Here is a 51114-nt window from a genome sequence, read left to right as displayed (position 1 = left end):
CTGCGGGCCGCGAGCGCGCCAAGCTGATCGTGTTCGAGAGCGTCTATTCGATGGACGGCGACATCGCGCCGATCAGAGAGATCGTCGAGCTGGCCGAGCGCTACAACGCCATGACCTATATCGACGAGGTGCATGCGGTGGGCATGTACGGACCGCGCGGCGGCGGCATCACCGAGCGTGAAGGCCTTGCCGACCGCATCGACATCATCGAGGGAACGCTGGCCAAGGCCTTCGGGACGCTGGGCGGCTACATCACCGGCACCAGCGCCGTGATCGACGCGGTGCGCTCCTATGCGCCGGGCTTCATCTTCACCACCGCGCTGCCGCCGGCGATCGCGGCCGCCGCCACCACCTCGATCCGTCATCTCAAGCGCTCGCAGGCCGAGCGCGACGCGCAGCAGCGCCAGGCGGCGCGCACCAAGCAGGTGCTTGCCGCGGCGGGCCTGCCGGTGATGGAATCGGCCACCCATATCGTGCCGGTGCTGGTCGGCGACCCCGAGCTTTGCAAGATGGCGAGCGACCGGCTGCTTGGCGTGCACGGCATCTATATCCAGCCGATCAACTATCCGACGGTGCCGCGCGGCACCGAGCGGCTGCGCATCACGCCCACACCGTTCCATTCGGACGCGCTGATCGCCGAGTTGCAGGACGCGCTGGTCGAGACCTGGGATGCGCTCGGCATCCCTTATGCCGGCTCAGGCCGCCCCGCCGTCGCCAAGACCGACCGCATCATTCCCTTGCTGGTGCCGAAGTCAGGCGGCTGAATCCAGGGTATTGGCCTTGCATGCGCGGCTCCCAGGGGAGAATGACAGTCGAAGGATAACGAGGATGACACACGCTGTTTCACACACTTCGATCACCTATGCTGCCGACCACCCGCAGCAACGGGTGAACGAACCGGCATGGGAACGCAAAAAGAGCGACTTCGTCATTTGCGTCCACAACAGCTTTGGCCACGAGCCGGAAATCGATACCGACAAGGCGATCGGAGCGGTGTTCAGACTCCTCGACCGGCCTATTTCCGACGGTGAGATCGTCCAGGTTCGGAACTCGATGAAGAAGTCGCTGCGCCAACTGTGGCCGGAGGAATGACGATGTTTCGCGATCGCCAGGAGGCGGGGCAGAAGCTCGGAGCATCGCTGGACCTGCTTCAGCCGAAGGACCCGATTGTGCTCGCCTTGCCACGAGGCGGCATCCCTGTGGCTGCAGAGGTGGCCAAGGCCCTCAAGGCGCCGCTGGACCTGGTGATCGTTCGAAAGGTCGGAGCGCCGGGCAATCCGGAACTGGCGGTGGCCGCCATCGTGGACGGAGACCCTCCCGACGTCGTTCTCAACCGGGAGATCGTGGAGGCATACGCCCTCGATGACAGCACGCTTCGCGTGCTGATCGCGCAGGAGCGCCCCGAACTGGAACGGCGGCGGGCGGCATATCGTGGGAAAGACCCGCCCTTGTCGGTGGCTGGCAAAACGGTGATCGTCGTTGACGACGGGGCGGCGACCGGAACGACGATGAAGGTCGCCATTCGCGCGTTGAAGCGACGTTCGCCGCGGAAGATCATCGTCGCGCTTCCCGTGGCGCCGGTGGACACCGCGGACGAACTTGCGCAGGAAGCGGATTTGATCTGCCTCAATCAGCCTGCACGTTTTCGGGCGCTGAGCTATTACTACGGCAACTTCCCGCAGCTCTCCGACAACGAGGTTCTGGACATCATGGCCCTCGCCCGCGGGAATGCCGACGACAGGAGACGCTCCGGCCAGCACACCGCGAAAAGATCGCGGCGCGACACCGGCACTTAGGAGTCTTGCCGATGCAGATCCGCCCACTGTCCACCCTGGAATGCACCAAACTGCTGACGGCCAATCGCGTCGGCCGCCTGGCCTGCGCGAGGGACGGGCGACCCTATATGGTTCCGTTCCATTACGCGCATGCGGACAACCACCTCTATGCCTTCTCGATGCCGGGCAAGAAGATCGACTGGATGCGCGCCAATCCGCTCGTGTCCGTGCAGGTCGACGCACCCGGCACGGGTCACGGCTGGAAAAGCGTCATCGTCACCGGCCGTTATGAGGAACTTCCCGATCGGATCGGAGCGCAGTGTGACCATGCATGGTTCGTGCTGAGCAAGCACTTCGACTGGTGGGAGCCAGGCGCGCTCAAGCCGGCCAGCACCTCGGACGCGGAGCATCTTCCCCACGTGTTCTTCAGGATCTCCATCGCGGGCGTTTCGGGCCGCGAAGCGTTGGAGAGCTAGCCTTACATGGCGAGGCCATGCGGAAGCCGCGCCAACCGGCCGCGGGCCGAAGCGGCTGGGGAGCGTATGCAGCCACATCGGGGCCTCGCCGCCAGCACCGGGGACCGGGATTTGACCGGTGTCAAAGCTGCCAGTCCCCTTTCCTGTTGAATTCCCCCCATCGTTGCAAAGGTGGGAGGGCCTCATGGCCACAACAGACATCAATGTCCCTATCCGGGAAGAAGCCGCGACCCCGGCTTCGGCGAAGCTCCGGCTGGGATCGCTGACCGCGCTTGTCATCGGCTCCATGGTGGGCTCGGGCGTCTTCAGCCTGCCCCAGAACATAGCAGCCGGCGCCGGTCCGCTCGCGATCCTGATCGGTTGGGCCATCACGGCGGTCGGCATGCTTGCGCTGGTGTTTGTCTACCAGTCGCTGGCGGTGCGCCGGCCCGACCTCGACGCCGGCCCCTATGCCTATGCCAAGGCCGGCTTCGGTCCGTTCGTAGGCTTCAACAGCGCCTGGGGCTATTGGATCAGCGCATGGGTCGGCAACGTCTCCTACGCGGTGATCGTCTTCAGCGCGTTGTCCTATTTCTTCCCCGCCTTCGGTGACGGAAATACGTGGCAGGCGGTGCTCGGGGCATCGATCCTGCTGTGGCTTATCCACTTTCTGATCCTCGCGGGCATCCGTCAGGCGGCGGTCGTCAACACCATCGTGACGGTAGCCAAGATCGCGCCTGTCGTCCTCTTTGTCGGCGTCGTCGCGGTAGCCTTCAAGCTCAATGTCTGGACACTCGACTTCACCGGGCTCGGCAACACCTCGCTCGGCACCATCGTCGCCCAGGTCAAGAGCACGATGCTGGTGACGCTGTGGGTGTTCATCGGCATCGAAGGCGCCAGCGTCTTCTCCGCCCGGGCGGAGCGCCGCAAGGACATCGCGACCGCGACGGTGCTCGGCTTCTTCACCTGCCTCGCGCTCTATGCGCTGGTCTCGCTGCTTTCGCTCGGCATCCTGAGCCAGCCTGACCTTGCCGCCCTGAAGAACCCGTCGATGGCGGGCGTGCTGGAGGCGGTTGTCGGGCCCTGGGGCGCCATGCTCATCAATCTCGCGCTCGTCATCTCGGTCGTCGGCGCCTTCCTGAGCTGGACGCTGCTTGCGGCGGAGGTTCCGCATGTCGCCGGAAAGGACGGGACAATGCCGAAGTTCTTCTGCCGGGAAAGCGAGCGCGGCGTCCCATCGACGTCGCTGCTGATCACCAACCTGCTCGTGCAGGCCTTCCTGGTGATCACGCTCTTCGCCCAGAGCACCTACCAGGCGCTCTTCTACATCGCTTCGACCGCCATCCTCGTGCCTTACATCTTCTCCGGAGCCTTCGCCGCGAAACTGGCATTGACCGGAGAAAGCTACCGGGGCGGCGAAGGGCGCACCGGACCGCTCCTCGCCGGCGTGCTGGCAACGATCTACGGGCTGTGGCTCGTCTATGCGGCGGGGCCTGCGTACCTGTTCATGTGCGCGATCCTCTATGCCCCGGGCATCATCTTCTACGTCTGGGCTCGCCGTGAGGGCAACCAGCGCGTCTTCCACCCGGTGGAAGCCGTCATCGCAGTCGCGCTCGTCGCAGTCGCAATCCTTGCCGTCTACGAGATGTGGACCGGCGCCGTCAGCGCGCTTTGAGAGGCCATGCGATGACAAATCTGGGAGTGCATTCGGAAGTCGGTCGCCTGCGCGAGGTCATGGTCCACAGACCGGATCTCAGCCTGCGCAGGCTAACGCCGGACAACTGCAAATCGCTGCTGTTCGACGACGTGCTCTGGGTGAAGCGGGCGCGCCAGGAACACGACGTCTTCGTCGATGCCTTGCGCGAGCGCGGCGTGGTGGTGCATTCGTTCGGCGAGCTGCTTGCCGAGACCATGGGGATCGGCAAGGCCCGCGACTGGCTTCTCGACCGCCGGGTGCATGCCGGCGTGGTCGGCCTCGACATGGTCGACGAGATGCGCGGCTGGCTGAACGAAATGTCGGCCGGCCTGCTGGCAACCTGTCTCGTCGGCGGCATTGCGCGTGCCGAACTGCCGTTCGAGCCCAGGGGGCTGACCGGGAGGACGCTCGCGCCGCAGGACTTCGTGCTGCCGCCGCTGCCCAACCAGCTGTTCACCCGTGACAGCTCGTGCTGGATCTACCGCTCCGTGTCGGCCAACCCGATGTATTGGCCCGCCAGGCGGCCCGAGGCGGCCAATGTCGAGGCTGTCTATCGCTTCCATCCAAGGTTCCGCGACAGCGGCATCCCGTTCGTCTCGCCCCAGGCCGGAACAGGCGTCAGCCTCGAAGGCGGCGACGTCATGCCTGTCGGCGGAGGCGTCGTTCTGGTCGGAATGGGCGAGCGCACCACGCCGCAAGCGGTCGGCGATCTTGCGCGAAGCCTGTTCGCCGCCGGAGAAGCTACACGCGTGATCGCGGCTCTGATGCCGCGCGACCGTTCCTTCATGCATCTCGACACCGTCTTCACCTTCTGCGACCGGGACCTCGCGACTATGTATCCGCCCGTGGTCGAAAGGCTGCGCACCTTCTCGATCCGGCCCGGAGACGGCGATGCGGCGGTCGAGGTCAGGGAGGAGAAGGAGCCCTTCATATCAGTGGTCGCGGAGGCTCTCGGGCTGAAATCGCTGCGGATCATCGCCACTGGCGGCGACCGCTACGAGGCCGAGCGCGAGCAGTGGGACGACGGCAACAACGTCGTCGCCGTCGAGCCGGGCGTCGTCATCGGCTACGACCGCAATGTCTACACCAACACGCTTCTGCGCCGCGCGGGTATCGAGGTGATCACCGTCGAGGGCGCCGAGCTCAGCCGCGGCCGCGGCGGCGGCCATTGCATGACCTGCCCCATCGCCCGAGACCCGCTCTGAAAGGACCCCCAATGTCGATCAACCTTCATGGACGCTCGGTGCTCTCGCTGGACGACCTTTCGGCGGACGAGATCCGCTTCCTGCTGAAGCTGGCCGCCGACCTGAAGGCAGCCAAGCAGGCCGGGCACGAGATACCGCGCCTCGTCCGCAAGAACATCGCGCTCATCTTCGAAAAGGACTCGACCCGCACGCGGACGGGATTCGAAGTGGCCGCCTACGACCAGGGCGCCCACGTCACCTATTTTGGCCCAAGCGGCAGCCATATCGGGCACAAGGAGTCCATGAAGGACACCGCGCGCGTGCTCGGCCGCATGTATGATGCGATCGAATATCGCGGCTTTGCGCAACATCAGGCCGAACTGCTTGCCACGCATGCCGGCGTGCCCGTCTACAACGGCCTGACCAATGAAGCGCACCCGACGCAGATCCTCGCCGATTTCATGACCATGCGCGAATTCACGCACAAACATTTGTCCGACATGACGGTCGCCTTCGTCGGCGAGGGTCGGGACAATGTCGCGCAATCCCTGGCCGTTGGCGCCGCCAAGGTCGGCATCGACATGCGCATCGCTTCGCCCAAGGAGCTTTGGCCGGACGACGAGTTCTGCGCCCATGTCAGAACCCTGGCGGAGCGCAGCGGCGGCCGCTTCAGGCTGGACGAGGATGTGAAGAGCTGCGAAGGCGCCGACTTCATCTACACGGATGTCTGGCTGTCCATGGGTGAGGACAAGTCGGCGTGGCCTGAGCGTATCCGCCTGCTGACGCCCTATCGGGTGACGAGCGAGGTGATGTCGGCCAGCGGCAATCCGCACGTGAAATTCATGCACTGCCTGCCGGCGTTCCACGATACCGAGACCGAGGTCGGCGCCTCGGTCGCGCGCGAATTTGGCATCGACTGCATGGAGGTCACCGATCAGGTCTTCGAATCGGGCGCGTCGATCGTGTTCGACCAGGCGGAGAACCGCATGCATACGATCAAGGCGCTGCTCGTCGCCACGATCGGCAACTGAGATGCTGATCGTCGTTGCTCTCGGCGGGAACGCGCTGTTGCGGCGCGGCGAGCCCATGACCGCCGAAAATCAGCGCGGCAATGTCAAGCGCGCGGCATCCGCTCTGGCGGCGCTTATCGACCAGGGCCATTCGCTCGTCGTCACGCATGGCAACGGCCCGCAGGTCGGCCTGCTGGCGCTGCAGTCGGCGGCCTCGGCCGACGGCGCTTTCCCGCTCGACGTGCTCGGCGCCGAGAGCGCCGGCATGATCGGCTACATGATCGAGCAGGAACTCGGCAACCTCACCAGCCAGAGGCTGTTCGCGACATTGCTGACCCAGGTGAAGGTGGACCCGAGCGACCCAGCCTTCGCCCATCCGACAAAACCGATCGGCCCCGTCTATGACGAGGCGACAGCGCGGCGGCTCGCGGGCGCGCGCGGTTGGACCGTTGCGCCCGACGGAGACAAATGGCGCCGTGTCGTGCCCTCGCCGCGCCCTCTCGATATCCTGGAAGTGTCGGTGATCTCCTATCTGGTCGAACATGGCGTCGTCGTCATCTGCACGGGTGGCGGTGGTGTCCCGGTCATCGCCCGCGACGATGGCAGCATGATCGGCGTCGAAGCCGTCATCGACAAGGACCTGGCAAGCTCGCTTCTGGCGCGTCAATTGAAGGCCGACATGCTGCTCATGCTGACGGATGTCGATGCGGTCTATACCGGCTTCGGCACGCCGGAGGCGCGCGCGCTCCGGCACGTTGCCACGACAGAGATATCCGGACAGAATTTTCCGGCCGGATCCATGGGGCCGAAGGTCGGTGCCGCGACCGAGTTCGCCGAAGCAACGGGCAAGCCCGCCGCGATCGGCAAGCTCGACGATGCCCTGGCAATTGTCAGGGGCGAGCGCGGCACCTGGTTTGAGGCCCCCGGCCAAGGAGCGCAAAACAGCTGATCGCGGTGGACGCTGCGCCCCTGCGGCGTTCGTTCACGCCGACAATCACCGGTTCGGCGGACGGCTATCGGTTGACGGGATCAGAGCCGCGCCAGCCAGAAAGGCGCGGATAGCCGTGCGAACCTCCTGCATGCGCCCGACAAGAAGATGCCCGCCGGTATCGTAGACCACCAGCTTGGCGCCGCGAATCCTGGCCGCCGCGAACTCGGCTGCCGGCAGCGTGTTGAACAGGTCGTCGCGCGCGGAGACGATCATTGTCGGCGCGGCGATTTCTGATAACGGCCGTTCATGCGGGTCTGGGGCGCTGTCGATATTGATGCCGGAGAAGCGCAGCGACAATGGTTCAACGCCTCTGACGAAGCTCATCACACGGTCCGTCTCGGCTTGGGGCGCGGCCGCTACCAGCGCCGGCCGAACGCCGAGGAAGCGAATGAGTACTGATGGCGCAATGTTCTCGGCAGCCCACCAGGCGAAATCGCCGCCGGTGTTGACAGCCCAGAACGCAAACCTGTTACCCCGGCCCACGTCGATCGAGACCGGGCTGGTGGGCGAATAGAGGGCCGGGACAACCAGAATGAGAACGGCGACCTTGTCCGGGTGCCGCAGGCTCAGCTCGACCGCGGACCGCGCGCCGGCAGAAACGCCGACGACCACCGCTTTGGAAACGTCCAGTTCAGTGAGCAACGCCGCGAACGCATCGGCCTGCGCGGCTGGAGAGGGGTCCTGCGGAACAGGTGTGCGCAGATAGCCGTAGCGCGACGGCGCGATGATCCGGAAGCCCTCCCCCACAAGACCGGAAGCAAGGGCAAGGCCTTGGTCAAAGCCGCCGCCGGCGCCGTGGATCGAAAGCAGTGGAATGCCCGCGCCGCGGTCGGCGTATTCAACCGGCCCGATGTCGAGCCTGGCGACCAGGCTGCCTCGGCTGACGGCGTCGCGCAGGCGACCAAGCTCGTTCCTGTAAAGCACGAAAGCGACACCGGCCGCGGTCACCGTGGCGATAAGCATGACCAGCAAGAAACCGCCGATACGACTCATGCGAGGGCTCCACCAGCTGTGAGCGGATATTGACCTGCCTCGCTCGGAAGCAAGTTCATCTATCCAGGCTGACCGTCGATATCGAGCCGGACCAGTACCGTCGTGTACCTCATGTCCGGACTCCATCAGAGACGGGTCGACCAGCACGGTCGAAAGCGTCCCGCTTTGATGTGCATCAACTTCGGTTCAGCCGGGGCACGACAGGCCGAGAGCATCCAGTCCGGCCGCAAGGTGATCGCCCAACAGCGGGTTGCCGCAAAGATAGTCGGCCGTATGCCTGTTGTGAGCGTAGGCGGCCTGTTGGCGAACCTCGTCCCAATCGGCCGCCTTGCCGTCATCCCTGCCGAGCCATGTCAACGCCACGAGGTCGATCTGCTCGTCGACGGAGAGATCCGAGATCAGCGACCCAAGCTCTTCGCGCACGGGGTCATCATCATAGTCCTGAAGCACCGCGATTTCACCATCGTCCGTGGGATTGGAGCCCGCGTCCGGCTCGGTGACGGCAACCTTGACATCGAATCCATGCGCCTTGGCGATTATGAAACAGACCTTCCCGGTCGAGATTGCCAGCTCAGGGGCCTCTGTCTCCTCACTTCCGATTCCGCGTTTCATCCGATACCTCCTCTTGCGCCATCGGCGCTCTCTTCCGCGGCTCCCCGCTATCGGCCGAGGCTCCCGATATAGGCGATGATCGCCTCGATCTGATCTGGAGAGGCCACGAACTCGGGCATGTCCGGATGCCCGGTGGAGATTCCCTCGGCCAAGGCTTCTTGCAGGTCCTCGATCGGATAGCGGCGGTGCAACAGACGAAAAGGCGGGGCATCAGGATGGGTGCTTTGGCCAGTCCGGCCGACTGCGTGGCATCGCGCGCAGTTTGTTTCGACCAGCCTTTTGCCATAGGCAACCTGGAGATTGTCACCCGCCCAGACCGGCGACGCGAGTGCGATTGCAAACGGCAGAACCTTGAGCGCTGTTCGACGTTTCATGGCTGCTGAATAGGCCTTGAGCGGACGCCGCGCCTTGACCTCGCTCAAACGGCTGGAACGCAGCTACCGCTCGAGGACATACGTGCCGGGCGCGGCGCAAACCGTCTTCAAGGTGCCCAAGGCATCGCCCCGGTCGGCCGCGACCTCGCCGCTGGAATGACCGGCCAGCCATTCGACCCAGGCCGGCCACCAGGAGCCATATGTCACGGCCGCCTCTTTTGCCCACTCGTCCGGGCTGGGACGAATGGCGGCATGGCGGCAACTGAGCCTTCTGTAGGAACGGTTCGAGTGTCCGGGCTCCGACACGATTCCCGCATTGTGTCCGCCGGTGGTCAGGACGAAGTCGATGTCGGTGTCCAGGAGATACGTCAGCTTGAATACCGAACGCCACGGCGCGACATGGTCCGTCTCGGTGCCGACCGCGAACACCGGGGCTCGAATGTCTTCCAGATGAACAGGCCTTCCCTCGACGCGAAAGCGGCCCTCGACAAGATCGTTGTCCAGATAAAGCTGCCGCAGATATTCCGACTGCATGCGAAACGGCATGCGGGTTGAATCGGCGTTCCAGGCCATGAGGTCGCTCATCGGAGCGCGCTCGCCGAGCAGATATTCGCGCACCATGCGTGACCAGATCAGATCCTGCGAGCGAAGCATCTGGAAAGCGCCGGCCATGCGGCGCTGGTCGAGCGTGCCTTCGGCCCACATCACGTCCTCGAGCAGCGTGATCTGGCTCTCGTCCATGAACAGGCCGAGTTCGCCCGGTTCTTCGAAATCGACCTGCGCCGCAAAAAGCGACAGGCTGGCCAGGCGGTGATCGCCGTCGCGGGCCATGGCCGACGCGGCTATCGACAGCAGCGTGCCGCCAAGGCAGTAGCCCACCCCGTGGATCCGGCTGCTTCCCGTCGCCGCCTCGACCGCATTCATGGCCGCCATAGCGCCGAGCCGGCGATAGTCGTCCAGCGAGACTCCGGCCTGGTCGCTACCCGGATTGCGCCAGGAGATGCAAAAGACCGTATAGCCGCTCTGGACAAGATAGCGGACCAGCGAGTTCCCCGGTGAAAGATCGAGGATGTAGTATTTCATGATCCAGGCGGGGACGATGAGGATCGGCTCCTCCTTCACGGTGTCCGTCATCGGCGCATAAAGGATCAACTCGATCAGTTCATTGCGGAAGATCACCTCGCCCGAGGTTGCGGCGACCTCGATGCCCGGCCGGAAGTTCTCCACGCCAGCCGGCGGCTTGCCGTCGGCCAGTCGCATCAGGTCGTCGACCATATTGCTGGCGCCGTTGACGAAGTTGGCGCCGTTTTTCCGCAAGGTCCTGTCGATGACCTCCGGGTTGAGCGCCGGGAAATTGGAAGGAGAGACGGTATCCAGTATCTGCCGGCTGTAGAACTCGACGAGGCCCTCATGCCTTCTCGTTACTCCAGGAAGCCCGCTGGTGGCGTTGTGCCACCATTGCTGGGAGAGCAGGAAGGCTTGCTGCATGGCGTTGAAGGGGAATGTCTGCCAGGCATGGTGCTGGAACCTTCTGTCTTGCGGCAAGGGCGTGATGGTTGGCGCAGCCGTCCCCATTCCAAGCCCGCAGCGAAAAAGAAAATCATTGAACCTGACGAGCTTCTCGACCGCCTTTGTGGAGACCTCCGCCTGCTTTCCCGGCGATGTCGACAGGTGCAGCAGCCAGTCCTGCCAGGCCTGCAGGAGGCTGACCGGAGAGACGCCCGCGGTGAAGGCGCCCACCAAGGCATGCGCGAGCCTGTCGACGTCGCGATAGACGCTTGGCGTTCCTTCGTCCGGCAACTGCGGCACTTGGGGGCCGACCGCGGCCACCACCTCATTGCGCCTGGAGCCTTGCGGTGTCTCCGGATCTTCCACCATGTCATGACTGCTCCAGACGGAGGACCGATCGGCGGCTGGTTTGCGCCTGCTTTTCCCTGGCAAAGACATTTCAGGCGGGAAGCGTTGCCGCGGCCATGTCGTTCATCGTCGTTTCTGCCTCCTTGCGGACTTGCCAGGCTGTCTCCGAAGCCAGTTTGGCGCCGATGGAAGCGAATTTGCCGGCCTCTTTCGCATAGTCGGATGTGGCGTTCTGGACGAAGTTCACGAACACGTCGAACGCATCGACGAATTCGTCGCCGCCGGTCAGCTTCTCTACAAGCTTCAGGTCATCCTCGAAGCGCCGCTTGAGGAAGGATACGCCTTCAATCTGGTAGCGCAGCAGCGCGCGGACCGAATGCGCCTGCATCGCGGCGGCCGCTCTTATGAATTTTTGCCCGGTTTGGGCGAAAGGGAACAGCTCGGGCGAACGAAACTCTTCCGAATTCCACGTCATGGTGTCTTTCCCTTCGCTTCTCGCTTCAATTTCTTGATTTTGGCTGATGCGGGCGTGAGTGGCGTCCAAAGCCGTGGCTTGCGGACAAGCCTTTGCTTCGCCGGAACGATGCCCGCTCGAAATAGATCGCGGCTCCGGCGATGAAGCCGAGGCAGGGCACGGCGCCCCACAGCAGGAAATCTTCAGTCGCCATCGACGAGCCCCTTTGGTCGTCCTGCTTGAACATCGCAGGTCCGGCGCAAGGTGGCATTGATCATGATCAATCCGGCCCGGCATGCCGGCTTTGACCCTGATCAAGGCGAACGATGGCAATGCCCGCGACAAGTCCATGACAACAAGCCCATCCTCAGATGCAAAGCGAGGGACGGATATGAAGGAATTGCCGCTTGCCGAGGTCTACCGGATCATTGAACCCGTCCGGTCGTCCTGCTTTCGACGCGGTCCAGGCAAGGCCGCTCGAACGTCATGACGATGTCCTGGCACATGATGGTGGAAGTCGCGCCGCCAACCATCGCCTGCATCGTATCAAGCAATGACCTCTCATTCTTCGCCTTGCGTCAAACGAGGGAATGCGTGATCGCGATCCCAGCCGTTGGCCTCGCGGAGAAGGTCGTGAAAGTTGGCAATTGTTCCGGCCGGGACACGGACAAGTTCGCGACCGCATGGTTCACGCCGCTTCCCGCCGAACAGGTATCGGCGCCGCTGGTGGCCGAGTGTTTCGCCAACCTCGAGTGCCGTGTGGTCGATACGCGCCTGGTCAACAGATACAATCTCTTCGTGCTGGAAGTCGTCAAGGCGTGGATCGATCCGCAACAGCCGAGGCCGAAAACCATCCATCACATCGGGAACGGCACCTTCCTGGTCGATGGCGAGGTCATCCATTTCGAATCCCGCATGCCTTGAAAGCCGGGGGCGGCTCGGATGCGACTTTGATCCACATCAAGGCGCCCATGCTCTTCCGGCATAGGGTTCCGCTCATCAAAGGATTCGATCGAAAGCGCGTGCGATGAGCTACAAATCAATTCTCCTGAACCTCAATATCGACGGTCCGATCGAACCGATCACGCGGATCGGCGTGAACCTTGCCAAGCGCTTTGACGCCCGCTTGATAGGGTTCTGCGCCGCGGATGCTCCGTTGCCGGTGACGATGGCGCCGGAGGGCGCGGCGATCGCCGCCGATATCTGGGAACAGTCGCGGGATGAGATCCGACGCCGCCTGCCCGGCCTGAGCGGCGAGTTCGACGGCCTGGTGGCCGGAGCGGTCAAGACGGACTGGCACGGCGAGATCGAAAACCCGGATCACGCCGTGGCCCGGAGAGCCCGCATGGCCGATATCGTCGTCACCAGCGCCTCCCAGGGCGCGTCGACGGGCGACTCCTACCGCACGGTCGATCCAGGATCGCTGGTGCTGCGCGCGGGCCGGCCGGTCCTGATCGCGGCTCAGGGCGCTATGGATTTGCCGGCTCGCAGGATCGTGGTGTCCTGGAAGGACACGCGTGAGGCCAGGCGGGCGGTGGCCGACGCTTTGCCGCTCATGGCCATGGCCGACGAAGTCACCATAGTGGCGGTCGATCGCAATCCGGACGATTGGATCAGGGACAGCGTCAAGGACGCAGCGAGCTTCCTGGCGGGTCATGGCCTCAAGGCGCGCACCGAGATCATCAAGACGACCGATGATGAAAGCAATCGCCTGGTCGATTTCTTCGCTTCGGTGAAGGCCGAGCTGATCGTGTCCGGCGCCTATGGGCATAGCCGGTTGAGGGAATGGGTGTTCGGCGGCGTTACCCGCTCGTTGCTGGACGAGGTGTGGCTCAACCGGCTGATGTCGAGCTGACGCAGGTCGCCTGGGCACGCGCATGATGACGGCGGCAGCCGCGGGATAGAGCATGGTGATCCGCAGCGCCGTCGCCATCGAATATCTCGACCGCGGCGAGAGGCGAGAGGAAATCGCCCCACCGGGCCGCATGGACCGCAGTGAAACATCGCTACCACAAGCAAGGGAATGCGTGGGGGCCACTGTAAGCGACTCTTTTCGGCGCATTGACCGAAATCAAATTCTTCGCGTCGAAATCCTTCATATGTGGCGTAATCAGGCACTTAAGGTTACGCCGCTCAATGAGAAACGCCGTCGCGAAGCTTGTCGACACCTGCAATGCTGAAAGAAGCAAGGGGTCGGACTTTCCAACCATCTGGAGAGATGTGTTGAAGGCGCATCCCTGCGTGCTCGGGCAGCCGGTGCAGGACAGCGGAGAGGACGGTCCCCTGTTGAGGATTCCTTTGATCACCGGCCAGGTCCTCGTGTTCCTGGGCTCGCATTTTTCTCTGTGGTGAGCTCCCCGCCGCCGGGCGGTATCGCCAACCGACCGGGCGTCCGGACCGGCAGCGAGGTCGTCAGCGGGTTGTCAGGCTGTGCTTGCTAGACAGCGCTTGCGACCAATCCATCTTTCCAAGCAGTCCGCTTTCGTGGTCGCCGGACGGCGGACAGGAGCACTTACGATGCAGTTTTTGAGAATTGGACTTGCGTTGACCACGTTGGCTGTTGCGGCGCCGGCCTTCGCGGATTCCACGGTCAACGTGAAATTGTGGGACAAGAACGGCGACATGAACGCCGACGCCAAGATGGGGATGGGCATGCCGGCGAATATGAGCATGGCGATGATGAAGATTCAGGTCGACAAGAAAGTCGTGCCGGCTGGCAAGGTGACCTTCGATGTGACCAACACCTCCCAGGCCACGGTCCATGAAATGATTGTCGTGCCCGTGGCGGACCCGAAAAAGACAACGCTGCCCTATATTTCGAACGAGAACCGTGTCGATGAGGATGCGGCCGGCCATCTGGGCGAGGTCTCGGAACTCGATCCGGGCAAGTCGGGTTCGCTGACGCTCGATCTCAAGCCGGGCTTCTACGCGGTCTTCTGCAACATCCCCGATCATTTCATGAACGGCATGTGGGCCACCATCAAGGTTCAGTAAGACGACACCGAGCACGCCCGGCGACGAACCGCGGCGTGCTCGCCCAGCCAGTGCGGTCGCGAGCTGCGAGAACATCGTCGCGTATCGCAACCGAGCGCGGCCCAACGGGTCTGCCGCCGCAAAGCTTTCCAGCGGTTGGTCGCGCCTATGCCAATCAAGGCGGGCGGAGTGTCGATCGGGTCAGGCGGCTTCTATGGCGCTCTTGATCGACATCACGGAGTGCTTGACGAAGTCCTTGGCGATCTCGCCGACGAGTTTGGCGCTCAATGGCGGCTGATAATGCCTCCGCATCTCACCGAGCGTGCGCGGATCGGCGATCACCAGTACATGCTCGCAGGCTTCCTCGCGGGCCTTATGATTGAGATAGCTCGCGATCGATGCGGCGAAGTCGTCCTCGCCCAGCCGGGACTCGTCCGGACTGGCGGTTGAACTGCGGTGCCTGCCGCCGGATCCGGCGTGAGCCACTTCAAGGACCGCGTCCTCAACTTCGATCAGGTCGAGGTGAGGTTCGTGCCCCTTGTTGTGAAACAGCCGCAGGCTCTCGCCATCCGTAACCGCGACGAGGGTGCCGTTATTCACGATCATGTGTTTCTCCGAGGTCGGATCAGCCGAGCACTCCGGCGCCGTCCGATCATTTCACTGCTGTTGCCAGGCAGGTAAGCCCGGATAGCCTCGCATCGCTTTGACCTTGATCAAAGCCGGGCAAGGCCATGCAATGACCGGCTCGTAGATCACACCGGGGGATCAAAGCCGACGAACGTCGCATCATGCAGGACGGTCGCGCGGTCGAGCCCTGACCCGCTGCAAGGTCCTATTCGAACGAGTAGGTGAATCCTTCCGCCGAGGCGCCCACGATGACTTTCGCCATCTTCTTGCCCTCGAGCGAGCGGTTGAGCACGCCGCGGCTTAGTTCCGGCAGCAGCGTGTTGGTGAGGATGGCGTCGATCATGCGCCCGCCGGATTCGATCTCGGTGCAGCGCGCCTTGACCAGGTCCATCACGCCGTCGCCGATCACCAGTTCAGCGTCGTTGGTTGCCTTGAGGCGGCGCGCGATCTTGCCGAACTGATGCCTGGCAATCGCCTCGATCATCGCGTCCGAGAGCGGATAGTAGGGGATGGTGACGACCCGACCGAGGAAAGCGGCCGGGAACACCTTCAGCAACGGGGCGCGTAGCGCGGTATCTAGGTCGTCGATGCCGGTGCGCACGGTGCCGTTCTTCGTCCGATCCATTATGACATCGGAGCCGACATTCGAGGTGAGCAGGATCAGCGTGTTCTTGAAATCGATGCGACGGCCCTCGCTGTCGTCCATCATGCCCTTGTCGAAGACCTGGAAGAAGATCTCATGCACGTCCGGATGCGCCTTCTCGACCTCGTCGAGCAGGATCACGGAATAGGGTTTCCTGCGCACGGCCTCGGTCAGGATGCCGCCCTTGCCGTAACCGACATAGCCGGGCGGCGCGCCCTTCAGCGTCGAGACCGTATGGGCTTCCTGGAATTCCGACATGTTGATCGAGATCAGGTTCTGCTCGCCGCCATAGAGCGTCTCGGCGAGCGCCAGCGCGGTCTCGGTCTTGCCGACGCCGGAAGGCCCGCAGAGCAGGAACACCCCGACCGGTTTTTCCGGCGCGCCGAGGCCGGCGCGGCTGGTCTGCACGCGCCGGGCGATCATTTCCATGGCGTGATCCTGGCCGACCACGCGCTCGGACAGGGTGGCGGCGAGCCTAAGCGCCTTCTCGGTCTGGCTGGAGAGCATCCGTCCGGTCGGGATGCCGGTCCAGTCCTGCACCACGGCCGCGACCGCATTGCGGTCGACCGACGGCAGGATGAGCGGCGTCTCGCCTTGCGCGGCCGCAAGTTCCGCCATCAGCTCGCGCAGCCGCGCCATGTCGGTTGCTTCATCCGCCGGCTCGGCGGAAGCCGCTTCGGCCTTCGCGGCCTTGGCCCCTTTGGTTTTCGAAGCCTTGGTTTTCTTGGTCTCGGCAGCCTTACTCTCTGCGGGCTTGCTCTCAGTCGGCTTTTGCTCGGGCGCCTTTGCCGCGCCCTCCCCGCCCTCGGTCCCGGCAGCAGCCTCCTCAGCCGCCGCCTCGTCGAGCGGCACACCCTCGCCGCGCAATTTTGCACGCAGGTCAAGGATTTCTGCCACCAAAGCCTTTTCCCGATCCCAGCGCGCCTGGGCAGCCGCCAAAGCGGTCTCGGCCTCCGCCAGCCCCGCGTCGACACGGGCCTGCCGGTCGGCCACGTCGATGCCGATCGCCGCCTCGCGGCCGATGATGCCGCTCTCCACTTCCAGCGCCTGGCGGCGGCGCAGGATATCCTCGACCTCGGCCGGCGTCGCATGCTGCGAGATCGCGACGCGGGCGCAGGCGGTGTCGAGTAGGCTGACCGCCTTGTCCGGCAATTGCCTGGCCGGGATATAGCGATGCGAAAGCGAGACCGCCGCTTCGATCGCCTCGTCCAGGATCTGCACCTTGTGGTGCTGTTCCAGCACGCCGGCGACGCCGCGCAGCATCAGCACGGCCACCGCTTCCGACGGCTCGTCGATCTTGACCACCTGGAAGCGCCGGGTGAGCGCCGGATCCTTCTCGATGTGCTGCTTGTATTCGGCCCAGGTGGTGGCGGCGATGGTGCGCAGCTCGCCGCGCGCCAGCGCCGGCTTCAGGAGATTGGCCGCGTCTCCGGTTCCCGCCGCGCCGCCGGCGCCGATCAGCGTGTGCGCCTCGTCGATGAACAGGATGATCGGCACCTCGGAGGCCTGGACCTCGTCGATGACGGCCTTCAGGCGCTTCTCGAACTCGCCCTTGACGCTGGCGCCGGCCTGCATCAGCCCGACATCGAGCATACGCACCGAGACATTCTGCAATGTCGGCGGCACGTCGCCCTGGGCGATGCGCAGCGCAAATCCCTCGACCACCGCCGTCTTGCCGACGCCCGCCTCGCCGGTCAGGATCGGATTATTTTGCCGGCGCCGCATCAGGATGTCGACGATCTGCCGTATTTCGGGATCGCGGCCGACGACCGGATCGATCTTGCCGTCGCGGGCGCGCTGGGTGAGGTCGGTGGCGTATTTGGCCAAGGCCGAATCCCCGCCCGGGCCGCGCTTGACCGGTGTCTCCGCGGCGGCCGCGACAGGAGGTGAGCCGGCTTCGAGCGAGCCCTCCGTGACATCGGCGAAGCGGGAAATGACCCCGTCGGCATCGATCTTGTCGAATTCGGCGCTGATCTTCGACACCAGGCCTTCGAGCGCGGGCGTCCTCAGACAAGCGAGCAGGATATGGGCGCTGCGCACCTCCTCAACCCCGAACTCCAGCGTCGCCAGGTTCCAACCCTCCTGGATGGCGTGGAAGATGTGGTCGGAGAATTCCTCCACCGAGGTCGCGCCGTAGGGTAGCTTGTCGATGGCGCGGGTCATGTCGGCCGTCAGCCGGCTGACATCCAGTCCGGCGTCGGCGACGATCATCTGCACATCCGAGCGCTCGGACAGCACCAGTTGCTGGATGAAATGGGCGAGCTCGACATAGGGATTGCCGCGCAACTTGGCCGTGTCGGCCGCGGCCTTGAAGGCGCGCACCCCCGTGGCATTGAGCTTGGCTACCAATTCCTTACGCTTGAAGCTCTGCGATGACCGGCGCTGTTCCATCGAACCTGCTCCCGCGATCTGCCGACCATACCCTGCCATATAAGCGGCTGCTTGACAAAGCCGCGTGGCGGATAGGGCCTCTGAATCCATCCGGGCGGCACCGCCCGGTTACACAAGCCTTGCAAACTCCTGGCAACAAACATGGATTGCCGTCCGGACTATGCGAGCCATTTCACATACCGGGTCCGACAATCGCGCAATGGGTTTCGCCTAGAAAACGGCTGCGTTTAGCTTCCGTTAGTTTTTGCGCAGGTGCTCAATTGTCGTCGCGCGAGGCCGGTGATAACGTTACGTCACATAGGGTCTCAGGGCCGCTGGCTGGGGGTTAGTGTGATTGATCTCGCACTCTGGCTGAATCCTCTGAACGGTGCGAATCCGTCGGGAGAGGACTTGCGCAACGACCCGGCCTTTCATGAGCTGGAGCGCCTGACCGAGCCACAGGTCAAAGTCGTTCATGACGGCAACAGCAAGCCCACCTCGCAATCCAGTCCGGTCGACTGGACGGCCGTACTGGAAAAAGCCGAGGAATTGCGGCCGCGCGGCCGGGATTTGCGGCTGCTGGTCATCGTTGCGCGGGCCTTGGCCAACGAGGAAGGGCTGGCCGGCCTCGCCCAGGGCCTGACGCTCATCGCCAAGACCTTCGAACAGTACTGGGACACGATGCACCCTGCGCTGCGGCCGGGCGCGTCCCCACGCGACGCCGCCTTGCGCCGCATCAATGCGCTGCTCGATCTGCAAAACGGCCAGGAGGGCCTGCTGGCGAACCTCAGGCAGGCGGTGTTCTTCTCCCCGCGCGCGATCGGGCCGATCAGTGGCCGGGACCTGGAACAGGCAGCGCTCGACGAACGCGTCATGCTCCAGGAGGCAGCCTCCGGTCTCGGGACCGCCGAAAAGGCGGCGCTGACGAGCGCCCACAACCAGTTGCTGAACCGCGTGCGGACCGGATGCGCGGCGCAGATCGATCAAGCAGCGGACGCGATGACGTCGCTTTTGGCCGACGCGCGTGCCGCGATCGCCGCTCTCGAGGCGGTGGACGTCGCGCTCAACGCCCGCATCGAAGGCAATGGCGCCACCGTCCCGGAATTGAAGAAGTTCCTGCAGCGTTTGCTGACAACGCTGGAGCGGAATTCCAGCGCGGGCACCCAAGTGGCGAATGGTGCCGCGAAAACCTCCCCACAGCCGGCGCAGCCGGCATCGACGCCCGCCCGAAACGGTCATGGAGCCGAGCCGATGGCAAGTGTGGCAAGCCCAGTGGAAGCGAGCGCCGGCCTGCCGGACCGGATCAACTCGCGCGACGAAGTCGTCAAATGCCTGGACCTCGTCGTCGCCTTCTACGACCGCACCGAGCCGTCCAGCCCCATCCCGCATCTCGCCCGGCGGGTGCGCCGGATGGTGCACATGGATTTCGTGGAACTGATGGAAGATCTCGCCCCGTCGGGGCTGAAGGAATTCCGGCTGCTTGCCGGTGTCCCGGATCTCAAGAAGCCGGCCCAGAAGGATGAAAGGTAACCAGCATGCCAGCAGAGAGCAAAGCGAAGGTCATCGAAAGAAACCGCGCGCCGCGCGTGCAGATCGCCTACGACGTCGAAACCTACGGCAGCCCAACGACGATAGAACTGCCGTTCGTCATGGCCGTGATGGCCGACCTTTCCGGCGCTTCACAGACCAAGGAAGCGTCGAAATCGGTCCTCGACCGCAACTTCGTCGAAACCGACGCCAACCGCTTCCCGAAATTCATGGAAGCGATGGGGCCGCGCGTGAAGGCGCGGGTGAAGAACACGCTGCCGCAGGCCGAGGGGCAGGAGCGGGACGAAGAGCTCGCCATCGACCTCACCTTCTCCAAGATGGGCGACTTCGCGCCAGACAAGATCGCCGCGCAGGTCCCGCAGCTGGCCGAGATCCTGAAGATGCGCCGCCAGCTAGAGGAGCTGCTGGGCTTCATGGACGGCCGCGTCGACGCGGAAAAGCGCATTGCGCAGCTTCTGAACAACGAGCCGCTGCTGAGCAAGATCGCCAGCCAGGCGATGGATGACGGCAAGGGCGAGGAGTAAGTCATGGCCGAACAGCAAAAGACCGCAGCCGCCACCGCCGAGGCGGAAGCCATCGATCTCGGCGAATTCAGCGGACTCCTTGAAAAGGATTTCAAGGTCAAGAAGGACGACAGCGAGAAGCTGCAGCAGCTGGTGCGCAATCTGGCATTGGCCGCCCAATCGCGCTCCGAGACCACAACCATCTCGTCCAACGCGATCAAGTCGATCAAGTCGCTGATCGCAGGCATCGACAAGATGCTAACCACGCAGGTCAACGAGATCCTGCATGCGCCCGAAGTGCGCGAGATGGAAGGCACCTGGCGCGGCCTCTGGTACCTGATCAACAACACCGAGACGGATACCAAGCTGAAGATCCGCGTGATGAACATCTCCAAGGAGCAGCTGGCCGACACGCTGGAGGACTATGAAGGCCAGATGTGGGACCAGAGCCCGATCTTCAAGAAGGTCTACACGGACGAGTATTCGATGCTGGGCGGCGAGCCGATCGGCTGCATCATCGGCGCCTACGAATTCTCCAACCATCCGCGCGACGTCGGGCTGCTGCGCAACATTTCCGGCGTCTGCGCCTCGGCCCATACGCCGTTCATCGCCGCTGCCTCGCCGCGGCTGTTCCGCATGGACAGCTGGCAGGAACTGCCCAACCCGCAGGACCTGCAGATGATCGTCAACAACCCGGCCTATGCCTCCTGGCAGTCGCTGCGCGAAAGCGAGGACGCCCGCTATATCGGGCTCACCATGCCGCGCGTGCTGGCGCGCCTGCCCTATGGTTCGGAGACCGTTCCGGTGAAGGGCTTCACCTTCGAGGAGGAGGTGGGCGGCGACCACAACAAATATGTCTGGATGAATGCCGCCTTCCCGATGGGGGTTAACATCAACCGCAGCCACAAGCTCTATGGCTGGGGCACGCAGATCCGCGGCGTCGAGAATGGCGGCACGGTGATCAACCTGCCGGTGCACGCCTTCCCGACCGATGACGGCTCGATCGCGATGAAGTGCCCGACGGAGGTCGCCATCGACGACCGGCGCGAGGCGGAGCTGGCGAAGCTCGGCCTGATGCCGATCCTGCACCGCAAGAACACCGATCTTGCGGCCTTCATCGGCGCGCATTCGCTGCAGGACGACGAGACGCGCGCCGGGCGCCTGGTCGATCCCGACGCGCAGTCGAACGAGCGGCTTTCCGCCAACCTGCCCTACCTGTTCCCGGTCTCGCGCTTCGCGCATTATCTCAAGGCGATCGCGCGCGACAAGATCGGCTCGTTCAAGGAACGCACCGACATGGAGATCTGGTTGACCGAATGGATCAACCGGTACGTGCTGGCCAACCCTGCCTTTGCCGACGACAAGGCGCGCGCCAAACGCCCGCTTGCCGCGGCCGAGGTCCAGGTCGACAGCGTCGAAGGCCGGCCCGGCTACTACAATGCCCGTTTCTATCTGCGTCCGCACTACCAGCTGGAAGGCATCAACGCCTCGCTCCGGCTGGTGTCGGAACTGCCGTCGGTGAAGGGCTGAAATCGTTAAGCAAAGTCATCTTGTTTCGTAGCGGTGGAGAAAGACAATGCCAGACAGAACCGATGCGCCCTCGACGAAAATCGACGGCTTCCTGAAAGTCCCGGACATCAAGGGCCCGAGCAAACGCGACGGCCATGAAGACGAGATCGAGATCCACGGCGTCGATTACAAGATGATCGCGCCCTACGACCCGAACTCGCTGTCGCGGCGCGGCCGCGTATCGATGGGCATGATCAAATTCGTCAAGCACTACGACAAGTCGTCGCCCTATCTGAAGAAGGCACTGTTCGAGAACAAGGCGCTCGACGAGGTGGTGTTTTCGGCGCGCCGCACGATCGATGGCGAAACCAGCGACTATCTGGTGGTGACGCTGACCGACGCCTCGATCATGGAATACGACATGCGGCAGGCGCCCGACGAGCCAGACCTGATCGAGGAAGAGGTCAGCTTCGCCTACAAGAAGATCAAGTTCGTCTACAACAAGGACGACGAGATCGAAATGGACGTCTATGTCGGCAAGTGAGGTCAAGCGGCCCGGCGCGAAGGCGCAGCTCGCCGGCAGCTCCCGGGCAAAGCGCGAGGCGGTCCAGCCCTCCCTCTGGGACCGCCTTGTCAACGATTTGCCCGGGCTGACGTCGGAGATCGATGGGCTGCGTCGCCTGCTGGATGAAGAACTCGGCGCCGAGCGCGTCGAGGCTCTTCTTGCCGGCAGCGCCCGGGGCATCGATGCCGATCCCGAGCTTACGGCCGAGCAGAAACGGCGATTGCACAGGCTGGTCTTCCAGACCGAGCATCGCGCCGAAATCGAAAGCCGCGGCGTGGTGGTGTCGGCGCGCGTGCTGCGCGAAGCCGTGCGCCGCGACATCGAGGCGCTGTTCAACACCGAGCGCTTCGAGTCCGTGCCGATGCTTTCCGATGCAGAGCACGAACAATCCTTGGACGAACTGCCGCCGCTCGCCGATTTTCCGGAAGTACGCCGCAGCGTCGTCAATTACGGCGTGCCCTCCTTCTCCGGCCGCTCGTCGCGGGATTTCGACCGCGATACGCTGGCGCGCGAGATACGCGCGGTGCTCGCCACCTTCGAGCCGCGTCTCAAGGAAAGCGCGACGACAGTGAACGTCACGCTCGGCGACAAGAGCGTCGGCCTCAAGATCGAGATCGACGCGGTGCTGATCATGACGCCGACGCCGGAACGCATGCGGCTGCGCACCACGATCAATCTCGACAACGGCCTGGCGCGAACCGAATTCCGGGAGACCTGAGATGGATCGGGTCTTCGTAGAGTATTACGAAGAAGAACTGACCCACATCCGGGCGCTGGCCGCGGAATTCGCCGACATGCATCCGGCGGTCGCCCGCAATCTTTCCCTCGATACGGTCCCCTGCCCCGACCCCTATGTGGAAAGGCTGCTCGACGGCGTGGCCTTTCTGGCGGCGCGCACGCGGCTGAAGGTCGACGCGGAGCGCTCGCGCTTCTCGCGCGCCGTGCTCGACGTGCTCTATCCGGACCTGGTGACGCCGGCGCCGGCGACGGCAATGGCCGTGCTGAAGCCTGGCCAGCAGGTGCAGTCGATGATCGCCGGCCACGCCGTCGCGCGCGGCACGCGGCTGGTCTCGGGCCTGCATCCGGGACTCTCGACGCGCTCGACCTTCACCACCGCGCAAGAGGTCACGCTGTGGCCGATCGCGATCAATTCGGTCGGCTATTTCCAGGATCGCAGCGCGCTGGCCGCCGCCGGCATCACGCCGGTCGGCGGCGCGCGCGGCGAGGCGGCGTTCCGCATCGCCCTCGCCCGAACCGGAAAAGGCAAGCTCAGCGAATTGTCGCTCGAGCGCCTCGACCTCTATTTCGCCGGACGCGCCAAGGCGCCGCTCATCTTCGACGCGATCTTCGGCGCCTGCTCGGCCGTCGGCGCGCGGGCGGAAGGCAAGACCAATCCGCTCACCGCCCTGCCCGAGCCCGAAATGATCGGCATCCACGACGATGAAGCGCTGATGCCGCGCACCCGCCCGACCTTCGAGGGATACCGGCTGCTGCGCGAGTATTTCATGATCCCCGAGCGCTTCCACTATGTGCGGGTCGCCGGCCTGCTGCCGGTGATCCGCAAGTGCGACGGGGCAATGGAGATCATCTTCCTGTTCCGGCGGCCGGTACCGGAGCTCGCCGATGTGACGGCGGCCGATTTCGAGCTGTTCGCGACGCCGATCATCAATCTCTTCGAACGCGAATGCAACGTCGTCGAGATCGATCCGCGCCGGACGCGTCAGGTGCTGCACGCCGACCGTACCAGGGCGCGCGACTTCGAGATCTTCCGGGTCACCCGAGTGGAAGACGCCGACGCCGAAGGCAGCGAAGCGGTCATTCCCGAACTGTTCAGCCTGGGGCAGAACCGCGGCAGCGGCTGGGTCTATTCGACCGAGCGGCGGCCGCGCCGGGCGACGGAGGACGAACGGCGCGAAGGCCTGACCCGCACCTCCTATACCGGCGACGACGTTTTTCTCGCGGTCTCGCGCCCGGCGGGAAGCCCGGCGAACCGGCCGCTGAAGCGGCTCGACGTGATGGCGCTCTGCACCAACCGCGACCTGCCGATCCTCGACGACACGCCGACGCTGACGCTGGAGACCGCCGATCCGGTGGAAGCAGTGCGGCTGCTCGGCGCGCTGCGACCACCGCAGCCGGCGATCCCGGCAGCGCTGCCGGCAGGCGCCGAAGGCGAATCCCGCGCCGACAATCTCGCCTGGCGGCTGGTGGCGCAGCTCTCGCTCAACTTCCTCAGCCTCGCCAAGGAAGGCCGCGGCGTCGATCCGCTGCACGCGCTGCTCGACCTTTATGCCGACCGCGGCGATCCTGGCCTTGCCCGCAACGTGCATTCGATCACCCGCATCGACTCGCGCCCGGTGATTGAGCGGCTGCAGATCGACGGGCCGATGTGTTTCGGCCGCGGCACTGAGGTGACGCTGCATGTCGACCAGTCGGTGCTGGCGGGCCAGAGCACACTGCTGCTTTCGGCCCTGCTGGCGCGGCTGTTCGCCCGCCATGCGGGCATAAACGGTTTCGTGCGGACCCGCACGCGGTTGCTGCAGAAGCAGGAGGATGTGCCATGGCCGATGACGCCCGGCAATCGCTACCTGATCTAGCGCAACCGGCCCCAACGGAAGCGGAGCCGCTGTCGGACGGGTATGATTTCTTCGAGCTGCTGCGCCGCCTGGAGCAGCGGCGGGGGCTGTTCGGCCATTCCGGAACCGCGGAGCGGGAGCCGGCAAGGCTCGGCCAGCATGTGCGCCTGAGCTTCTCGGCCAGGGACGTGGTCAAATTCCAGGATGCGGGCGACAAGGCTCCGGCGCGGGTGACCGTCGCCAATCTCGGCCTGCTCGGGCCGGAAGGGCCAATGCCGCTGCATCTGACGCGCTGGGTGCTCGACCGGCTGTCGCAGCGCTGGTTCACCGGCGCCGACGCCGAGCAGACCAGCGACACGACCTTCGTCGACTTCGTCAACATCCTGCAGCACCGCATGATCGCACTTTACTATCGCGCCTGGGCAGACGCGCATCCGGCGGTGCAGGTCGAACGTTCGGTCGGCGGGCGCGTGCGCGCCATGCTGGAAGCCATGGCCGGCATCGGCCTGCCCGGAACGCAGGATCCCGAGCTCGACACGGTGCGGCTGCGCCAGGCCGGATCGCTGGCCAACCAGGTCGACGGCGCCGAGCGGCTGACGCTGTTCCTCGCCACCGCCTTCAAGGTACCGGTTGAGATCAAGGAATTCGTCGCCGCCTGGATCGCCATACCGGTGGCGCTGCAGAGCCGTATCGGCAAGGCCTATGCCTCGCTCGGCAGCGGCGCGACAATCGGCCCGCGCGTCTTCAGCCGGCAGAGCCGGATCGAGTTGCGCGTCGGTCCGCTCAGCCTTGACGACTTCAAGTCGTTCCTGCCCGGAGAACGGCGCCTTGCGCTGTTCAAGCAGGCGGTGCGCGACATGATCGGCGAGGCGCTCGACGTCGATCTCAGGATCGTGCTGGCGCGGGAGGCGGTGCCACCGCCTAAAATGGGAACCATCCAGCTCGGTCGGACCTCCTGGTTTTCACGCCCCGCCGAAAAGGGGGACGCCGACGATCTGAGATTGCGCACCATCGTCGGCTGGCGGCCCGACATGGCGGAGGCAGCCGCATGAGCCTGCTGCTGACCCTGGAACAAGGCCCGCGCTCGCAGGTGGTCAGGCAGACCCGGCTGGACGAGGGCGAGTTGGTGATCGGCCGCAGCGCCGATGCCGGCTGGCGGATCGACGATCCGGACATGTTCGTCTCGCGCGCCCATTGCAAGATCAGCGGCGGGCGCGACGGCTATTATGTCACCGATACGTCGAGCAGCGGATTGTTCATCGACGACTCAGACAGCCCGCTCGGAACCGGCAGGTCGACCCGCCTGCAAAGCGGGATGCGGCTGCGCATGGGCGACTATGTGCTCCATGTCGAGATCCAGCCGGGCGCCGGCCACACCTCGATCGGTCAGGCACCGATCGCCAACGCCGCGCCGGCATGGTCGTCGCCACAATCGCGGACGCCAGCCAGTATCGGCGGCGACGATTTCTTCTCGGCCAAGGCCGAGGAGGAGCCGCAGCGGCCGCGCCCGGCAGGACTGCCCGATCCATTCGAGCAACCTGTGCCCGGAGCCTACGATCGCGCTTCCAACCAGCGCAGCTCGCCAGCTTTCGACGACCCGTTCAGCCTCGATCCGGTGGCGACGCCGAGCTCGAACGACGAGCTCGCCACCGGCCGAGCGGACCCGTTCGGCTTTAGCGACATGCCAGCGCGCAACGACATGCCCGAGCCCGCGCCCAAAGCCCCCGGCTTCGACGATTTCAGCTTCGGACCAGCCGCGACGCCTGCGTCCAGCACCAGCTCCGATGCGGCCGGTCGCCACGAGCGGCCGGCCGAGAAGCCGAAGGCGGCCCGTCCCTGGGAGATACCAGCGCAGGCGTCCGCTCCCCCGCAATCTCGCCCTGCTCCCGCGCCGAGGCCATCGCATCCGACGCAGCCCGCGCCGAGCGACATGGCCCTGCGCGCGGCATTCCTGCGCGGCATGGGCGTCGAGGAGGCCGATTTTCCCGGGCGCGACGCGATCGCCGAGATGGAGAAATTCGGCCGTGAGTACCGCCTGATGCTCGACGGCCTGATGCAGCTCCTGCGCAAGCGCGCCGAAGAGAAGGGCAGCGCGCGCGTCGCACAGACGGTGGTCGGGTCTTCGGAAGTCAACCCGCTGAAATTCCTGCCGACGGTCGAGGACGTCATCGTCACCATCATCGCCGAACGCAGTCCCGGCTTTCTCTCCGGCGAGGCGGCGATCAGCGATGCTGTCAAGGATCTCGCGCAGCATCACGTGCGCGCCTGGCGCGGCGTGCAGGCAGCACTTCGGCGCATGATCGACCGTTTCGATCCGGCCGCCATCGAGGAAGAGCTCAAGTCCAATTCCGCGATCGGCAATCTGCTCGCCGGCGGGCGCAACGCCAAGCTGTGGGAACTCTATCAGAAACGCCATCGCGACATCGCCCAGAGCGCGGAATCGAGTTTCCTGGGCGAGATCGGCGCAGACTTCAGGGATGCATATGAAGAGGAGTGAAGCATGATCGACAGACGCGAATTCATCGTTGCCCTCGGCGCCACGGGGCTGCTCGCGGCTTGCCAGAGCGGCCCGCCGAAACCATCGGTGATCTCGGTCAACGTGACCGGCGGCGCCGGCATGAATCCGGGACCAGGTGGCGGCGACCGGCCGGTGACGGTGTTGGTGATGCGGCTTGCCAGCACCGGCAAGTTCAACTCGGCCGATTACTTCGCGCTGCAGGGCGATGCCGGCTCGGCGCTGGGCGCCGACCTGATCGGCTCGGACGCGATCTCGGTGGCGCCGGGCAAGACGGCAGCCAAGACCATCACGGTCGAGCCGAACGCGACGGCGCTGGGCTTCGTCGCGCTGATCCGGGAACCCGGCGGACGCAACTGGCGCACGACCAAGTCGGTTTCGCCAGGGTCGAAATTCACCATCAATGTCAGCCTCGGCAAGGGCGGCATCTCCGCCTAGCGAAGCGTCAACACGGCAGTGCAGAGAGTGGCAGAATGAGCGACGCAAACAGGGTGCTGTGGTCCGAGGGCCTCTTCTTGAGGACCCAGCATTTTCAGCAGCAGGACCGGTTCTTCGAGGGGATGGTGCGCGGCGCCTTGCAGGCCGGCCAGCTCCATACGTTCGGCTTCCAGCAGCTGACGCTCGACCAGTCGCTGCTCGACGCCGGCCAGGTGTCGATCGTGTCCGCCCGGGGCATCTTCCCGGACGGCACGCCCTTCTCCATCCCGGAGCTGATGGATGCGCCTAAACCGCTGCCGGTCACGGCCGACACCGGTGCCGGACCGGTGCTGGTGGCGCTGCCGCTGGAGCCGCCCGGCGGCGTCGGATTCGATCCTGCGCATGCCCAATCGACCGGCGCGCGCTACCACGGCAAGATCGTCCCGGTGCGCGACGCCGTGCAGGGCGGCGCCGATCCGGAAGAGATCGAAATCGCCCGGCCGCAAGCGGTACTGCTGGCACCCGGCAAATCGGTCGGTGGCTACACGGCACTGCCGATCGCCGATATCACGGGCGTGCGCGCCGATGGCGGCGTCTCGCTCGACGAGACGTTCCTGCCGCCGACGCTGATCACCGGCGCCGTGCACTGGTACCGGCAATTGCTGCAGGAGGTCGTCACCGGCCTCGACCAGATCGCCGAAGCGCATGGCAAGATGGTGATGGGCGGGGCCGGCCGCAGCGTCGAGGATCTTCTGATGCTTCACCTCGCCAACGCCGCGCGGCCACGGCTTGCGCATATGCTCGCGCAGGACGTCTTCCATCCGGCCGAGCTCTATCTCGAGCTTGCCGGCCTCGCCGGCGAGATGGCCACCTACGGCTCCAGCTCGCGGCGGCTCGGCGAGTTGCCGGCCTACGATCATATGGCGCCAGGCCCCGCCTATATGGCGCTGGCCGACGCCTTGCGCTCGCTGATCCTCAGCCTGCGCTACATCGAGCCGAAATCGCGCGCGCTTCCAGTCATGCGGCACGCCACCAATGTCTGGAAGGTACGGATTGACAACCCGAAGCTTCTGGTCGCCAGCCGCATCGTCATCCGCGTCGGCTCCGAGCTGTCAGAAGACGCGCTGCGCAAGATCTTCGTCAACCAGGCGACGGTCGGCTCGGCGGACCAGTTCGAGGGCCTGTGGAAATCGCGCCTGCCCGGCATTCCGCTGAAGCCGCTGCATTCGCAGCCGCGCGAGATCCCCTATGACGGCGACCGGCTGTGCCTGGAGCTCGACCAGAAGAGCGAGCATTGGGCCTCGCTGCTCGACGCTCCGGGCTTCGTCATCGGTGTTTCCGGCGTGCTGCCGAGCGAGCCGCAGGTCGACTGCTATTCGGTGAACAGGTGAGGCCATGAGCCGGGATGATCCCTTCGGACTGTCGGAGGATCGCGAGCGCACACGCATCCGGCTGACCGGTGCGGCGCCCCGACCGATGGCGCCGCTGGCGCCGGGCGCGCCGGTCAAGCGGGCGCGCGCCCATCCCAACACGCTCATCAACATCTTCGCGCCGCTGCTCGAATTCGCGCCGGAGCTCGAAAGCGCGCTGGCACCGGAGAACCCGGAAGTGATGCGCACGCGCCTGCTCGACGAGCTGGTGCGGGCGCGCGACGCCGCCGTTGCCGCGGGCTCCTCGCTGGAGCGCGCCGACCAGGCGGCCTGGGCGGTGGCGGCGCTGCTCGACGACCTTGCGCTCAACACGCCCTGGGGCGGCGCCAGCGCCTGGCCGCGCCAGCCGCTTGTGGTCATGCTGCGCGGCGACGTCGATGCCGGCACCCAGTTCTTCACCCGCCTCGACGAGCTGGAGCGGCATCCCAATCGCGACCGCGAGATGCTGGAGCTGCAATATTACTGCCTGGCGCTCGGCTTCCGCGGCAAGTACCGGGTGCCCGGCCGCGCCGGCGACCGGTCGCTCAATGCGGTGCGCGTCGCGGCGGCGCGCTTCCTGCGCAACGCCGACGCCGAGGATTCGCCGCTATCGCCGAACTGGAAAGGCGTGATCGCCTCCGATGAACCGCAGCGCTTCATCGTGCCGATCTGGGTGATGGCGCTTGCCGCGATTGTCGTCGCCGCGGCTGCCTATGTCGGCCTGTCGATGGGCTTGAGCAGCCAGGCGGTCGAGCTTTCCGCGCTGGTGCGCACGCTGCCGCCGGCCTCGCGCGGCGACGTCACCCGCGCCGCGCCCAAGCAGGATGCGCCCGAACCCGAAGCGCCGCAGCCGGTCGATTTCGCTTTGCTGCCCGAGTTCAAGGCTGAAGCACCGGACGACCTCAAAGGCGCGCTCAGCGGCACCGAGAGCGTCTCGCTGGCGAAGCTCATCATCCAGTCCTCCAATCCCGAGCTGTTCCAGTCGTCGCGGCCGACGCTGACCGAGGGCTACGAGCCGCTGATCGCGTCGATCGCCAAGGTTATCCTCGACAACAAGGAACTGATCGGAAAAATCACCGTCGTCGGCCATACCGACAATGTGCGCCTGCAAAAGTCGAACCCGCTGGCCAGCAACCAGCGCCTGTCGGAAGCGCGCGCCGAAACCATAGCCAAGCTTCTGGTGCAGGCGGGCGTGCCACAGGACAGCATCTCTTCCGAGGGCCGTGCCGAAACCGATCCGGTAGCCGACAATTCGACGCGCGAAGGCCGCGCGCTCAACCGTCGCGTCGAGGTCCTGGTCGAGAAGAGGCTCTGAGATGTTCATCCTGCGCTTCCTCTGGGCCGTCATCACCTCGCGTTTCCTGTGGACGCTGATCGGCATTGCGCTGCTCTCGCTGCTGATCTGGGTGTTCGGCCCGATCGTGCAGGTCGGCCCTTACGCGCCGTTCGAATCCGACAATGTGCGCATCGCCATCATCGCCGGGCTGATCATCCTGTGGCTGATCTGGCTGATCATCGCTCAGCGCCGCGCGATCCGCGCCAACCGTATGTTCGTCGCCGAGATCGCGGCGCCTGTTCAGGAAAAGCAGCTCACGCCCGGCGAAGAGAGCGTCGCGGCTGTCGGCGCCAAGTTCGGCGAGGTGATGGCCGAGCTCAAGCGGCGCAAGCTCGGCGGCCGGAAATTCCTGCGCGAGATGCCGTGGTATGTGATCGTCGGGCCGCCGGCCACCGGCAAGACCACGGCACTGCGCCAGTCCGGTCTCAATTTCCCGATCGACCTGACCGACGACCTGCAAGGTGTCGGCGGCACGCGCAATTGCGACTGGTTCTTCTCCGAGAACGCGGTGCTGATCGACACGGCAGGCCGCTACGTTCAGCAGGAAAGCCAGCCGGATGTCGACGCGGCGGAGTGGCTGGGATTCCTCGACCTGTTGAAGAAGCACCGGGGCCGCCGCGCGCTCAACGGCGTTATCGTCGCGCTGTCGATCGACGTGCTGTCGGAAGGCGACGAGGCGATCAAGGCGCACGGCCGGAAAATCCGCCGCCGGCTGGCGGAGCTGAACGATCGGCTCGAGATCCGCCTGCCTGTCTACCTGATGCTGACCAAGGCCGACCTGATCAAAGGCTTCGAAGCCTTCTTCGGCGGCCTGTCGACGACCGCGCGCGAGCAGGTGTGGGGAACGACTTTTCCGCTCGATGCCCGCGTCAACGCCGGCACGATCCAGACGGAACTTGCGAGGCTCGCCGCCGAGCTGGAGCGGCGGCTCGTGCCGCGGCTGGAAGACGAGGACAAGCTCGGCCAGCGCGCCGAGATCTTTCGCTTCCCGGCGCAGCTCGCCAGCCTCTCCGAGCCTATCCAGGTGCTGGTCGAGGCGATGTTCGGCGAAAGCCGCTATGAGGAAGCCGCTTGGCTGCGCGGTCTCTATCTGACCTCGGCGACGCAGGAAGGCGCGCCGATCGACCGGCTGACCGCAGCGCTGTCGTCATCCTTCGGGCTGCCGCCGCGCCGCGCCATGCCGGCGTCGCGTGTCGAGAAGCGCAGCTTCTTCCTGCGCAATCTGCTCACCGAAGTGATCTTCAAGGAGGCCGGCCTCGGCACATTCGATCCGCTGGCGCAGCGCCGCCGCGCCTGGATCTGGCGCGGCGCGGCAGCGGCCTGCGCGATCGCGGCGCTGCTCGCCGGCGGACTGTTCACCTGGTCCTATCTCGACAACCGCAATGCGATCACCGAGCAGGCCGGCCAGTTCGAGGCGCTGCAGCAGCCTCTGACCGACGTCGCCGCCATGCCGGCCGCGGTCGAGCAGCCGACGATGGACGGCGCGCTGGCGGCGATGGACGCGGTGGCGGCGGCCCGCACCGCGCCGCCGGATGCCGTCCACAATCTGCTCGGCCCGACCGCTTCGGCGGAGTTGGTGCGCGCGCAGGCCGACACTTATGACCACGCCCTGCGCAACGTGCTCGAGCCGCATATGGTCGCGCTGCTGGAAGCCACGATGTGGCGGCAGATCCGCGATCCGGATTTCATGCTCGGCGCGCTGAAGACCTACCGCATGATGACCGGCCTGTCGCAGATGGACACCGATTTCGTGCAGAATTGGTGGGTGAACAGCCTGCCGCAATTCGCGCCCGCGCCGCCCTTCCCGACCGCGGACGCGGAAGAGCACCAGCTTGCCGCGATCCGCCGCATGGCGGTCGACGACAGCTATATCGCCCCGGACAAGGAACTGGTCGCCGAGGCGCTGAAGACGGTGTGCACGATCTCGCTGCCGGAGCGCGCCTACAAGCAGTTGCTGGCGGACCCGGAAGTGGCGGCGGTCAAGGAATGGGTGCCGGCGAATTTCGCCGGGCCGAACGGCGCCAAAGTATTCGCGCGCCGCTCCGACAAGACCCTGCGCGTCGGCGTTCCAGGCCCCTACACCTATGCCGGCTTCCATGATGCGATCCTCGACCGGGTCGAGGATGTGGCCGGCCAGGCGGCGCTAGACCGCGCCGTGTTTGCCGGCGGCTGCTCGGAGAATTCGGAGACGTCGGTGTCGGCGCTCTCCGAGGATATCCTGAAGCTCTATTACGACGACTATATCGCGCAGTGGGATTCCTTCCTGCGCGACATGCGGCTCGCGCCGCTGACGGACCTCAACGTCGCAAGCGAGAACCTCAAGGATCTCTCCAGCGCCGACTCCGCGCTGAAGCGGCTGTTGACGGCCGTGGTGCAGGAGACGGACCTCACCCGCTCCGACGAGGCGCCAGCCGACGACAAGAGCGGCGGCGCCGCCAAGACCGGCTCGAAGCTGCTCAGCAAGCTCGGCAAATTGGGCAAGGTGGTGACCACAGGCGCGAAGCTCCTGCCGCGCGCCGGCTCCGCCAACCAGGTCGATATGACCGGCAGCCTGGTCGCCGACCATTTCAAGCCGCTCAAGGGCACGATCGCCCAGGTCGATGGCCAGCCGCCGGCGCTCGACGCCGCCGTCGTGGCGCTGACGGCGCTGTCCAATGTGCTGCAGACCGTGACCGCCAACCCCGACCCGCAGGACGCCATCAAGAAGCAGGGCGGCCTCGCCGAACTGACGGGCGCGGTTGCGAGGCAGGCGCAGATCCTGCCCTCGCCGATCAACGACTGGCTGGGCGGCATTGCCGGCGACACGAGCGGCCTGTCGCAGAAGGCGGTCACCAATGAGCTCAACGCCATCTGGCGCGCCGACATCCTGCCCTTCTGCCAGGCGGCGCTCAACAACCGCTATCCGTTCAGCCCGGACAGCGCAGTCGACGTCAATGTGCGCGACTTCCAGCGCCTGTTCGGGCCGACCGGCCTGATCGACGCCTTCACCAACGACCATCTGATCAACTATGTCGACACCGCCAGCGAGCCATGGAAATGGCGCGCCGATTTCGGCCTCGATCCGGCGGCGCTGGCAGCCTTCGAGCAGGCACGTCATATCCGCGACGACCTGTTCCCCGGCGGCACAGGACCGGTGATGAATTTCACGCTTGAGCCGAAGGACCTGTCGCCCAACGTGGCGCGGGTGACGCTCAACCTCGATGGCCAGAACATGGTCTATTACAACAACGCGACGAGACCGCAGCCGATGACATGGCCCGGCAAGGACGGCACCGGCGTGATTTCGCTCGCCTTCCAGCCGGTCGACGGCTCGCCCGAAGTGATGCTCAACGAAACCGGCAGCTGGGCGTGGCTCAGAATGCTGCGCGGCGGCCGCTTCAACGCGACCAAGCTCACCGACGTCTACAGCCTGCGGCTCGGCACCAAGGGCATGTGGGCCGACTTCGAGCTCAAGGCGGCCAGCGTCGAGAACCCCTACACACTAGAGATGTTCAAGAAATTCACATGTCCGCCGCAGATCTGAGCGTGCCCGGCTTCTATGGCAAGATGCCCGCCACCGGCGATTTCGTCAGCCGGCGGTTGCCGGGGGATTTCGTGCGCGTCTGGGACCGGTGGCTGGCGCAGCACATCGTCCCGCTGTTCGGGCTCGAAGCCTGGCCGGCGGATATCGCGCTGCGCTTCCTCAGCGGTCCTGCTTCCTTCGGCACCGCCGCGGGTATCGTGCTGCAGAGCGCCGACCGGGTCGGCAGGCGGTTTCCGCTCAGCGTCGTCGCAAGGCTCGCCGAGGCGCCGCTCAAGCTGGCCTATTCGGACGCCTGGTTCGACGGCATTGAGAGCGCCGCTTTCGCCGCGCAGCGGGGCGAGCTGACGCCCAACGAGCTCGATGCCGCGCTGACTGCCCTGCCCGCGCCATCTGTCGAGCGGGACGGCGACATCATCGACGAGCTCGTGATGTGGACCGCGCGCACGGATATTTTCGACGTCGACCCGCAGGCGCCGCAGCCGGCGCTGGAGCAGATTTTCGCGGCTAGTTGGGAGACCAGCTGATGCAGATCTGGAACCAGATGGGCTATCCGCATGAATTTACCACCGCAACTGATGTTGCTGGCCACGTTTGGCTTGTGGTGGTTGTGAAGGGTACATTCGACTTTCCTGCCGGCCCGGGCGAGCCTGTGCACAAGTCACATGACCAGATACCTCTCGTTTTTGCTGACACTTATACTGGCGAGGCTGGCTATTCAGCAACATTTTGGGAAACGGATTTCGCTTTTCGCAAACCGCGCTGCGACGTTATCGCTAATGGCTTCGCTTACGCGCCGGGTGGGCGTCCAGCAGAGCGCGTGCCGGTGGGCATCAAGATCGGAAACTGGTCGAAACTGTTCGAAGTCGTCGGCCACCGCGAGTGGCGCGCTATCGGACCAGTGTTCACCGCCACCACGCCTCTGCCGTTCCTGAAACTGCCCATCTCCTATGACGTCGCGTGGGGCGGTGTCGATCGGCTGGACCCAGAAGACCAGCTTCCCGCCAGCTACAGACACAATCCCGTCGGCACCGGCTGGTCGCGGACGAAGAACCAACGTCTCATCCCGGGCCTGCGGCTACCGAACACGCAGGCAGTCGGTGAAGATATCCGTTCACCTTTCGGCGACTACAGGCCAATGAGTTTCGGGCCAATGGGCCGCGGCTGGCCCGGCCGTATCGAACATGGGGGCACCTATGACGACAACTGGGCGAATAACATCTTCCCGTTTCTGCCGCCAGACTTTGACGAGCGTTATTTCCAGATGGCACCAGCCGACCAGCAGATCGACAAATTGCGTGGGGGCGAGGAGGTTCAGCTGGTCAATTTGACGCCAAAAGGCCGCGAGAGCTTTCGCCTTCCGAATATAAATCTGCCAGTTACGCTATTTAGGAATGGATCGCCAATTTTTGACGGAACGCTGTCCCCCGACACGATTCTTTTTGACCTGGAAAGCAGACGTTTCTCATTAGTGTGGCGCGTCTCTCAGCGAATACATCGAAACATCCTCGAATTTTCTGAATGTTGGGTTGGCCCTCCGACTCGCGGAATGCTTCGCGCACGGGCGACCAGCAAGCGCTACGTGCGCGCGCAGAGTTTTCTGCGCGCGTCTCGGGAGAACGTGGCAGCATGACGACCGCTCTCGAAATTGCCTCGGTTGGCATGGTTACGTCAGTTGGACTGGATGCCCCGTCGGCCTGTGCGGCCATGCGCGCCGGTATTGATGGTTTTCAGGAGACGCACTTTCTTTCAGGACCAGACGAGGCCTTGATTGGCGCCCCGATACCGCTTCCCCGTGGCTGGATAGGTGAAAAGCGTTTCGCACATCTGGCCGCGGGTGCGATATGCGAAGCTCTCCAGGAGGTGCCGGAAGCACGCAGGGAAGCTGTCGTTATCTTGTGTCTACCGGAGGAAAGTCGGCCAGGCCGACCCGTGCGTGATGTTCGGGCTTTGGTTCGGAGCATCCTGGAAATCGCCGAGGTGCCTCAATCCGCTCGATTACTCAAGGTAAGCCATGGCCGCCCTTCCGGACATGTCGCGTTGGAGCAGGCACGCCGAATCCTCGCCGCGAACGAGGCTCCTTTCGTTTTGATCGCAGGTGTCGACAGCTATCTCACCACGCATGCCGTAGAACATTATTTGGCGAAACGCCGTCTGCTGACACTGTCGAATCCAGATGGTTTTATCCCCGGCGAGGCTGCAGCGGCTATCCTATGCACCAAGGCCGGACCTGGCCGCTTTAGCCTTTTTGGTCTAGGGCTCTCTCGTGAGAAGTCCTTTATCTATAACGAGGAGGACATTCCGCTTCGTGGCGACGGCATCGTCGAGGCGTATAGGGGCGCGCTCAACCAAACCGGAATAGAGATGAACGGACTTGGCTACCGGATCTCTGATCTCATCGGTGAAGCCTATTTCTTCAAGCAAACGGCATTGGCCAGCATTCGTCTTGTGCGCGGCCATCATGGTTTTCAGGACCTATGGTCGCCTGCGGAGTCACTAGGCAATGTCGGCGCCTCGGTTGTGCCGCTGATGATCGGCATGGCATGGACCGCAGCGCGAAAAGGCTATGCGGCAGGCAACCCCGTACTCGTAGAGGCTTCGAACGACCAAGGCGCTTGTGGAGCGGCAGTGTTCGGCGTGGGAGCCATCCAATGACCGTTTTCGCGAACAGCCTGCATCTGGCTTGCAAGGCACAAAGCAACCAAGTCATAGCTGCCTTCCCAGACGTTTGCTTTACTCCACCGCAGACGCCGGCGACACCTCCGGGCGTGCCAATTCCCTACCCTTCCTTCGGAATGGACTCAGACACTGATAACGGGACGGGTACTGTCAAAGTCGGCGGAAAGACCATCACGCAAAAAAACAAATCCTACTACTCCAAAACAACCGGAACAGAAGCGGGCTGTGCGCCGAAGAAGAACGTCATTACGTCAGTTAACCGAGGAAAAGAGTATGCCCACGCGTGGTCGGGCAATGTGAAAGCCGACAAGGAACCGGTTAGCCGCTTCACTGATCTCTGCACAAATGATCATGCCTCCCCACAGGCGGGTTCAGGCCCCCAGGTGAAGGTGGCAGGCGCTGGCGTGGCTACTGGCTCACCTCCCAAATGCTTAGTGGGCGAGTACAGCAAGATCAAAGAGGAGTGCACCTCACGAACGCCCAAAGGCGAAACGCATCATATTGTTCCCGATATGGTTTATCGGCAAACAACTCGCGCGACTACCAATGCTTCCAATCGCGTTCCAGGAGCGCCGTCCCTCAATTCAGGCATGTGCATCTGTTTGACGCCTGGCCAGCACTCTTCGCTGCATAGCAATACGAATCAGGCCTTGGCTGCGCTGCCTCCGGGTCCGGGCGGTCCTGCGGGCACGTCACTCATTGGCGCGTGCGCCGCGACCGGAGTTATCGGGTTGCGCCAAGTTCAGCCACCTCTGACTGCCGACTGCATCAAGGACGCGGCCAATAAAGTTGCCGCGCAGACCGCCCCTATTGCGACCCAGGCAGGGCGTACTACACTCCGGCCTCCGGCGGCGGGATCTCCCGCCTTCAATGCTCTGCGACCATAGGCCGACACCATGCCGAGTATCACTGCAAGGAACAAAACGCGTATTTTCGCATCGGCCTCAACCAAGTCGACAATCTGCCTCGCGCTGAAAGACTTCGAGGCCGGAGACGCCGACAGTTTCGTCATCTTTTATTCGCCCAGTTCACCGCAGCCATGGCGACGGCTAGAAGTTCCATTCGATGTCATGGACGTCGCGCTATTACCCGATCCGACCCAGAATGGCGCTGATTACATTGCGCTCGCCAGCACCGGAGAAGCCATCGTCCTATCCGACCCGCTCCGCGTCACGAGGATTAACCCCGAAGGTCTTTTCAGGATTATCGAACCGGGAAAGGGCATGTTATCGGCTTTCGATCTCCCCGCCGGCAAACTCACTGCACTCGGTCGAGGTGGTCAAGCCTACCATTTCATCGAGCCGAGCGATTGGCCAGCGGTATCTGCCACCTTCCCTTTGGAAGATGATCCCACTGACCACGTCAATTTCCTGTGCGCAGGCATGCATGCAGGAGAACGCGCATTGTATTTCGGCGGATCCGCTCAACCTCAGACCAAGAGTTTTGACGATATCACGGCAGCTCTTCTACGCGGCGACATCGACGATTTTACCAATCGTATCATGACAGATGTTCGTGCCATTTATGGAACGCTTTGGCGGTTGTCTGACGGCCAATGGAGGAAACTGGATCTTCCCACCTCAGGAACGATCACTAGCCTCTTGCAGTCGCGGCAAGGGCGTCTCCTGTTGTCGACCAATCTTGGATTCGCAGCTGAGATTGTCGCCGCTGATCAGATTCGAGGCATATACGCCCGCTCCGATCAAAAGAATATTGCGCTCCTAACGGAATGGGACGATCGCACGATCGTATTGCTTGACGACGAGATCGTGTCTTTGGATCTGACAACCGGGGATGAAGATAGCCTGCCCGTACCGGAGGGTTTTGAAGCAATGCAAAACCTTCATGCCGGAGGCAACAACGTTTGGCTCGTTGACTGGCGAGGGCTAGCCCGCTGGAACGGCGTTGGATGGGATGAGATTCAGATCCCTAGGGCGCTGCTGAGATAAATCCTGGAGATCCAGCGGATCACGGCTCTGGCGGCAGGTTTTGCTCCAACCATCGCCGGACGCGTGGCATATCGAAGTCGGCAACCAGAATAGGCCGCTTCTTTGTCTTCAGCACCTGCACGACAAAGAGTTCGCCCCGCTCCGGATACTCCTCAAACCGCTCGCGCGCGATTTCCTCGCCCTCGGCACCAGCGACAACCAAGCCGTCAAGGTGGGCCTCTATACGTTCGATCAGCCGCGCCAGCCTTTCAGCATCAAGATCTGGGTTCTCATTTGGAAACAAGAGGTGGCGGTCATAGATTGTCCACAGCAAAGCTGCCATTTCAGCATGCTGGCGAACAACTTCCTTTAGAATCGGTGCTGCCATCAGTTTAGGTTTACAGATCCGCCTCTGATGCGATTTGTGGCGCTTGCATGGCTGGTGAGATAGCTCCCGCGGATCGTGATCCTGCCATCCTTTTCCATGATAATTGTCGCCTTGCCACAGCGCAGCTCAATGCGTTGGCGCGCAACGATCCGCATCACCTCACCATCACGGGTTACCTCCAATGGCTTGAGCACCTGGGCAGAGCCCAGGATGCGCCCAACTATAAGTGGTTGTTCAGGATCACCATTTTGGAAAAGCAAGGCTACTTCAGCGCCGATCATATCGGAGGAAAGGTGCGCCAGGCTGCGGGCGGGGAGAGCCGTTTCGTGCGGATTGCCAGGGAACACCACCAATGGACAGTCCCCATCGAAGCCGAGAAATATGCCAATAATCACGCCTTCTATTCGATTCAATATCTCAGACATGGCCATCCTCAGTTTTCTGTGATCTGCGAACCCTTCAACGCGAGGTCGCTGCTGGCCGTGACGTTGATCTTGCCGGACCCTTTAACTGTGATGTCCTTCCCTTGTAGCAAGATTGTTCCGTCTTTTTTCATAATAAGTTTGGCGCTGCCGGTCTGGATCGTGATCGAGTCTTTCGCCGCAATGATGAGCGTCTTGCCAACGTTGATAGCACCATCGGCGGCAACCTCAATGGCGCTATCCTTGCCGACCTGGATCTTGTGAGCGCCGCCAATCTGCAAGGAAGCGTCCTTGCCGACCTTGACGATCTGGGTGCCGCCTATGGTCACATTCTGGTCCGCACTTATACTAACGCCTTGGCCAGCCCCAATAGATACGGTCTGGGCTGCACCGATGTCCCAGGTGTCGGTAGCGCCAATACTGTGGCTCTGGCTGATGCCCACGCTGACCGACCGCGTCGCGCCAATCGTGTTCGTCTGCGAGGCGCCCACGGTCCTCGCTTCCGCTGCCCCCACCGTATCCACGCGCGCGACACCCACCGTGACTGTCTGGTTGAGCCCCACCGTCTGCGAATGGTTAGCGTCGATATTCTCCGTCGAATTGGCGACGACATGGATCGTCTCGTTCGCCATCACCGTCAGCGAACGGTTCTTACCCACCGTCTCAGTGTCATTGCTCCCGATATTCGTCGTCTGGTCGACGCCGATCTTGACCGTCTTATTGTTGCCGACGTCCTCGTCGAGGTTGTGGCCGACGGAGTGCTTGGCGTCGTGGTCGATGCGGTCGGACTGGTCGTGCTGGACCGTCTTGTTGCGGTCGTGCTTGATCAGCAGGTGGTGGTCCTTCTGCGCCTGGAAATTGACCAGCTCGGAGCCGGCCTTGTCCTCGAACATCAGCTCGTTGTAACCGCCGCCGCCCTTCGAGGAATTCGACTTCCAGCCTGACTGCGTGGCGTTGCCAGGCAGCCCGTAGGGCGGCATCTGCGAGGCGTTGTAGACGCGGCCGGTGATGATCGGCAGGTCCGGATCGCCCTCGATGAAGTCGACGATGACCTCCTGGCCGATGCGCGGGATCTGGATGAAACCCCAGTTGCTGCCGGCCCAGGTCTGCGAGACGCGCACGAAGCAGGAAGAATTCTGATCCTTCTTGCCTAGCCGGTCCCAGTGGAACTGCACCTTCACGCGCGCATATTTGTCGGTGAAGATCTCCTCGCCCGAGGGGCCGACGACGGTCGCGGTCTGCGGGCCGCGCATGATCGGCCGCGGCGTGATGCGAGGCGGCCGGTAGGGCAATTTGGTGGGCGCGACGCCCAGCACGACCTTGAAGTTCTCGCTGTGCGCCTCGTTCTGGGTCCGGTAGCCCGGATCGAACAGCCGGTATTCGGCGCTGACCACAAGATAGTCCTGGTTCTGATCGTCGCGCGGAAAGCTCTCCAGCGTGAACTTGCAGCCGGAAAACAGGCCGCGAACCGTGCCAACCGCCGTGCTGTGCTGGTGCACGGCCTGAAGCTCCTCGCGGCGGATACCGGCGATCTTGTCGCCGCGCCCGACATCGAGATGAGCGCCTGGCTGGCGATAGTTCTCGCCAGAGGCTTCCTTATGGGCGAAAGGCTGGGCGGATTTCGCCATCAGATCGGCGCCGGGCTTCTCGAAGTCATAGTCGGTGTGGGCATAGGCGCCTGGCCGAACGGCGCTGCCAGGTATCCATTCGGTGATGTATTCGACATCGCGCCGCGAGGCCTGGCCCTCGAAGTTATAGAGCACCTTCTCGTAACCAGGCGCCGGCTTCAGCTTGCTCATCGCGTCGCAGAGGATGAGCGTGTGCTTGCCCTCGTCATGCTCGAAGAAATAGAAAATGCCTTCGTGCTCGAGCAGCCGCTGCACGAAATCGAGATCGCTCTCGTCATACTGCACGCAATATTCGCGCTGGGGATAGGAGCCCTGCAGCCGCTTCTCGAATTTGGCGATGCCGTATTTCGAAAAGATCTTCTCGACGATCTCCACCGCCGTCATGTTCTGGAAGATGCGACAATCCGTGGTGTTGCCGAGAAACCAGAGCCACGGCCTGACGGTCGCCTCGTAGAAGGCCAGCCGGTCCTCGATGCGGGTCAGCTTGAAATCCGACACGAGGCCACTGAACCAGCGCTTCGGGTCGGATTCGCCCTCGACCGAAACGACCCCGCCCAGGATCTTCAACGGATCGATGTCGCGGTTCTTTGAAACGAAGCCGACCGTATAGGCGAAACAGCGGCTGACCTCATCGCGGCCGATGAGATGGGTGAAGGTCAGGTCGGCGCCAGCCGGCGTCTGTACAACCGTGGCACGTTCGTTCGGCATGGGTCGTGCCCCTCCTCGACGCGGCCGCCAGTGTGATGGTTTGAAACCCCCGCTCTATTAACTGCATCACGTTCGGGAGCGTTCGAGTTCACCGCACCGTACCGGTATCAGCCTAGCACATGTTTGGGGGAGGCCAAATAACAGCCATTGCAAAAGCGCGCCCATGCGCCGGTGTGAAACGCTCCTCTCCCGCTCGGCTTGCAAGCTGCTAGAATAGCAGAGCAATTCCGGAAGGACACTCAACGGTTTTCCGCCCGGAATTGCGCCCAAGATAAGCATTTGTTGACCAAGTTCGGCGACGCTTCTGGATGTTCATCTCTCTCCAGATCAGCAATCTCGACAAGATGCCGGCCGGCACCGCCGCCAGCTATGCCGCCCGCGACCGCAGCTTCGAGATCGGCCGCGAGAATTGCGACTGGACGCTGTCCGATCCGGACAAGTTCATCTCGGGCCGGCATTGCGAGGTCCGCTACCAGGCAGGCTCCTTCTGGCTTTACGACCTCTCGCGCAACGGCACTTTCATCAACGGTTCGAGCCAGCGCATGGCCGGGCCGCATCGGCTGGCCCAGGGCGACCGGCTGCTGATCGGCCGCTACGTCGTCGGCGTTTCGATCAAAGACGAGAGAGCCGCGACCGGACATCCGCAGACCAGGACCGGGTCGACGCAGCGCGAGCTGCCGCCCTCGACCGGCAGCCCGTTGGATCCCGGCCATGAACCGTTCTTCAATCCGGCGGAGCAGCGACCGGCCAGGGCGGCGCCCGCCTCGACATCCTCGGCGTTACAACAGCCGGGGCCGCCGGCCCCAGCCAGTAGGCCCGCGGAAGCGGACGCAATGCTGCGGGAGATCGCCAAAGCAGCAGGTATTGCGCCAGACTTGCTGCAATCGCGCGATCCGCATGACGTCGCGGCCGAGATCGGCGTAGTGCTGAGGACAACGGTCGAGCAACTGTCGCTGCTGCTCAAGGCGCGCGCGGCGGCAAAGGTGCTCGCCAAGAGCGCGAACCGCACGATGATCGGCGCCGAGGACAACAACCCGCTGAAATTCGTGCCGGGCACCGACGACATATTGGAGATCATGTTCGCCAGACGCAGGGCCGGCTATCTCGATGCCAGGCACAGCATCGAGGACGCGTTCCGCGACCTGAAGGCCCACGAAATCGCCACCTATGCCGCCATGCAGGCCGCGCTGTCGCGGCTGCTCGACGACCTTTCGCCGGAGGCGATCGCCAAGAAAATTCCGCCGGCTTCCTTCTCGTCCAGGAAGAGCCAGGCCTGGGATGCGCTCGTCGCGACATGGCGGACGATGGAAGACAAGCATGAGAACGGCATGCTGGATGTCTTCCTCGCCTATTTCGCCGAAGCCTACGCCAGGGCCGACAAGCAGAAATAGGCGCACAGGCCCTGGCGCATTTCACCGTTTCACCGAAACGGTGAAATGCCCCATCTTCTTGTTTTCACGCAATTCCGGACGGAAAACCGCTCACACTTTTCCTGGAATTGCTCTAACCGCGCCCGCCGTATGTGACGGGTCTCATAGAAGAAGCCGCCTCTTCCAGCATCTTGCTTCCGGATTTCAATCGGCGGCCCCGTTTCAATTGGGTATCCGGGCGACTAGAATGCACAGGGACGCCAGCCCGGCGGGCAAGGCGGCGAGGCTTGGGGCGTGTGCAGCAATGTCATGTTTCGGCGAGATGAGCCTTTCCATGCAGCCCGCCGCCGAGGCTCAGCCTGAAACGCGTTTCCCGGGCCGAAAACACGCCCGTTGCAGCGAGAAGGCGGCGCGCCGCCGATGAGCTCGAAGGACGATCCCTCCAGACCGGCGGACAAGACCGTCATCCGCGCACCGCGACCGAAGCAGAAGCCGCTCGCCGCGCCCGAGAGGTCCGGTCCGGAAGGCGTTCGGCCAGCCCCGCCTTCCCGCGAAGCGACGGTGTTCGACCCCGGCGGGGGGCGGCAGATGCCCACCGGCTGGTCATCCGGAACCGTGCTCTTCCAAGGGCCAACGCCAGGAGCCGCCGCGAATGCGGCGCCGGGTGTGCAGCAGGATGCCCTGCTCGATGCCGCCTCCGGCGTGAAATACGCCGCGGCCAATCCGATCCTTGCCGCCTCCGCGCCGCTGCTGATGCTTCTCGGCCAATTGCGGCTGATGCCGGTCGACCGGCAAGCCGCACCCTTGGCAGAGCATATCGCCGACGCGATCGAAACCTTCGACCTTGCAATCGCGAAGGCAGGCGTAGCCGGGGAAGACGCACGGATCGCCAAATTCGCCCTTTGCGAAACCGCCGACGACCTTGTCGGCAATCTGCCCTGGCCGAGCAAGGAGAGTTGGCTTCAGCATAGCCTGGTGGCGCGGTTCTTCCATGCCCAACCTACCGGCGTCGGTTTCTACGAAGCCCTGAACAACATCCTCGCCGCGCCGGAAGCGCATTACGACCTGCTCGAACTGATGCATGCCTGCCTGTCGCTGGGCTTCGAGGGCCAGTATCGCGGGCTGGTCAAGGAACGAGATACACTCGAACGCGTCCGGCGCGACGTCTACGACACGCTGCGCTATTTCAGGCCGCGCGCCGGCGACGACATCTCGCCGCGCTGGCAGGGCATGGCGGCGGCGCTGCCGAAGCCGAGGGCGCGGCTGCCGCTCTGGGCGGTCGCGGCCGCCGCGGCGACGCTGGTCGCGGCGGCCTTCTTCGGGCTGCGGGTGCTGATCACCGATGAAGGCGACGCGACCGCCGGCGAGTTACTGGCGCTCAATCCATCGACGCCCGTCACCATAGAGCGCGCCAGCGTGGCGGCGCCCACTGAGCCGGAGCAAGCCGCCCCGCCGCCGCCCGCTGTTCCGGACACCGCCCAGATCGACCGCATCCGCGCCGCCCTTGCCAAGGAGATCGCCGGCGGCGGACTGAGCGTCGGCGAAAAGGGCGCGTTCATCGTCATCGAGATCAACAACCAGCTTCTGTTCGCGCCCGGCCAGGCGGAGCCGAAGCCGCAGTTCCAGCCGATCGCGACCGACATCGCCACCACGCTTGACGCCGAATCCGGGCCGATCCAGATCGTCGGCCACACCGATAATGTGAAGCCGAAGAAATCGAGCCAGTTCAAATCGAATTTCGACCTCTCGGTCGCTCGCGCCAAGGCCGTCCAGGCGATGATCGCCAAGCAATTGAAGGACCCGTCGCGGCTCAGCGCCGACGGCAAGGGCGAGGACGAGCCGATCGCCGACAATGGCACAGCGGACGGTCGCGCCAAGAACCGCCGCGTCGACGTGATGGTTCCGAAACAGGAGAGCTTGCAGACCGGCGCGGCGGAGGACGGCGGCTGATGCGCTGGCTACTGCGGATCTTCAGCCTGGCTGCGCTCGCCGGTTTCTCGGCGGCGGTCTGGTATGCCGGGCCGCTGATCCGCTTCGCCGATACACACCCGCTTGGGCCTGTGTGGCTCAGAGCCGCGATCATCGGCGTCAGCGTCGCCGTGCTGGCGCTGTTCTACGGGGTCCGCTTCTGGCGGCAGCGCAAGGCGCAAAAGGCGCTCGAAACGGCCATCGCGCGCGGCGACGAGCGCAACGACGATTCGCAGGTGCTCGAAGCGCGCATGAGCGAAGCGATCGCGACGCTGAAGCGGACGAGCGGCAAGCGCAATTTCCTCTATGACATTCCCTGGTACATCATCATCGGCCCGCCGGGCGCCGGCAAGACGACGGCGCTGGTCAATTCCGGGCTGAAATTCCCGCTTGCCGGCTCCGGCAGCGCGCAGCCGGTGGCCGGCGTCGGCGGCACGCGGTCCTGCGACTGGTGGTTCACCGACGAGGCAGTGCTGATCGATACGGCCGGCCGCTATACGACGCAGGAATCGGACCGCGAGCGCGACAGGGCAAGCTGGCTCGCCTTCCTGGGGCTGCTCAAGAAGCACCGCACCAGGCAACCGATCAACGGCGTGATCCTCGCCATCAGCCTCTCGGATCTCATCGGCTTCGATGACCGGCAGCTCGACGCGCATGTCACCGAGATCAGGAGCCGCCTGCGCGAGCTGCACGAGACGCTGAAGATCCAGTTCCCGGTCTATCTGCTGTTCACCAAGGCCGATCTCGTCGCCGGTTTCATGGATTATTTCGGCGATTTCGACGAGGCGCGCCGGCGCAAGGTCTGGGGCGCGACATTCCAGACCGCCGACCGCACCAAAAATATGGCCGGCGAAGCGCCCGGAGCCTTCGACGAGTTGGCGAAGCGGCTCACCGAGGAGGTCGCCGACCGCCTGCAGGAAGAGACCGACCCCGTGGCGCGGATCGCGCTGTTCGGTTTTCCGGCGCAGTTCGGCGCGCTGAAGAGCCGGATAACGCAGTTTGTCGGCAGCCTGTTCGATACATCACGCAGCCAGGTCAATGTCAGCCTGCGCGGGCTCTATTTCTCGTCGGGCACGCAGGAAGGCACGCCGTTCGACCAGGTGCTGGGCGCGATCGGCCGCAGCTTCGGCAGTGCTTCGCATGCCCATCTTTCCGGCGCCGGCAAGAGCTTCTTCCTGCATGATCTGCTGACCAATGTGATCTTCCCGGAATCGGGTTGGGTGTCCTTCGACAGGGCGGCCGAGCGGCGCATCCGGATCGCAAGATTCGGCAGCCTTGCCGCGATCGCGCTGGCGGCCTTGGCGGCGCTCGGCGTGCTAGGCCTCAGCTTCTTCGCCAATAAGCAGCTGATCGCCTCCACAAGGCAAGCCATGGCGCATTATCGCGACAGCGCCGATAGCCTGTTGAAGGCAACGACGGTGACCGACGTCGACCTCGAAAACGTCATCGGTCCGCTCGACCAGTTGCGCAACCTGCCGGCCGGGTTCGAAAACGGCGACCAGGGCAAGCCGATCGAGGAGACGTTCGGGCTCAGCCAGCGCGAAAGGCTGCTGTCGGCCTCCAAGACCGCCTACCGGCAGGCGCTGGAGCGAAGCTTCCGCTCGCGGCTGCTGGTGCAGGCCGAGCGGACGATCCAGGCCAGGATGGCCGATCCGATCGCGCTTTACGAGCCGCTCAAGATCTACCTGATGCTGGGCGGCAAGGCGCCCAAGGTCGACGACGACCTGATCGTCTCCTGGATGAAGCAGGACTGGGAGGAGAACCGCTATCCTGGCGAGAACAACCGCGAAGGCCGCGAGCAGCTCGAAAAGCATCTGCGCGCCATGCTTGCGCTCGACGACGCCTATGATCCAACCTTCGCGCTCAACCAGCCGCTGGTCGAGGCCGCGCAGCGCTCGCTCGGCCGCATGAGCCTCGCCGACCGCGCCTCGGCGCAGATCAAGTCGGCTGTCTACGCGGCAAGGCTGCAGGATTTCTCCGTCGCCGCGAAAGCCGGTCCGGAAGCGCAGCTGCTGTTCGAGCGCATGGACGGCAGCGAGCTCGCCGACCTCCACGTTCCCGGCCTTTACACGCGTGCGGGTTTCAATCGCTTCTTCCTGCCGCAGCTGTCGCGGATCGCGCAGATGCTCGTCGACGACCAATGGGTGCTCGGCGGCGGCGGCGAACAGGGCAGCATCGACCAGGACCTGCCCAAGCTCGGGCCTGAGCTCATAGACCGCTACGGCAAGGAATTCGCCGCCGCCTGGAACGGCGCGCTCGACCAGTTGAAGCTCAAGGCGATGCTGAAGGACAAGCCGCAATATCTGGCCCTCTCCGCCCTCGCCGCGCCGGATTCGCCCCTCGACCAGCTGTTCACGGCGATCGCCAACGAGACCGCGTTGACCAAGGACGCTGCCGCCGCCGAAGGCGATGCCACGGCATCTGAGCAGGATCCCGCGAGCATGGCCAAGGGCCTCGCCCGCATCGGCCTGCAGATCGCCGGCGGCAAGTCGCAGAGCCGCGCCGGCGCAAGCTCGGCCGTTGCGCAGAATGCCGGCGCGAGCGTCGAGGCGCAGTTCCGCTCGTTCCAGGCGCTGGTCAACGGCGCCGCCGGACGCCGGCCGCTCGATGCGCTGACGCAGAATTTCCACGACATCTTCCAGAGCCTGAAGCTCGCTGCCGATGTCCCCTCGCAGAGCGAACGCGTCAACGCCAATCTGCAGCTGCAGATCTCGACCTTGCGCGCCAATGTCTCGCGCCTGCCCAAGCCGCTGGCGCGCATGGTCAATGCGGCGGCGGACGAATTCGAGGGCAATGTCGCGGAGACCTCGGTCGCCAATCTCAACCAAACCCTCGACCAGACGGTGACTCGCGCCTGCGAGGAGGCGGTCAACGGCCGCTATCCCTTCGCCCGCGACAGCAGTGAAGACATTCCGATGGCGGATTTCGCCAAGCTGTTCGCGCCGGGCGGGCTGATGGACCGTTTCTTCGCGCAGAACCTTGCGCCGCTGATCGACATGACCGGCCAGGAATGGACTTGGAAGCAGAATGCGCGCTCCAGCAAGGACCTTGCGAAATCGACCTTGAAGGCATTCCAGGCGGCGGCGGAAATCCGCGCCGCTTTCTTCCCGTCGGGCGGATCGACGCCGTTGGTGTCGATCACCTTCACACCCACCTCGCTGAACAGCGAAGCCGACAGCGCGGTGCTCAATGTGGACGGGCAGACAGTGCAGAGCGCCCAGGCCGGCAACGCGCCGAGCATCGTGACATGGCCGAGCGGCGCCGCTTCCGGATCGGCGAGCCTCAGCCTCGTCCCGGAAATGCCCGGTCGCGAGTCCGCGCTCAAATTCGAAGGGCCGTGGGCGTTGAAGCGGCTTTTCGACAAGGCGACCATCACCGGCGACGGCGCCAACACCGAAGCGCGCTTCGTGATCGGCGGGCGCGATGTGGCCTACACGATCCAGGCCGGCTCAGGGGCCAACCCCCTCGTCCTGCCAGCCTTGTCAGGCTTCAGCTGTCCGAAGGCGTTCTGACATGGCTGGATCGCACCTTCATTTCGATACTCTAATGTACACGCTTATGGCAGAGTGGCCTGGGCACGCGGCCCATGGCTGGTCACAGAGGACGCTCGCTGAGCGCTTGGTGGCAAATTGAGCACTGTCGCCCTCCCCATCGACAGCTTCGGCGTCAGCCACCAGGGCTGCGTGCGCGACCATAACGAGGACAATTACCTCATCGAGCCGCAGACCGGGCTATGGGTGGTGGCCGACGGGATGGGCGGGCACGAGGCCGGCGAAGTCGCCTCCGCCAGCATCGTCGATCACCTGGCGACGATCGGCATTGCCAGCTCGGCGCCGGACCTTCGCGCTCGCTTCGAGGACCGGCTGAGCCGCGCCAATGCCGAGATCCGCGGCATATCGCGCTCGCGCGGCATCACCATCGGCTCCACCTTCGCGGCCCTGCTTGCCATGGATGGGCGCTTCGCCTGCCTCTGGGCCGGCGACAGCCGCATCTATCTCGTGCGCAACGGCTCGATCTTCCAGGTCTCGAAGGATCACACCGAGGTGCAGGAACTGCTCGACCGCGGCATGATCAGCGCCGAGGAAGCGCGCACCTGGCCGCGTCGCAATGTGATCACGCATGCGGTCGGCGTCAGCGATGAGCTCGAGATCGATTTCCAGCAGGGCGAGCTGATGCCGGGCGACGTTTTCGTCCTCGGCACCGACGGGCTGACCGCGCATGTCAGCGACGCCGAGATCGAGGCGGCGGTTAAATCCGCCACGCCGCGGTCGGCATGCCAGACCCTCCTGGATACGGTGCTGGCGCGCGGCGGTACCGACAATGTGACCATCGTGCTCGTGAAGATCGGCGGCGGGCGCAACGGCGCGCCCCATCCGGATCGGTCCGCAGTGGAGGGCCCGGCCAGATGAGCGACGACGACAAGACGCGGATAGCGACGAACATCGCCTATGCGGGGGTCGGGACGCAGCTCAGCGGCATCTACGAACTCGACGAGCGGATTGCGTCCGGCGGCATGGGCGAAGTCTATCGCGGCCACAACATCCAGACCGGCGACCATGTGGCGATCAAGATCGTGCTGCCCGAATTCGCCCGCGACCAGACGATCCTGTCGCTCTTCCGCAAGGAAGCATCGATCCTCAACCATCTGTCGCATGACGCGGTGGTGCGCTACCACGTGTTCACGATCGATACGGGGATCGGCCGTCCTTATCTTGCGATGGAGTTCGTCGACGGCCAATCGCTGTTCGACATCATGCGGCGTGGGCCGATGCCGCCGGACGACGTGCGCCGGCTTTGCCATCGCCTAGCCTCGGGGTTGAGCGCCGTGCACCAGGCGGGCGCCGTGCATCGCGACCTTTCGCCCGACAACATCATCCTGCCGGGCGGCCGGGTCGATCGCGCCAAGATCATCGATTTCGGCATCGCGCGCTCGGCGACCGGCGGCGAGACGCTGATCGGCGGAAGGTTCGCCGGCAAATACAACTATGTTTCGCCTGAGCAGCTCGGCCTCTATGGCGGCGAGGTCAGCGAGCAATCGGATATCTACAGCCTCGGGCTGGTGCTGGCCGCGGCGCTGCGCGGCAAGCCGCTCGACATGAGCGGATCGCAATATGAGGTCATCGAAAAGCGCCGAACGGTGCCTGACCTGTCGGATATCGATCCCGACTTCCAAGGACTAATCGCCGCCATGCTGCAGCCGGATCCGCGCGACCGGCCTGCCAGCATGGCCGAGATCGCCAGGGCGACGCGGGGCGAGGATCTCGAGGCGACGTTGCCGCCGCCGGTGGCGTTCGGCGCACGCGAACGCTCGGGCCTGCCGCGCGCCGGCTGGACGGCGCCACCGGACCCCAAGCCCCAGGCGCCGGCGCCTTCCGGCGCGCCGCGTTTCGTCGAGCATGTGCGCCCGGCCTATCTGTCGGAGCAACGGCCGGCGCCTGCTGCCGCCCCGCCAAGCGCGACGGCACCGGCCGTGCCCAAAAAGTCTTCACGTATGCCCGCCATCGCCGGCGGCGTCGCGACGCTTGCCGTCCTGGCGGCAGCCGGCGTCTATTTCAGCGGCGTGCTGGCGCCCGCGCCGGTTGCGGAAACATCCAAGCCGCTGACGCCGAAGCCGCTCGCCGAAGCCACCAAGCCAGTGGCCGAAGCGCAGCAACCGGAAGCGCCGAAACCTCAGCCTCAGGCGCCGGCCGCGACTCAGCCGGAAGCACCAAAACCCGACAGCGCGAAGCCATCCGCCCAACCTGATGCGGAGGCCAAGAAGCCGGTCGAGCAGCCAGCCACCCAGCCGGAGAGCGAGGCCAAAAGCCAGACGCCTCAGGTCGAGACCAAACCCGTGCAACCTCCGGCGCAGCAGTCGCCGACGCCCGCACCAACGGCGGCTGAAAGCAAGCCGGCGCAGCCCGCGAGCGAGCCGGCAGTCCAGACGCCGAAACCGACCGAGACGGCCAAAAACCAGGCGGTGCCCGAGGCAAATCAGCCGGCGGCCAAGCTCAGCGTGAAGGAGCTCGTGGACAAGCTTTCCAAGCTACCCAAGCCGGCGGCTTCCCCGCCCCCAACTTCGCAAAGCCAGGCTTCGGCGCAGCCGACACCTTCGCCGTCCGCGCCGAAGGCACA

Annotated in this window: 45 protein-coding genes and 1 pseudogene (1 of these 46 running past the window's edge); 35 read left to right on the top strand and 11 right to left on the bottom strand. The window is 64.3% G+C overall.

Annotated elements, in window-relative coordinates:
- From hemA to arcC, 8 genes are all read left to right on the top strand, one after another.
- The coding region (hemA, locus tag EN862_RS30095; RefSeq protein WP_135913273.1) for a 5-aminolevulinate synthase at nucleotides 1-764 on the top strand (764 nt) is incomplete at its 5' end.
- A gap of 64 nt (nucleotides 765-828) precedes the next feature.
- The gene (locus tag EN862_RS30090) at nucleotides 829-1092 is read left to right on the top strand and encodes a hypothetical protein (protein ID WP_127868502.1); all 264 of its coding nucleotides are present in this window, start codon (nucleotides 829-831) and stop codon (nucleotides 1090-1092) included.
- Between the two features lie 2 nt (nucleotides 1093-1094).
- Complete coding sequence (locus EN862_RS30085) at nucleotides 1095-1796, top strand: phosphoribosyltransferase (RefSeq protein WP_127868503.1); 702 nt, start codon at nucleotides 1095-1097, stop codon at nucleotides 1794-1796.
- Between the two features lie 11 nt (nucleotides 1797-1807).
- Nucleotides 1808-2251, top strand: a complete 444-nt coding sequence (locus tag EN862_RS30080) for a pyridoxamine 5'-phosphate oxidase family protein (RefSeq protein WP_127868584.1) — start codon at nucleotides 1808-1810, stop codon at nucleotides 2249-2251.
- A 184-nt stretch (nucleotides 2252-2435) separates the two neighbouring features.
- Nucleotides 2436-3905, top strand: coding sequence for an arginine-ornithine antiporter (gene arcD, locus EN862_RS30075; protein ID WP_127868504.1), 1470 nt, complete (start codon nucleotides 2436-2438; stop codon nucleotides 3903-3905).
- Between the two features lie 11 nt (nucleotides 3906-3916).
- Nucleotides 3917-5131: an arginine deiminase gene (locus EN862_RS30070; RefSeq protein ID WP_127868505.1), complete on the top strand. Its 1215-nt coding sequence runs from the start codon at nucleotides 3917-3919 to the stop codon at nucleotides 5129-5131.
- Nucleotides 5132-5142: 11 nt separating this feature from the next.
- A complete protein-coding gene (argF, locus tag EN862_RS30065; RefSeq protein ID WP_127868506.1) occupies nucleotides 5143-6141 on the top strand; it encodes an ornithine carbamoyltransferase in 999 nt (332 codons plus the stop codon).
- 1 nt (nucleotide 6142) lies between these two features.
- Entirely contained in the window at nucleotides 6143-7069 is a 927-nt protein-coding gene (gene arcC / locus EN862_RS30060; protein ID WP_127868507.1) for a carbamate kinase, read from the top strand.
- A gap of 45 nt (nucleotides 7070-7114) precedes the next feature.
- Here the strand turns inward: arcC and EN862_RS30055 are convergent, their stop codons facing one another.
- The 6 genes from EN862_RS30055 to EN862_RS30030 form a co-directional block, all read right to left on the bottom strand.
- On the bottom strand, nucleotides 7115-8104 hold the full coding sequence (locus tag EN862_RS30055; protein WP_127868585.1) for an alpha/beta hydrolase: 990 nt from the start codon (nucleotides 8102-8104) through the stop codon (nucleotides 7115-7117).
- Nucleotides 8105-8290: 186 nt separating this feature from the next.
- The gene (locus tag EN862_RS30050; protein WP_127868508.1) at nucleotides 8291-8716 is read right to left on the bottom strand and encodes a DUF3775 domain-containing protein; all 426 of its coding nucleotides are present in this window, start codon (nucleotides 8714-8716) and stop codon (nucleotides 8291-8293) included.
- 47 nt (nucleotides 8717-8763) lie between these two features.
- Nucleotides 8764-9138, bottom strand: coding sequence for a cytochrome c (locus tag EN862_RS30045; protein WP_245519738.1), 375 nt, complete (start codon nucleotides 9136-9138; stop codon nucleotides 8764-8766).
- Nucleotides 9139-9153: 15 nt separating this feature from the next.
- Complete coding sequence (locus EN862_RS30040) at nucleotides 9154-10968, bottom strand: alpha/beta fold hydrolase (protein ID WP_127868509.1); 1815 nt, start codon at nucleotides 10966-10968, stop codon at nucleotides 9154-9156.
- Between the two features lie 70 nt (nucleotides 10969-11038).
- Nucleotides 11039-11491, bottom strand: coding sequence for a phasin family protein (locus EN862_RS30035; RefSeq protein ID WP_245519737.1), 453 nt, complete (start codon nucleotides 11489-11491; stop codon nucleotides 11039-11041).
- Nucleotides 11448-11648, bottom strand: a complete 201-nt coding sequence (locus tag EN862_RS30030) for a hypothetical protein (RefSeq protein ID WP_135879546.1) — start codon at nucleotides 11646-11648, stop codon at nucleotides 11448-11450. The genes EN862_RS30035 and EN862_RS30030 overlap by 44 nt, the downstream gene beginning before the upstream one ends.
- A gap of 144 nt (nucleotides 11649-11792) precedes the next feature.
- On the opposite strand from EN862_RS30030, the pseudogene EN862_RS30025 reads away from it, so the two are divergent.
- The 5 genes and pseudogenes from EN862_RS30025 to EN862_RS30010 all read left to right on the top strand — a co-directional run bounded on the left by EN862_RS30025 (nucleotide 11793) and on the right by EN862_RS30010 (nucleotide 14395).
- Nucleotides 11793-12325: pseudogene (locus tag EN862_RS30025) on the top strand (flavin reductase family protein).
- 103 nt (nucleotides 12326-12428) lie between these two features.
- On the top strand, nucleotides 12429-13256 hold the full coding sequence (locus EN862_RS30020) for a universal stress protein (protein WP_127868510.1): 828 nt from the start codon (nucleotides 12429-12431) through the stop codon (nucleotides 13254-13256).
- Nucleotides 13257-13308: 52 nt separating this feature from the next.
- Nucleotides 13309-13581, top strand: a complete 273-nt coding sequence (locus EN862_RS30015; RefSeq protein ID WP_127868511.1) for a hypothetical protein — start codon at nucleotides 13309-13311, stop codon at nucleotides 13579-13581.
- Between the two features lie 43 nt (nucleotides 13582-13624).
- Complete coding sequence (locus EN862_RS37450) at nucleotides 13625-13753, top strand: hypothetical protein (RefSeq protein WP_281035866.1); 129 nt, start codon at nucleotides 13625-13627, stop codon at nucleotides 13751-13753.
- 165 nt (nucleotides 13754-13918) lie between these two features.
- The gene (locus EN862_RS30010) at nucleotides 13919-14395 is read left to right on the top strand and encodes a plastocyanin/azurin family copper-binding protein (RefSeq protein WP_245519736.1); all 477 of its coding nucleotides are present in this window, start codon (nucleotides 13919-13921) and stop codon (nucleotides 14393-14395) included.
- Between the two features lie 180 nt (nucleotides 14396-14575).
- Here the strand turns inward: EN862_RS30010 and EN862_RS30005 are convergent, their stop codons facing one another.
- Both EN862_RS30005 and tssH read right to left on the bottom strand, forming a co-directional pair.
- Complete coding sequence (locus EN862_RS30005; RefSeq protein ID WP_127868512.1) at nucleotides 14576-14980, bottom strand: host attachment protein; 405 nt, start codon at nucleotides 14978-14980, stop codon at nucleotides 14576-14578.
- Nucleotides 14981-15206: 226 nt separating this feature from the next.
- On the bottom strand, nucleotides 15207-18035 hold the full coding sequence (gene tssH / locus EN862_RS30000) for a type VI secretion system ATPase TssH (protein WP_127868513.1): 2829 nt from the start codon (nucleotides 18033-18035) through the stop codon (nucleotides 15207-15209).
- 330 nt (nucleotides 18036-18365) lie between these two features.
- Here tssH and tssA point away from each other — a divergent pair, with 330 nt between their 5' ends.
- Genes tssA through EN862_RS29915 form a run of 17 tightly spaced genes read left to right on the top strand, consistent with a single transcriptional unit; the run spans nucleotide 18366 to nucleotide 38537 of the window.
- The gene (gene tssA / locus EN862_RS29995; protein ID WP_127868514.1) at nucleotides 18366-19544 is read left to right on the top strand and encodes a type VI secretion system protein TssA; all 1179 of its coding nucleotides are present in this window, start codon (nucleotides 18366-18368) and stop codon (nucleotides 19542-19544) included.
- Nucleotides 19545-19549: 5 nt separating this feature from the next.
- Entirely contained in the window at nucleotides 19550-20086 is a 537-nt protein-coding gene (gene tssB / locus EN862_RS29990; RefSeq protein WP_127868515.1) for a type VI secretion system contractile sheath small subunit, read from the top strand.
- A 3-nt stretch (nucleotides 20087-20089) separates the two neighbouring features.
- Nucleotides 20090-21595 (top strand): type VI secretion system contractile sheath large subunit, encoded by a 1506-nt coding sequence (gene tssC / locus EN862_RS29985; protein WP_095819690.1) that lies wholly within the window; start codon nucleotides 20090-20092, stop codon nucleotides 21593-21595.
- A 46-nt stretch (nucleotides 21596-21641) separates the two neighbouring features.
- Nucleotides 21642-22118, top strand: coding sequence for an Hcp family type VI secretion system effector (locus EN862_RS29980; RefSeq protein WP_127868516.1), 477 nt, complete (start codon nucleotides 21642-21644; stop codon nucleotides 22116-22118).
- Entirely contained in the window at nucleotides 22105-22857 is a 753-nt protein-coding gene (gene tssE, locus EN862_RS29975) for a type VI secretion system baseplate subunit TssE (protein WP_127868517.1), read from the top strand. Before EN862_RS29980 ends, tssE begins: the two co-directional genes overlap by 14 nt.
- 1 nt (nucleotide 22858) lies before the next feature.
- Nucleotides 22859-24733: a type VI secretion system baseplate subunit TssF gene (tssF, locus tag EN862_RS29970; protein WP_127868518.1), complete on the top strand. Its 1875-nt coding sequence runs from the start codon at nucleotides 22859-22861 to the stop codon at nucleotides 24731-24733.
- A complete protein-coding gene (gene tssG, locus EN862_RS29965; protein ID WP_127868519.1) occupies nucleotides 24697-25764 on the top strand; it encodes a type VI secretion system baseplate subunit TssG in 1068 nt (355 codons plus the stop codon). The genes tssF and tssG overlap by 37 nt, the downstream gene beginning before the upstream one ends.
- The gene (gene tagH / locus EN862_RS29960) at nucleotides 25761-27209 is read left to right on the top strand and encodes a type VI secretion system-associated FHA domain protein TagH (RefSeq protein ID WP_127868520.1); all 1449 of its coding nucleotides are present in this window, start codon (nucleotides 25761-25763) and stop codon (nucleotides 27207-27209) included. Before tssG ends, tagH (EN862_RS29960) begins: the two co-directional genes overlap by 4 nt.
- A gap of 3 nt (nucleotides 27210-27212) precedes the next feature.
- Nucleotides 27213-27665, top strand: a complete 453-nt coding sequence (gene tssJ, locus EN862_RS29955) for a type VI secretion system lipoprotein TssJ (protein WP_040985738.1) — start codon at nucleotides 27213-27215, stop codon at nucleotides 27663-27665.
- A 35-nt stretch (nucleotides 27666-27700) separates the two neighbouring features.
- Nucleotides 27701-29035: a type VI secretion system baseplate subunit TssK gene (gene tssK, locus EN862_RS29950; protein ID WP_127868521.1), complete on the top strand. Its 1335-nt coding sequence runs from the start codon at nucleotides 27701-27703 to the stop codon at nucleotides 29033-29035.
- Nucleotides 29036-29039: 4 nt separating this feature from the next.
- Nucleotides 29040-30368, top strand: a complete 1329-nt coding sequence (gene tssL, locus EN862_RS29945; RefSeq protein WP_127868522.1) for a type VI secretion system protein TssL, long form — start codon at nucleotides 29040-29042, stop codon at nucleotides 30366-30368.
- A gap of 1 nt (nucleotide 30369) precedes the next feature.
- Nucleotides 30370-33912 carry a type VI secretion system membrane subunit TssM gene (tssM, locus tag EN862_RS29940; RefSeq protein ID WP_127868523.1) on the top strand — a complete coding sequence of 1181 codons (3543 nt, stop codon included), beginning with the start codon at nucleotides 30370-30372 and terminating at the stop codon, nucleotides 33910-33912.
- Nucleotides 33894-34436, top strand: coding sequence for a type VI secretion system-associated protein TagF (gene tagF, locus EN862_RS29935; RefSeq protein WP_127868524.1), 543 nt, complete (start codon nucleotides 33894-33896; stop codon nucleotides 34434-34436). Before tssM (EN862_RS29940) ends, tagF begins: the two co-directional genes overlap by 19 nt.
- Nucleotides 34436-35542 carry a DUF2169 domain-containing protein gene (locus EN862_RS29930; RefSeq protein WP_127868525.1) on the top strand — a complete coding sequence of 369 codons (1107 nt, stop codon included), beginning with the start codon at nucleotides 34436-34438 and terminating at the stop codon, nucleotides 35540-35542. Before tagF ends, EN862_RS29930 begins: the two co-directional genes overlap by 1 nt.
- Nucleotides 35539-36564, top strand: a complete 1026-nt coding sequence (locus tag EN862_RS29925) for a 3-oxoacyl-ACP synthase (protein ID WP_127868526.1) — start codon at nucleotides 35539-35541, stop codon at nucleotides 36562-36564. The genes EN862_RS29930 and EN862_RS29925 overlap by 4 nt, the downstream gene beginning before the upstream one ends.
- A complete protein-coding gene (locus tag EN862_RS29920; protein ID WP_127868527.1) occupies nucleotides 36561-37475 on the top strand; it encodes a PAAR-like domain-containing protein in 915 nt (304 codons plus the stop codon). Before EN862_RS29925 ends, EN862_RS29920 begins: the two co-directional genes overlap by 4 nt.
- Nucleotides 37476-37484: 9 nt before the next feature.
- The gene (locus EN862_RS29915; protein WP_127868528.1) at nucleotides 37485-38537 is read left to right on the top strand and encodes a hypothetical protein; all 1053 of its coding nucleotides are present in this window, start codon (nucleotides 37485-37487) and stop codon (nucleotides 38535-38537) included.
- A 19-nt stretch (nucleotides 38538-38556) separates the two neighbouring features.
- Here EN862_RS29915 and EN862_RS29910 read toward each other — a convergent pair whose 3' ends face one another.
- From EN862_RS29910 to tssI, 3 genes are read right to left on the bottom strand one after another with little or no spacing between them, the layout of a single operon-like run.
- Complete coding sequence (locus tag EN862_RS29910) at nucleotides 38557-38907, bottom strand: hypothetical protein (RefSeq protein WP_127868529.1); 351 nt, start codon at nucleotides 38905-38907, stop codon at nucleotides 38557-38559.
- The gene (locus EN862_RS29905) at nucleotides 38904-39329 is read right to left on the bottom strand and encodes a DUF6484 domain-containing protein (RefSeq protein ID WP_127868530.1); all 426 of its coding nucleotides are present in this window, start codon (nucleotides 39327-39329) and stop codon (nucleotides 38904-38906) included. Before EN862_RS29905 ends, EN862_RS29910 begins: the two co-directional genes overlap by 4 nt.
- Nucleotides 39330-39337: 8 nt before the next feature.
- Nucleotides 39338-41662, bottom strand: a complete 2325-nt coding sequence (gene tssI / locus EN862_RS29900; RefSeq protein ID WP_127868531.1) for a type VI secretion system tip protein TssI/VgrG — start codon at nucleotides 41660-41662, stop codon at nucleotides 39338-39340.
- Between the two features lie 308 nt (nucleotides 41663-41970).
- On the opposite strand from tssI, the gene tagH (EN862_RS29895) reads away from it, so the two are divergent.
- The 5 genes from tagH (EN862_RS29895) to EN862_RS29875 form a co-directional block, all read left to right on the top strand.
- Nucleotides 41971-43053 (top strand): type VI secretion system-associated FHA domain protein TagH, encoded by a 1083-nt coding sequence (gene tagH, locus EN862_RS29895; protein ID WP_127868532.1) that lies wholly within the window; start codon nucleotides 41971-41973, stop codon nucleotides 43051-43053.
- Between the two features lie 399 nt (nucleotides 43054-43452).
- A complete protein-coding gene (gene tssL, locus EN862_RS29890) occupies nucleotides 43453-44982 on the top strand; it encodes a type VI secretion system protein TssL, long form (RefSeq protein ID WP_127868533.1) in 1530 nt (509 codons plus the stop codon).
- Nucleotides 44982-48512 carry a type VI secretion system membrane subunit TssM gene (gene tssM, locus EN862_RS29885; RefSeq protein ID WP_193771611.1) on the top strand — a complete coding sequence of 1177 codons (3531 nt, stop codon included), beginning with the start codon at nucleotides 44982-44984 and terminating at the stop codon, nucleotides 48510-48512. Before tssL (EN862_RS29890) ends, tssM (EN862_RS29885) begins: the two co-directional genes overlap by 1 nt.
- Nucleotides 48513-48629: 117 nt before the next feature.
- A complete protein-coding gene (locus EN862_RS29880; RefSeq protein ID WP_127868535.1) occupies nucleotides 48630-49409 on the top strand; it encodes a PP2C family serine/threonine-protein phosphatase in 780 nt (259 codons plus the stop codon).
- Nucleotides 49406-51114 carry the 5' portion of a serine/threonine-protein kinase gene (locus EN862_RS29875; RefSeq protein ID WP_127868536.1) on the top strand. 781 nt of this gene lie beyond the right edge of the window, so 1709 of the gene's 2490 nt are visible here — the first part of the coding sequence; its start codon is at nucleotides 49406-49408; the stop codon falls past the right edge of the window. The genes EN862_RS29880 and EN862_RS29875 overlap by 4 nt, the downstream gene beginning before the upstream one ends.

This window comes from Mesorhizobium sp. M2E.F.Ca.ET.219.01.1.1, assembly GCF_004016445.2.
Classification (GTDB): Bacteria; Pseudomonadota; Alphaproteobacteria; order Rhizobiales; family Rhizobiaceae; genus Mesorhizobium.
This window is presented reverse-complemented; position numbering and strand designations above follow the sequence as displayed.

Bases quoted from the DNA above. Each gene is read 5' to 3' on its own strand.
- tssF (WP_127868518.1), top strand. From the start codon at position 22,859: ATGGATCGGGTCTTCGTAGAGTATTACGAAGAAGAACTGACCCACATC.
- tssE (WP_127868517.1), top strand. From the start codon at position 22,105: ATGTCGGCAAGTGAGGTCAAGCGGCCCGGCGCGAAGGCGCAGCTCGCC.
- EN862_RS30085 (WP_127868503.1), top strand. From the start codon at position 1,095: ATGTTTCGCGATCGCCAGGAGGCGGGGCAGAAGCTCGGAGCATCGCTG.
- EN862_RS30080 (WP_127868584.1), top strand. From the start codon at position 1,808: ATGCAGATCCGCCCACTGTCCACCCTGGAATGCACCAAACTGCTGACG.
- tssL (WP_127868522.1), top strand. From the start codon at position 29,040: ATGAGCCGGGATGATCCCTTCGGACTGTCGGAGGATCGCGAGCGCACA.
- EN862_RS30015 (WP_127868511.1), top strand. From the start codon at position 13,309: ATGGTGATCCGCAGCGCCGTCGCCATCGAATATCTCGACCGCGGCGAG.
- tssI (WP_127868531.1), bottom strand. From the start codon at position 41,662: ATGCCGAACGAACGTGCCACGGTTGTACAGACGCCGGCTGGCGCCGAC.
- EN862_RS29920 (WP_127868527.1), top strand. From the start codon at position 36,561: ATGACCGTTTTCGCGAACAGCCTGCATCTGGCTTGCAAGGCACAAAGC.
- tssJ (WP_040985738.1), top strand. From the start codon at position 27,213: ATGATCGACAGACGCGAATTCATCGTTGCCCTCGGCGCCACGGGGCTG.
- tssL (WP_127868533.1), top strand. From the start codon at position 43,453: ATGAGCTCGAAGGACGATCCCTCCAGACCGGCGGACAAGACCGTCATC.
- tssC (WP_095819690.1), top strand. From the start codon at position 20,090: ATGGCCGAACAGCAAAAGACCGCAGCCGCCACCGCCGAGGCGGAAGCC.
- EN862_RS30055 (WP_127868585.1), bottom strand. From the start codon at position 8,104: ATGAGTCGTATCGGCGGTTTCTTGCTGGTCATGCTTATCGCCACGGTG.
- tssM (WP_127868523.1), top strand. From the start codon at position 30,370: ATGTTCATCCTGCGCTTCCTCTGGGCCGTCATCACCTCGCGTTTCCTG.
- EN862_RS30050 (WP_127868508.1), bottom strand. From the start codon at position 8,716: ATGAAACGCGGAATCGGAAGTGAGGAGACAGAGGCCCCTGAGCTGGCA.
- tssH (WP_127868513.1), bottom strand. From the start codon at position 18,035: ATGGAACAGCGCCGGTCATCGCAGAGCTTCAAGCGTAAGGAATTGGTA.
- tagH (WP_127868532.1), top strand. From the start codon at position 41,971: ATGTTCATCTCTCTCCAGATCAGCAATCTCGACAAGATGCCGGCCGGC.
- tagF (WP_127868524.1), top strand. From the start codon at position 33,894: ATGTCCGCCGCAGATCTGAGCGTGCCCGGCTTCTATGGCAAGATGCCC.
- EN862_RS29930 (WP_127868525.1), top strand. From the start codon at position 34,436: ATGCAGATCTGGAACCAGATGGGCTATCCGCATGAATTTACCACCGCA.
- arcD (WP_127868504.1), top strand. From the start codon at position 2,436: ATGGCCACAACAGACATCAATGTCCCTATCCGGGAAGAAGCCGCGACC.
- argF (WP_127868506.1), top strand. From the start codon at position 5,143: ATGTCGATCAACCTTCATGGACGCTCGGTGCTCTCGCTGGACGACCTT.
- EN862_RS29915 (WP_127868528.1), top strand. From the start codon at position 37,485: ATGCCGAGTATCACTGCAAGGAACAAAACGCGTATTTTCGCATCGGCC.
- EN862_RS30030 (WP_135879546.1), bottom strand. From the start codon at position 11,648: ATGTTCAAGCAGGACGACCAAAGGGGCTCGTCGATGGCGACTGAAGAT.
- EN862_RS30040 (WP_127868509.1), bottom strand. From the start codon at position 10,968: ATGGTGGAAGATCCGGAGACACCGCAAGGCTCCAGGCGCAATGAGGTG.
- EN862_RS30005 (WP_127868512.1), bottom strand. From the start codon at position 14,980: ATGATCGTGAATAACGGCACCCTCGTCGCGGTTACGGATGGCGAGAGC.
- EN862_RS30020 (WP_127868510.1), top strand. From the start codon at position 12,429: ATGAGCTACAAATCAATTCTCCTGAACCTCAATATCGACGGTCCGATC.
- EN862_RS29905 (WP_127868530.1), bottom strand. From the start codon at position 39,329: ATGTCTGAGATATTGAATCGAATAGAAGGCGTGATTATTGGCATATTT.
- EN862_RS30090 (WP_127868502.1), top strand. From the start codon at position 829: ATGACACACGCTGTTTCACACACTTCGATCACCTATGCTGCCGACCAC.
- tssM (WP_193771611.1), top strand. From the start codon at position 44,982: ATGCGCTGGCTACTGCGGATCTTCAGCCTGGCTGCGCTCGCCGGTTTC.
- EN862_RS30010 (WP_245519736.1), top strand. From the start codon at position 13,919: ATGCAGTTTTTGAGAATTGGACTTGCGTTGACCACGTTGGCTGTTGCG.
- tssK (WP_127868521.1), top strand. From the start codon at position 27,701: ATGAGCGACGCAAACAGGGTGCTGTGGTCCGAGGGCCTCTTCTTGAGG.
- tssB (WP_127868515.1), top strand. From the start codon at position 19,550: ATGCCAGCAGAGAGCAAAGCGAAGGTCATCGAAAGAAACCGCGCGCCG.
- EN862_RS29925 (WP_127868526.1), top strand. From the start codon at position 35,539: ATGACGACCGCTCTCGAAATTGCCTCGGTTGGCATGGTTACGTCAGTT.
- tssG (WP_127868519.1), top strand. From the start codon at position 24,697: ATGGCCGATGACGCCCGGCAATCGCTACCTGATCTAGCGCAACCGGCC.
- EN862_RS30070 (WP_127868505.1), top strand. From the start codon at position 3,917: ATGACAAATCTGGGAGTGCATTCGGAAGTCGGTCGCCTGCGCGAGGTC.
- EN862_RS29980 (WP_127868516.1), top strand. From the start codon at position 21,642: ATGCCAGACAGAACCGATGCGCCCTCGACGAAAATCGACGGCTTCCTG.
- tagH (WP_127868520.1), top strand. From the start codon at position 25,761: ATGAGCCTGCTGCTGACCCTGGAACAAGGCCCGCGCTCGCAGGTGGTC.
- arcC (WP_127868507.1), top strand. From the start codon at position 6,143: ATGCTGATCGTCGTTGCTCTCGGCGGGAACGCGCTGTTGCGGCGCGGC.